Below are 57,671 nucleotides of genomic sequence, written 5' to 3' on the forward strand. Positions count from 1 at the left end.
GCTAAAATCAGATACAACAATGGCATTGAATGACATTGCCCAGTATTAAATTTCATGAGCTTAGAAACAAACATTTGGGAGTAATCTTTTACTCCCATATAATCCTCAAAATCATACTTCATAGCTTTATGCACTACTTTTCCATTTTGTTTGGTATTATCAGCAAAATATTGGAATATGGCTAAATTCTTTGAACTGTTATCATTTTCATCAATCTTTTTACTACTGATTTGATTCTGAATAATTTTTGCAGCTTTCTGAATGCCACTTTGAAATGTGCTTTGGAAGTTTTTATCATTATTGTAGTAAGCATTTTCAACAATAAAAACCGCATCCGCTATTGAATAATCTTCAGGGTTGAATTTTGAAAGATTATTAAAGGCTGAATAATATGCTTTTGTTCCTTCTTTATCGGCTAATGAGTTAAGTAAGTATATTTTTGATTCTTGCGTTTGGACTTCATCAGAATATATTTGTTGTTTTTTTATTTTTTCTTCGGTTTCAGTTCTTTTCAAATCATTTTGAACCATCGCCATATTTTGTTGCTGTATTCTGGAAGCATTTGAACTTGAAAATGATGAAGGTAGGGCTGGGATGTTTTGATTCTTTTGAGGGCCATTAAAATTCTTATCAGAATAATTCTGAAAAGTAGAAATATTAGGCTGTTCCCCTGTTGGCAAATTAGGAATCTGGGAGAATCCTAACAAGCTTAAAGGTAAGAGAATGGAACTAAAATAAATTTTTTGCACTGCATTTAGTGTTTGGGTTACAATTTAAGAATTTTTTTATTTCCCTATAATGTGGGAAACCGTAATTGTTTGACAAATATATTTAGGAGAAACGACAAATCATGACGTATTTTATTTTTTTTACCCATTTGAAATAGTAGATAAATTTGAATGTGAATGTGAATAAAGTAAGGAGAGTATTGATATAAATTTGTAGCAGATTTTAGTACTATGTAGCAGATTTCTGTCAATCCTTTTCATAAGCGTTTGAAGAGGTAAAAACAAGCCCTAACCCATAAGGTCAAGGCTCTAGGATTAATTTTTAACCAAACTCGTCCAGTTCAGTACAGGAGCTTGTCTGTATTGAATCTCTGTATCAGACATTTTTCTGAACTCATAAAAATTAGTAGCTCCAGAACCGTTGTATTTTATAGTAACATTATATTCAGTATTGGTAATAGCTTCATCAACATTAGCTCCATTAGGCGATACTTTGATTTTCTCAGTCCAGCTTGTTTGTTTTCCTCCTGAACTAATCGAAATAATATCAGAATCAGTAAACTTTAGTGTTAATGGAGAGTCCATAGGTGTTCCAAACGGTGCGTATTTCCATGTTCCCTGAACCCATGCAGGAGGATGAAAATACTGGGTGGTGGCAGGTTGTTGATTGGTTGGGGTGTTGTCATCATCATTGTTGTTCGAGCAACTTGTAGTTAATAATGTAGCTGTTACCAATAATGCTAGGAATAATTGTTTTTTCATAATACTGTTATGGTTTAATGTTAATATATCTTGTTCCGTCTCCTGCAATATCCATAATCTCTAATCTGTTTTTGTTATAGGAGAAAAAGTTGAGTTTGTTTTGTCTGTCACGTATCATACAGTTGATAGACGGGGTAGTAATATCACAATAGCTGTCAATCTTAAAGACATAGGGAGTGGGAAACTCAGAATCTATTACGCTGATTGTGTTTTTAGTTTTGTTTACTACAATCTTTGTTTTCCGTGTGGTGAGTTCAGTTACATTCATGTTTTTGACCACCTGAACCATATTATAATTGAATGTTTTTGTCTGCGCAGATAAACTTTGCATTGTCAGTCCTCCTACCGCTAGAATTAGTAAAATCTTTTTCATATTATCCTGTTACTTGTCAATGATTAAAAAACTGTTTCTTTTGGCACTGGCTTCTGCGTAACTTTTGAAAGTGAAGATTTCTTTTTTCTTAATCCTACCATTGCCTAATTGTCCTCCAGAAGAATTTAAGTATTTAGAGATTATCAGGTCTTCAAGCTGTGCTTTTTCATCTTCGCTCAAATCATGCGTTATATCCTGGATTCCTGAGACAAAGTTGGCTTGTCTTGTATCCATTCCATAATCTTCTTCAACAAGCAACCGAACAAATACGTATTTTTTTTGGGCTTTGGCATGTGCTTCAAGTTTGCGGTCAATCTCTTCAAACTGAATCTTTTCATTGACTTTCATACGTGCCTGTATAGAATCAATGTAAGGGTCAGGTTCTCTAATGGGTTTGGTTTTCTCACACGACAACACGGATAGTGCTGTGGATATTAGCAGTGCAGGGACTTGCAGAATCTTTTTCATAAATGAGTGCTGTTATATCACTCAGTCCCAAAGTGAAAGGTTAATAAATGCAAACAGCGTGGAACTTTGCCTATCTATTCTTACAGAGGCTCTGGTAAGCCATTAGGATATAAACAGGAAAGCCCACGCCTATGGCATGAGCATTTCGCTTATTTACCTACTCCTAATTTTTGAATTTACCAGATTCCTGTAAGGTAGTATAAAAAGCAAACGCTTTGTTTTTCGTTAAAATTCTAGCTACAAAAATATGAAATTTTACGAATCTTTAGACCTCGCTTCAAAAACCTGTGAAATTTTTTTCAGAATTAAAGATTTTTATCTACGTTTTAGGTGTGGTAAGTAGTCTCTATGTTTTTGTCGAGGATGAAAAATCAATGTTTTAAAATAGGTGTGATTTTGTCAATACTTTGTATGACTATTTACACCAAAATGATTAATTGCTTCCCTCAACAATGGTATAATAGATGAGTATTATTTATCTGTTTTAGTTGAAGGGTGATAGTAAGACAACATTATATATACCGACCTATTTACCCCACCGTATCAAACTTTTACTATAAAAATGTACCCCTATACGAAATCTCAAAATTTTCATATAGGCATCCTGACCCAACCTACTATAGAGAGAGTATATATAGGTCGATACGTCTTTTTCTAACCGCCCCTACCAACGATTTTAGGTTTTTGGCAACTATTTTTGTTTCTCCTGCACTCGGAGTGGTTAAAAGTTTTTAACTAACCTGAAAAAAGTATTGATTTTTTGAGTAAAAAGTACCTGAAGCGCTTGTATTTATGGGCTTTTTGTTGTATATTTATACATCTTTACAAGCTACTTTTAGCGTTGTGCCTTTGGGTAAAAGGTTCAAAATAAAAATGCCTTGAAGTGTTGGAGCACAACAAGGCAACATCAATAAATTTTAACTCATCTAAAACTTATTAACATGGCAAAGTTAACAAATTGTCTTGATACTTTCAGTATCTATGTATCAACGTACGCTAAGTACAATAACTCAAGCCTGTATGGCAAATGGCTTAACCTTTCAGATTATTCTGATTTTGAAGAATTACAACAGGTAATGTATGAACTGCATTCTGATGAATCTGACCCTGAATTTTTAGTTTCCGATTATGAGGGTTGTTCTCTATTTGAAAAATTGAGATTGATAGGGGAAAGTTTTTTATCTCCCGAAATTTACAACATTGCCGAGCAAATAAATGATTCGGAATATGATTCAGAAGTTTTTGAAGCCTGTTTAGATTGCTTAGGGAATATAGATTTTCAAAGTCTCCTTGAGTATGTAAATAACTTCTATTACGGTGAATATGCAAATGATATTGAGTTCGTGGAATATTTATATCAAAATGATATACCGTTCAATCTGCCTAGCTTTGTTGTGATTGATTGGGAAGCTACGGCACATAATATTATGTATGATTATTTTGAATCGAACGGACATTACTTTAAATCATAGTATATTTGTATTACAGTAAACGGCTTACAATTCAGATAGATTTAATTAAGTTTAAATAGCTTTTAAAAAGTATATTTTGAAAATTCGGATACAAAAACGGATACAAAAAGAAAAAAGAGAATTTGTAATTAATTGTTTTTCAATATTTTACAAAATTCTCTTTTAAAATTTAGTGACCTCGACAGGATTCAAACCTGTAACCTTCTGAGCCGTAATCAGATGCGCTATTCAGTTGCGCCACGAGGCCTTTTTGTTATCTTGTTGTTTAACGGTTGCAAATATACCACTTTTTTCCGTTCTTTGAAACATGAAACAGAAAATTTTACTTTTATTCACGGTCTTCTCGCTAATTGCCTGTAAAAGAGAATCAAAAATTTCGTCTTCAGACTGGACGAATATCTCAAACCGCACCCAATTTAAGGAACATGATGGTATCCTGGAACTAAAATCGGGGAATTTCACTTATAATTTTAAGAAAAATCAAACGCCTTTCAAGAAAATAATCCTGTTGAATGCAAGTATGGCTGGCTATATTTCGGAGCTTGGAGCAGAAAATGTAATCATAGGAGTTTCCAGTCCGGAGTATATTTATTCGGAAAAAATTCAGAATCTGATTAAAGAAGGAAAAATTCAGAATGTAGGAAGCGAACAGAAATATGATGTGGAAAAAATTATCTCTATGAAACCGGATGCTATTTTTACCAATCATATTGCAAGTTTTGACAATACTTATGAGCTTTTAAAGAATAATGGTATTCAGGTGATATTTCTGGATGAATACATGGAACAGAAACCTTTGGAAAAAACAGCTTATATCAAAATTTTCGGAGAACTTTTAGGAAAAGAAAAAGAAGCAGAAGCTAAATATCAGGAAGTTGAAAAAAGTTACAGAGATCTGAAGCAGCTTGCGTCAAAAGCAAAAGAAAAACCTGTTGTACTTGCCAATGAGATGTATGGAGATGTTTGGTATCTTCCGGGAGGAAATACTTCCGTAGCTCATTATATTTCGGATGCCCATGCCAATTATATCATGAAGGATAATAAAGATGAAAAAGCATTGACAATGAGCTTTGAGGAAGTTTATGCCAAAGCAGGAGGAGTTCAGTACTGGGTAAATGCAGGAAGTCATGCTTCGAAAAAAGAAATGCTGGGCATGAATCCTTTCTATGGGAAGCTGGATGTATTCAATAAAGGGAAAATATATACCATTGCGGGAAAAGAAAAACTGAAAGCCAATGATTTCTTCGAAAGCGGCGTGGTAAGAGCAGATTTGATCCTTAAAGATTACATTAAGATCTTCCATCCGGAACTTTTACCGGATTATCAGCTTACTTATATGAAAGAATTGCAGTAACTCGTACTATTTGCTTATTTTTGTCTTTCCTTTTTATCAAGTTATGTGGAAAAAAATTAAACAGCTTATCTTCATCATTCTTGTTTTGAATGTAGTTTTCATTATCTGGGGTAGATTCTTTAATCCACCCATTACACTTACCCAGATAGGAGGGCTTTTTGAATATGGAAAACTGCATAGAGATTATATTTCCTATGATGAAATGGGAAGTAATGTGAAAAAAGCCGTAATAGCCTCGGAAGATCAGAAATTTTTTGATCATGACGGTTTCGATTATACAGCCATCGAAAAAGCCATGAAATATAATGAGAAAGGCAAAAAAATAAGAGGAGGAAGCACCATTTCCCAGCAAACAGCAAAGAATGTATTTCTATGGCAGGGCAGAAGCTGGGTGAGAAAGGGGCTGGAAGCTGTTTATACTTTCATCATCGAGAAAGTATGGACTAAGGATATTATCCTGGAAAGATACCTGAATTCCATAGAAATGGGACAGGGAGTATTTGGTGTAGAGGCTGCTGCTCAATATTATTTTGGAAAATCATCCAAAGATTTAAGTACCTCAGATGCAGCCTGGATTGCTGCTGTATTGCCTAATCCAAAGAAGTATGATCCTAAAAATCCATCTCCATATCTAAGAAAGAAACATAATTGGATTATGAGACAGATGAGGAATGTGAGTTTGAAATAGTATCTTTGTCCTAATGAAATTCTTTAATTCCAGCACAAATTTTGAGTCAGTTCTTAAAAAATATTTTTCTTTTAAGAACGAAACTCTTTCTTTAGAACCCTTTGCGGAGTTTTTGGAGACTATAAAAGAGGCGGACTTCACAGATGTGCTCAACTTCTTCAGAAGCAATCCTAATTTTGCTGAGAACTTTAAGTATTATATCCATAATATTTTTAGAGGAAGACCTTTCAACCTTTCCCTTACAGAAGCGAATATTCTTTCAGAAAATGCCTTTTTCCCGGAACTTAAGAAAAGAATACTGAACAAGGTTCTTCCACCCGTTGAAAACGAAAATACGGTGTGGTACATGATCGATAACGTCAGTATGAGACCGAAAAAGGATTTGAAATACCTGCATAATCTTCCTGAAAATGAGATTAATGAATTTTTAAACATGTTGGGAGCTTCAGATTTTATTATCCGCCCTAATGTTAAAAAAGAACTTATTTTCTCTATGAACATTCTTTCCTGGAGGGTAACAGGAATGGCGATGGAAGTGGAAGTAGTAAGGATGGCACCTCAATACAGAAATTTAGACAATCCGTTTCTTGCTCTTCAGAATGAGCTGGAAACATTAGCGGATAATCTGGTAAAAGACCCTGAATTACAGCTGCATTCAAAAGACAGCAGATTTAAGCAGATCAAAATCTATGCAGAGCAATGCCAGGAGTTTGTGAGTATTGCTTTTAAAAATTCAGCCAAATATGGTATTTCAGGAAAGATTAATCAATCCCTGTTAAAAATTCGTCAGCAGACGGAAAGAATATATGAAATTGCTCAGTTATTGGTTATTGATACAGATGAAGATGTTCAGATAAAGTCTAAACAGTTGATTTTTAATATTCTGAATTATAAGTCTCACAAAAATAATATCTCAGACCTGATTAATGACAGCACGCGGCTGATTTCTCACCTTATTACCAATCACACTGCAGAAACTGGTACTCATTATATTACCTCTACCCGTAAGGAATATATGACCATGTTCTACAAAGCGAGCGGCGGTGGAATTATTGTAGGAGCACTTTGTGTTTTGAAAATGCTTTACGGATATATTCCCGGAAGTGATTTTTCACATGCCTTTTTGTATTCCATGAATTATGCAATGGGATTTGTGATGATTTATCTGATGGGCTTTACCCTTGCTACAAAACAGCCTGCAATGACAGCTGCTACGATGACAAAAGTATTATCCGAAGAAGGCAATGCCCAAAGAAACAACACGGAATTCGCCCATTTGGTCTCCAAATTATTCAGAAGTCAGTTTATTGCCTTTGTAGGGAATGTGTTGCTCGCTTTTCCGGTGGCTCTTGCCATTATTTACGGATTGGATGTGTTTTTCTCACAAAATCTTGCTGTAGAACGTTCTGATAAATTGTTAAAAGATCTTGATCCTTTTAAATCAAAAGCCATTCTTCACGCAAGTATTGCTGGATTCTACCTTTTTATTTCCGGGATCATTTCCGGGAATATCGGGAATAACTCTGTGTTTTATCAGATTCCGGAAAGAATTGCCAAAAACCTTTCCATCAGAAGCTTTTTCGGAAAGAAATTCGCAAAAGGGCTTTCGAAATATTATGCTAAAAACTGGCCGGGAATCATTTCCAATTTCTGGTTTGGTGTTTTTCTTGGAGCAACAGCACCTGTTGGAATGTTCTTCGGGCTGGATCTGGATATCAGACACATTACTTTCGCAGCCGGTAACTTTGCCTTAGGATTGTATGGAAAAGATTTTTCTGTAGATTCTTATACATTCTGGATGTCTTTTGTTACAGTATTTCTGATTGGTTTCTTCAACTTCCTGGTAAGTTTTAGTTTGTCGATGTTCCTGGCATTTAGGTCAAGAAAAATGAATTTCGGACAGGTAAGTGAAATCTATAAAGAGATTTTCAGATATTTTACGAAACATCCGCTGAAATTTTTCCTGCCATTACAATCCGGACTGGATAAAAAAGCAGATGATCTGATGAGCAGTACGATTTCCAATAAATCAGAAGAAGATTAATAGTATTTAAAATAGAAAATGCTACCCTCTTAAAAGTGTGATTCTGAACGAAATGAAATGTAATGAAGAACATCATGTTTCTGGGTATCAATAAGATTATTCCTTTGTCAGAATGACAAAAGCTATATTATTTGACTTTTGAGACAGCCGCATTTTTCTATAGGTATAACTTTAGTCTTACAATATTTGAAGGTCTTTAAATTTATCCGCTCCGAACTTATCCTGAAACTTCTTGAGATAGAAGCTCTTTCGCATCTTAAAATCATGTTTCAATAAAGGAGAATCAATTTTGATTACGATACATTCATTTTCTATATTGACACTTCTGATTTCTTTGAAAAGGCTTTCATCAAGATATTCTTCAAGGAAGTCTTTGATATCAAAAGCAACAAGTTTATGTTCAAAACCATAAATCCTGGCAAAAGATTTTACCAGCTCAGAGGATTGATATTCACGTTTTTTCTTCTTCATAGTTTTAGTGCGGTTTTCATAGTCGTGATTCGGGTTTTTGAGTTATGTGACTCGGAATATGTCTCGAATGATAAGTTAAGATAAAAAAATCTATAATTTGGAGAATCAGATTTAAATATTTTATGTTTTTTAATTATAAATTTTGGTTTCAGAACCTCTTGATGGTTAAACCTCAAAAATTATACTCTCTTCATTGATTTTCTTTACCACATTTTCTGTACGTTCTCTATGAGTATCGGTAATGAAGATCTGTCCGAAATTTTCACGGTTAACCAGTTCAATCAATTGTGAAACCCTGGTATCATCAAGCTTATCAAAAATATCATCAAGCAAAAGGATAGGAGTCTTTTTTGTAAGCTCTTTTACAAGGCTCATCTGAGCCAGTTTTAAAGAGATCAGGAAAGATTTCTGCTGTCCCTGAGAACCGATTTTCTTGATTAATACATGATCCATTTCAAAAAGAAGATCATCTTTATGAATTCCTTTCGAAGTATAAGTAAGCATACGATCTCTTTCAAGACTTTCCTTTAAAAGATTTTCAAAAGAATCCTCCAGCAGATGTGATTCGTAAATAACAGATACTGTTTCTTTTCCACCGGAAATAATCTGATAGAAATTCTGAACAATAGGATTGAGCTGTTCTACAAAATCTTTTCTTTTCTTAAATATTTTTGTTCCAAATCTGGTGATCGGTTCATCATAGATTTCTAATGAATCTTTGTCCCATGTTCTGTTTTTGGCAAAATATTTCAGTAAGGCATTTCGCTGCTGAATCGTTTTCTGATACTGAATAAGATCAAAAAGATATTCTGAATCCGTTTGAGAAATCATAGCATCCAGAAACCTACGCCTGCTTTCCCCGGAATCCGAAATAAGATTGGAATCATAGGGAGAAATCATAACACTTGGCAAATACCCGATATGATCTGCAAGCCTGTCATAGCTTTTATCATTCTTTTTGATGACCTTTTTAGCTTCCTTAGGCTGAGTGATTCTGATGATATCTTCATTGTCTTCATTCTGAATTTCAGCATCAATGGTAAAAAAGTCTTCCTCTTGTTTAATATTGTTGAGGTCAGTATTTCCTAAAAAGCTTTTTCCTACGGATAAATAATGCAGGGCATCCAGAATATTGGTCTTTCCCATACCGTTATTTCCCACAAAACAGTTGATTTGCGGGGAAAATTCAAATTTTTTCTCAGAGTGGTTTTTGAAATTGTAGAGGGAAAGCTTCTTGATAATCATTCGTCAAAAATACTCCATTATTACTAAAAATAAAAAGGGAAGTGCGGAACAAGTTTCCACTCCGAATGAGAAATAAGCATCATCTCTTTTATTATCAGAGAAATAGATGAGAATATAAGTTACAATGCTTGCCATAAAAAATGCGAGGGCATACTGAAATTCAAGATAGAAGATTCCAATGATAGTGCTGATGAAGACAAGGGTGTAGGCAATGTATTTGGTGTTATCAATACCTATCAGCATAGGAAAGGTTTTTACCGTATCACTGTTCATATCCCTGATGTCAAAGGGAAGCACTAGAGCCGTAATAAAGAAAAAACTGATCAGAAAAATAGGCATACTGAATTCAGGAAGGGTAAGCCAGCAGTTGACCAATGCCCATACTAATCCTACGTAGAATACCTTCAGTAAAGGGATTTTCCGGATATAAACATCAAGAAAAAAACTATTGTAAAGTAATCCAAGTACTACAATAATAAACCATTTTAAAAGTCTTATTTCATTATGATTATGAATGATTAAGAAAGCGCAGACAATTCCTGCAATGGCATTCATGATCACTATTTTGAAAAAGTGTTTGGTGTATTGGTATTTAGTATACAGATAACCACTGAAATAAGTAATGAAAATTAATGCAAAGGTAGGGAAACGGAATGTGTTTTGCTCTTTCATGAAAAATACTGCAAAAAGAGTTCCCATAAGGGAGACATAAAGCTGACTGTCTATGACGGTTTTTTTCAGTATTTTTAAAATGTTCATTTATCAAAATTAATATATATGAAAAGATTTTCCAAGATTTTTCTGCTTTTGCTTATAATGCTGGGCTTTTCAACGGTATCCGCACAGAAATATTACGATACCCAATGGAAAAAAGTGGCTGAAAACAGTACAAAAGGAGCTTATAAATCTAATCTTCCCATTATTTTAGACATACAAAAACAAGCCATGAAAGAAAATAATGCCTTCGAGCTGATCCGTTCTCTGAAAGCGGAATTCAGTATTGTGAACCAGACAGTGGACGATGATCAGAATGATGCCGCTTCCCAGTTTTTCAAAAAACTTAAAAATGCAGAAGGTAAAATAAACGGAGAGGGAAAACTTATATTTAAAGTTCTGCTTAATGGTTTTTTCATGGATTATTACAACCAGAATGCATGGAAAATAAACGGAAGAACCAATATCAATTCGCAGGACGTTTCACAGATTGAAACCTGGAGTAAGCTGGATTTTAAAAATTATCTGACTAAAAATTATCAGGAACTTGATCAGGAGAAGCCTGAAATGAAAAAGATTTCCCTGGAAAAGTATAAGAATATCTTTTCAGAAGCTGGAGATATCACTTATTTCCCGACATTATCAGATTGGTATGGCGTAAAGAAAATAGGATTTTTATCTGAAAACAATATTTTCACCAAAAATGAACTGGCTGCCAACCGTACAACAATCAATGCAATTTATGATGAACTGATCGGGCAGAATACAGGAAATTCCAGGCTGTATTTCATGAGAGAAAAGATCACGGAAAACTGTAACTTCAATCATTGTAAGGATAAACTTCAGCAGCTTCAGAATCTTTTGAAATCTAATGTAGAAGGAGATTATAAAGTAATGATCATGGGAGATGTCATGGATGAGCTTACTAATCAGAAGAAGCCTAAAGAAGCTCTTGCATTAGTTGCACAAGCCAAAAGTGAATATCCAAAATCTCTTTTTCTGGAGAATATAAAAAGCAAAGAAGCCCAGATTGTCAATCCATATCTGAATTTAAAATATGAATCTCAGACTCAGAATAATCTGCCCATTCATTTTGTTGCACAATATAAGAATGTATCAGAATTTACCCTGAATATTTATGAAGTAAAAGATGATTTTACATCACTGCTTCAATACGTTCAGAACTCTTATTCCAATACTTTCGGAAATCTAAAAAAGAATCTGGTAAGAAAGGAAAAATTCCAGCTTCCGGATCCCAAAGATTATCAGAGCCATACAAGTTCTCTGGAAGTGAAGCCACTTCCTTCAGGAGTATATGTGGCAGAATTTACCGTTGCAGGAGCAGACGTAAAGGATACAGACTCCAGACAGAATTTTTACTTTCTGGTTTCCGGGAACAGAATAATTTATCAGACCAAAACAGACAGAAAGCCTCTTTCTGACGAGCTGAAATTGGTTAATAGTGAGAATGGTAAGCCTTTAGCCAATGAAGATCTTCGATTTTATGAATTTGTTTCCAATAAAACATTAAATAAAATTGAAGGAACAACCAATGCCAGCGGAGTATTTACGTTCCCTGCTACAAATAGCAAAGAATATTACAGAACATTCCTGATCCAGCAGCCTAAAACAAATGATTTCCAGATCATGCAGGTGTACGGAAACAGAGGCTATGCTGATGATTATAATCCAAATAAACAAACGCGTTCTACGGCTCAGATTTTCATAGACAGAGGAATCTACCGTCCCGGACAGACTGTTTATTTCAAGGTTATTAATACAAGAATCGATAAGGAAGTTGAAGGAGTTCTTTCTGGATTAAAACAAAAAATAACTTTATTAAATACGAATAGTGAAGAGGTTTCTTCCCAGGATTTTACTACCAATGAATTCGGTTCTTATCATGGAAGCTTCATTCTTCCAAAAGGAAAAATTAACGGGAACTTTTATCTGAGAATAGACGGAGAAAGCCAGGGATATAAAAATTTCAGAGTAGAAGAATACAAAAGACCTAAGTTTGAAGTCACCTTTGATCCTGTAAAAGAGGAGTACAAATACGGTCAGACTATAGAACTGAAAGGAAAAGCTGTTATGTTCTCCGGTGTTCCATTGAACAATAGCACAGTGAACTATGAAATCAAAAAACAGAATATCAGATGGAGATATTTCAGCTGGTATCCGCAGAATGATGATAATGAAAATTCAATTCTTGGCGAAGCAAAAACCAACGAGAAAGGAGAATTCTCAATTCGTTTAGAACTTAAAAAAGATGAAAAGCTGGAAGGCATACAGATTGATAATTATGCCATCAATGCCTCTGTGACAGACATCAATGGTGAAACGCAGACAGCGGATACCCAATTGAAAGTAGCGTCAGTTTCTCATTACATTCAGGCAGAAAATATCAGCAATATTTTTACTGATGAAAACGTGAAACTGAAGGTGGAAACCAAAAATTATAATGATCAGAATCTTAAAAAGCCTTATCAGGTTAAACTATCCAAACTGAAGGCTCCGGATAGAATTTTCAGAGATAATTTCAAATCTGATGTTCAGAACCTGCCGAAATATTCAAAAGAAGAATTTATCAGCAAATTCCCACATGATCTTTTTGATAAAAATGACGAGATTAAAAACTGGAAAACTGAGAAAGTATTAGTTGAAAGACAACAGCAGCCATCCGCTGACAATGCTCAGCTTTCAACCAACCTTGATTTAGGAAAACTGGAAACAGGAGATTATGAACTTGAACTTTTCAATAGGGAAGGAAAAGATACCATCAAAACTTTACAGTATTTCAGTGTTTGGGATAAAGCCTCTTTAAAACCCAATCAAAAAACATTCCTTACAGTGATCGCTCCCAAAGAAGAATTATCAAGAGGAGAAAAAGCAAAAGTGTATGTTTACTCAGCAGTTCCTGATGCATTGGTGAATGTTTTTGTTCAGGACGGCTCCGGAAAAACGGTTTCAGAAGTTCGTCAGATGAAAAACGGAATATTAGAATATACGGCTGAAATTCCTAAAGATAAAAGTGTTTCAGAGCTGAATCTTCAGTTTCAGCTGGTGGCATTTAATGATGTGAATACAGAATCTGTTTCTTTAAAAATAAAAGACACAGAAAAACCTTTAAAAATTGAAACCGTAACCTTCAGAGATAAGTTGGAGCCGAATGCTAAAGAAAAATGGACGGTGAAAGTAACCGGAAATGATAAAGAAAAGATCAATGCAGAGGTATTGGCGAATATGTATGATATGTCTCTGGATCAGTTTGCAGCAAACACCTACAGCTGGAGAAAACTGTATACTCCATTTGTAATGGTGACTTCTTATGGAATCAGAAATTACCTGCAACAGCAAAACTATCAGAAGAGATTGAGATATTTCGAAGATAGATATATAAATATTCCTCAGTTTAACTGGTTTGATGGAAATTATTATTCAATTTCAAGGGAAACCATTGTAGGATTTAGCAATCAGGAAGGAGTGAAAGCTCCGGCTTATGCACCGCCGCCATCACCTATTGCAGGGGCGAAATTTAAAACTGCCAGAGCTGCAGTTGCAGAAGATAGATTTGAAGTTGTTCAAAATGTAGTTCCTGAACCTTCAAAAGCTCCGAAGGTGGATGCGGAAAAAGCTGCTGCAAATGAGGAAGTATTGGAAAAAGTAGCTGTACGTAAGAATCTGAACGAAACCGCCTTCTTCTATCCGGATCTGAAAACCGATGCCGAAGGAAATGTAAGTTTTGAATTCACTTCTCCGGAAGCACTTACAAAATGGAAACTGATGTTCCTTGCCCACACCAAAGATGCAAGAGCAGCTACGTTGGAAAAAGAAGTGGTAACGCAGAAAGAATTCTCCGTAACGCCTAACTATCCGAGATTCCTGAGAGAAGGAGATGAACTCAACCTGCAGTCGAAACTATCCAACCTTACCGATAAAAAACTGAATGGTTCTGCCGAATTACAGATTCTGGATGCCTTTACCAATGAAAATATTTCTTCGAAATTCGGAATCCCTTCAGGAGTACAAAATTTTAACCTGAATGAAAACGGAAGCAGCGCACTGACATGGAAATTGAAAGCTCCGGACAATGTTTCTTCGATCATTTTTAAAGTGGTGGCCAAAGCAGGAGCTTATTCTGACGGGGAACAACAGGCGGTGGCCGTATTACCCAACAGAATGCTTGTGACTGATGCCGTTCCCGTTTTTGTGAAAGAAGGCGAAACCAAGACATTTGTACTGGATAACCTTAAAAATAATACATCCACAACAGCTTCTAATGTTTCGAATACATTAGAACTGACAACCAATCCGATCTGGGAGATCATGTTTGCCCTTCCAAGCCTTAAAAATGATCAGAATAATTCTGCCGATGTAATCTTTAATAAATGGTTTGCTGATGTTTTAGCTTCAGAAATATTCAAAGCCAATCCGAAAATGAAAACGGTTTTTGAAGAGTATCATAACAAAGGATTATTACATTCAAACCTTGAAAAAAATCAGGAACTGAAACAGCTGTTGCTGGAAGAAACGCCTTGGGTACTGGAAAGTAAAAATGAAGGAGAACAGATGCAGAAGCTGGCATTATTATTTGATGTCAATACAATGAAAAATTCTATCAATCAGGATTGGGATGATTTCAAAAAGCTGCAAAACCCTGACGGTGGATTCTCATGGTATCCCGGTTACCCAAGTTCTTACGGAACATCATTGTATATCCTTAAAAACTTAGGAAAAATCAATTCCTGGTTAAAAGATAATGTGAAAGACTATCAAAGTGCAGATCAAAAAGTGCTTGTAGCTCAATTGATTCAGTATGTAGACAATGAGGTTGCCAAATATTATGATGTGAAAAAAGACAATGTCTGGAACAACTGGGCAATGGATTATCTGGATACCAGAAACTATTGGGAACAGCAATATCCATTGAAAGGAAAAGGTGCAACTCTGAAAACATTAGTAAAACAAAAGGCAAAAACAGCGAAAATCACCGATTTTACATTCTTCGGACTTCACCGCGCCGCATTATTAATGAACGATTATGGTCTGAAAGATGTTTCTACAAAGTTGATGACCTACCTTAAAGAAACTTCTACAGATACCAAAACACAAGGGGTCTACTGGAAACAAAATCTGAATGACTGGGGATGGTTTGGCTCAAAAGTGGTTAACCATGCCGGAGCACTGGAAGCTTTCAATACATTACAGTCTAATGATCAAAACTTTATTGAAGACATGAAAATCTGGCTGGTAACCCAAAAAGAAGTGAACTCGTGGGGAAGCTCAAGAGGAACTGCTGAGGTGATCTTTACCATTTTGAATTCAGGAAAATCCTGGACCGGAGCAGAAAGTGATAAAGCTACCATTGTTTGGGGTGGAAAAGAAGTCGCACCGCAGACGCAGGCAACAGGCTATGTAAAATCAACTATGAAACCAGAGACCGTAGATAAAAACTTAGCCACTGTAACCGTTACAAAACCCGGCCCGGGAATTGTTCAGGGAGGATTGTTCTGGCAGTATTACGAAGATATCGATAAAATAAAATCTTCTGAAAGCTATATTTCTGTAACGAAAGAGCTGTATAAAAAAGTGAAAACCGTAAACGGTGAAGAGCTGCAGAAAATTTCAACTGAAACACCGTTGAAAGTTGGAGATAAAATTACCGTTAGAATGATTCTGAACACAGACAGAGCGATGGAGTTTATTCATATCAAAGATATGCGTGCAGCAGGATTTGAGCCTGTAGATGTATTATCCGGGTATCAGTGGAAAAATAATCTGGGATACTATCAGTCTGCCAAAGATGCTTCTACCAATTTCTACATTCAGTATATGCCAAAAGGAAAATATGTATTTGAGTATGATGTAGTAGCCAATGCATCCGGTAAATTCTCCAATGGAATTACAACCATGCAGAATTATTATGCACCACAGATGAATGCTCACACAAAGGGAAGTAATGTGACAATTTCAGAGTAATGGATATACAACAAAAAACTGTAGTAACTTTTACTGCAGTTTTTTGTTTCCGGATTTTCAGTAAAAATAGAATTAATTCTAAAATTCAAACATTCGTTTAATTGTGGAATAGTTTTTGGAATTAAGATAGTAGCAATTAAAAAAATTATTAAAAGATGAAATTTTATAAAACTTTAATCACAGGATTAGTATTAATGGCTGGAATAAATGCTTTCGCACAAAAGAAAGCAGAAAAGTTTGAAAAACTACAAATTGAGATGTTCCCAAAAGCAAAAGAAGGATATAAACAAGTATATATTCAGCTTCCCGTAGCAAAAAATGAAAACGACTTAAAAGTTGAGCTTTTTGTGGGGGCTGAAAAAATGTTAGACTGTAACAACTATTTCTTAATGGGAGAAATGAAAACCCAGGATCTTCAGGGATGGGGATACAACTATTATGAAGTAGAATCTAACGGGGAAACAGCAGGAACACTGATGGGCTGTCTGGATAAAAAACCGACTAAAAAATTCGTCACGCTAAAACCTGAAATCGTAAGATACAACAGTAAACTTCCATTGGTATTCTATGTACCGAAAGATATCGAAGTTCGTTACAGAATTCTACGTCCTGATGCTGCTATGAAAAAAGCAGTTCAAAAATAAATCAGCTTATTATAATGATACAGAAAACTCCTCACAGCATGTGGGGAGTTTTCATTTTTTCAGGGTAAAATAATTCGTCATGTCTTTGCTAAGTGAAACGCCCCAGCGAACGAATTCAAAGCTATCAACAATGCTTTTGCGAACACTGCGTTATACTTTAGGTTTCGGCTAAAGCCAATTGAAATTTAATTTTTTTCAAACGGACTAAAGTCCGTTCCTATTGAATATGATCCCTCCACTCCGTTTGTTGCTCCACTGGAATCATCTTCCAATATTCAAACTTAGTTTTTCAAATAAAACATTGCTTTATCCTCTTTTTTTTCTAAGAAATATGCGGTGGAAAACTGTATGAGAAAAGTAGAGTTAAATATTTTTTCAAAGTTTTTTAGCTTTTAATTAACATTTAAACGCTTTGTTCAAAACTTTATTTTGCAGGGCTTTAAAATTAAACATATTTTAAACTTAGTTTAAATTCACTGTATTGTAGAATTATCTTTAAAGATTTTAACAATTTTTGCATTATATTTGTTGTAAACATAAACCATGAAAAACAATTTATTGATTTTTACGTTTAGTTTTTTTGCTTTCCCCGCTTTTGGCTGGGCACAGTCTGCGCCGGATTTTAAAGAACTTCTGGATAGTGCTATGGTTCGGGACTCGAACCTTAAAATGCAGATTACCCAAAACAAACTTACCGATCTTGATGAACATAAACTGAAAGATATCTTTCTTCCAACCCTGGAATTGAGTGGTCAGGCAGGTTATCTCAACGGAACAGCAAGACTGACGTCACCCGAATTTAATCTTGCTCCCTTCATCAATATTCCTGAAGGGACTTTCAATAATAACTTCAATGTATCGGGTTTTTCCGGTATTGCCAAGGCAGATGCCAAAATGCTTCTGTATTCAGGAGGAAAGGTGAAATACATGAAAAAAGCCGTGGAGGAAAAGAAAAAGTCTGAAGATATCCTTCTGGAGAAAACAAAAGATGATGTGATTGCTACTCTTTCTAAAGCATATGACCAGCTAGCTCTCATTCATCAGTCTAAAAAGGTTCTCGATGAAAGTAAAAAAAGATTGGATATCAACAGAAAGACAGCCGATAAAGCCCTTGGTTATGGTTTGATAACACCTTATGATCATAAGAAAATTGAGCTGGCCCAGGCTACTTTAGATGCCAAAATGGTAGAATATGAAGGGAAAAAAGAATTGCTTCTTACCCAGCTTTATATTTTAACCGGAATCAACAGAGAAAGGCTCAGAATGATTGATCCTGTATTATCTCCGGTGGAATTGCTGGCTGCAGAAAAAGGGATAGAGCAAAGAGCTGAAATTCGTGCTCTGGAACATGGAATCAGTGCTGCAGACTATAAAATAAAAGCAGAAAGAACATGGATGATTCCTAAAGTACAGCTGATGGCTTCTGCCTATTATTTCGGATTGTACGGAAACAGGATAAAATCCTCAGAAAATGTTATTCCAGCCGTTCCCATTCTTGGATATGAAGGGAAAAAACTGGATTGGAGACCCAATAATATCAATGTATTTCCATTGATTACTGCAGGGGTTGGTTTTAAATGGGAAATTTTTGACGGGAAAGAAGGAAAACATGCAGAAGAAACCGCCAAAGTAGGAAAAGAAGTATTACAGAATCAGAAAGAAGATGCTCTGAAAAAACTGACATTGAATCTTGCCAATAATCAAACCAATTATGATATCGCTTCGGCACAGATTACACTGAAAGCTAAGGAGAAAGAGCTGGCAAAAAATGCACTCGTGCAGGCAGAAAAAGAATTCAGATACGGAATGAGCAAATCTTCACAGCTTATAGATGCCGAAAATGATCTTGAAGTTGCAGAACTGGAATATCAGAATGCCATTTTCAACCAGAGAAGAGCGGGAATAGAACTGATGAGATCTACCCAGGAACTGGATATCACCAAATTTTATTTAATCCCTTAAAAATTTAAATGATGCATAAAAATATATCTATACTCTTCGCTGCTCTGTTTTTATTGGGGAGCTGTGACAAAAAGAATGAAAAAATCAAAGAACCGGAAGGGAAAACCAAAAAGGATGTGATCTCTTTTGCCCCTAAAGTTACCGGAAGGATTCTGAAAATATATGTTTCTGAAGGTCAGACCGTAAAAAAAGGAGATACGCTTGCTCAGCTTGATGTTCCGGAAGTTTCTGCAAAAATTGCACAGGCACAAGGTGCAGTAAGCGCTGCGACGGCTCAGGAACAAATGGCCAAAAACGGAGCAACTGCCGATCAGATGAGGCAGCTTCAGGCCAAATATAAAGGACTCAAGGAGCAGTATGAATTTGCTCAGAAATCTTATAAAAGAGCCAATAATATGTTCCGCGACAGCTTAATGTCTCCACAGGCTCATGACGAAATTTACGCAAAATTACAAGGCGCAAAAGCTCAATACGATGCTGTAGTTGCAGAACTGGATGATGTAAAAAGAGGAACCCGTTTCGAAAAAGTGGAAATGGCAGCAGGGCAGGCTTCACAGGCCAAAGGAGCTTTGCAGGAAGCTAATGTAGCGTATTCCGAAAGATACATTATTGCCACCAATGATATGGAGATTGAAACCATCAGTTTAAACACCGGCGAGCTTGCAACTGCTGGTTTTGCACTGTTCAACGGGTATATTCCGGAAAGTACTTATTTCAGATTTACCATTCCTGAAAGCGCTATTTCAAAATACAAAAAAGGGCAGGAGGTCACCATGCAGGTAGTTTACAACAAAGAAAACCTGACAGGAACTATCGTGTATATCAAACAGCTGACAAAATATGCGGATATCACTACAGCTTACCCTGACTATCAGTTACAGGATGCGATCTACGAGATCAAAGTAAAACCCAAAGACATGAATAAGGCTAAAAGTATTTTAGTCAATGCCAATGTAATCCTGAAATAAATTGAAAAGAACAGATGAAGCTTCTATAGAGTTTCATTTTGTTCTTCCACCTATAAAAATATACAGATGAAAGAATTTTTCCGTCTTTTGAAACGTGAGTTCAAACTTTTTATCGGCAATTCTACCTTAAGGACGGTGTTCTTTTTGGCACCGGTTTTCTATGCAACGTTGCTGGGGTTTGTCTATAAAAGCGGAAAAGTTGAAAATACTCCAGTTCTTGTTATCGACAGGGATAATACACCTTTATCCAATCAATTGACAGAAATGCTGGATGATAATAAAAGCATCAAAATTATCAGATACGTCCAAGAACCTCTCAGTATCAAGGATGAGGTGATCAGACATGAGGCTGCTGCTGTAGTCATTATTCCCTCAAGATTTGAAGGAGATATGCTGCAGAAAAAATATCCTGAATTGAATGTGTATATCAATACAGGAAATGTTTTAACGGCCAATTTTGCTTCCAAGGCACTTCAGCTTACCATTGGGACATTTTCTGCGGGAGCTTCCATCAAAGCCCTTCAGAAAGCTGGAATGCCTGCTGCAAAAGCAGCTACACAATATGAACCTTTCAAAGCCAATTATATAACGCTATTCAATACTACCGGAAATTATCTCATTTTCATGTGGCCGGCGATGCTGGCTGTGGTATTACAACAGGTAATTTTATTGGCAATGGCGGTAAGTTTTGCTGCCGAATTTGAAAGAGGATCTTTTGTAAAAGAATATCTCAAAATGAAAAGATGGGCTTTCCCAACTATGCTTATTAAAGTCATTCCGATCTGGGTGTTTTCTATTCTTATTGTAGGTATTTATTACTTTATGCATATGATCTTCAGGGTTCCGATGCCGGAAGGAATTTTTAATTTTATTCTTTTGACTGCCGTTTTTGTAGGATCAGTTTCATTTTTGGGCGTATTTATCAGTATTCTGATTCCGGATGCTTTGAAGGCAACACAGATTCTTATGGTTATTGCTTCACCAGCTTTCATCATCAGTGGTTTTACATGGCCTTTGAGTGCAATGCCTGCTTTCGTTCAGTTTATCGCGAATATCATTCCGTTAACTCCCTTTTTACAGGCTTTCAAAATTTTATTGATTCAAAAAGGTTCAGTAGAACTTACATTTCCTTACCTGAAACACTTAAGCATCCTCTTAGTAATATATGCTATTATCGGATGGATTGCTTTAAAAATCAAACTCTGGTTTATTTTCAAAAAATCTGCACCACAGGAAACTGCGTTGGAGAATACTTCTCAGGAAGAGATTGAATAGTTTTTGGCTGCTGGCTGCTTATTATTTAGCTACCGGCCTCCGTAATACGTAAACCTACAACCCGAATCCCTGAACTCGCAGCTTTCAATTTTTTCAGCCAACAATACAATCAAACAAAAAAACTGATATATTTGTCCATAGTAAAATAGAAATTATATGGAAAATGTATTTGATGCAAAAGATGCTCAAAACTATATTGATAGAATAAATAAGTTAGTGGAAGATACCCATGGTTTGTGGGGGAAAATGACAGTAGACCAGATGCTGGCGCACTGTTGTATTACCTATGAAATGATCTACGAGCCGGAAAAACACAAAAAGCCCGGAGCTATTGCAAAATTTATACTAAAAACTTTCGTAAAACCTAAAGTAGTGGGCGAAAAAGCATATCCAAAAGATTCTCCTACCGCTCCACAATTTTTGATTACAACCAGAAAGAATTTTCATGAAGAAAAGACAAGACTGATCGGGTTTATTCAAAAGACACAGCAGTTGGGTGCAGATGCGTTCGATGGTAAAGAATCTTTTTCTTTTGGTAAATTAAATGCTCAGGAGTGGAATAATATGTTTGCCAAGCACCTGAACCATCACCTGGCACAATTTGGCGTCTAAAAATCACACAATATGAAGAAAATTTTATTGCTTCTCATTCTGACTGCCAATTTTGTATTGGGTCAGATGCCGGATATTTCCAATACATGGCTGAACAATAGTAAACCTTACATAGGAACTATTGGAAACAAAGGCCAGGAACTGAAACTGAAAATCAATATTTCTGAACAGAATAAAAAGAATGATCAGGAATATTTTGTTTCAGGATACTCTCTTGTGGATACCAATTATGCAAAATTTGAAGGAAAAATTACCATTTCGAAATATAAAGATTCCAGAAAACAGGGAACAGTATACGGAGAATATGAGCTTGCAGAAGAGAATAAAGGAAAACATTCCGGAATTTTTAAAGGAAAGTTTATCTATCACTTTAGCTGGAACAGGAAAACAGAGAAAATTGAAGAGCAGCACATTGAACTTACAGGTGATTGGAAAAGTTATGACGGAACCCTTGAATTTAAGACCTATCTGAAAAATCAGTAACACGAACTCATACTCAAAAATACCTAAATAAAAACCCACTACTATTATGAAACTAGGTGCATTTTCAATTAGTTTAAGCGTAAAAGATCTTCAGAAATCCAGAGACTTTTATGAGAAGCTTGGATTTACAACCATGGCGGGAACAGAAGCACAAAACTATCTGATCATGAAAAACGGTTCTACACTGATAGGCCTTTTTCAGGCGATGTTTGATGGAAATATGCTTACCTTTAATCCCGGATGGGACGAAAATGCACAGAATCTTGAATCTTTTGATGATGTGCGTGAAATCCAGAAAAGATTAAAAGAAAGTGGAGTAGAAATCGGAAAAGAAGCTGATGAAACCACCTCCGGACCGGAACATATTTATCTTAAAGACCCTGATGGAAATATGATTCTTATAGATCAGCACAGATAATAATGAAAACACACGTATGATGAGAATATTTAGAAGAACTATTTTGATTTTAACCACACTACTAATCATTTTATTAGTTGGGGCTGCTTTTATTTCAGAAGACTGTAAATATGAAAAGTCGATTTCTATCAACGTACCGGTAGAAAAAGTATGGCAAAATACCAATACCCTCAAAGCAATGGATCAATGGAGTCCATGGAATGATCTTGATGCGGATATGAAAAAGGACTGGACAGGAATAAATGGACAGCCTGGAGAAAAAGTTTGCTGGGACAGTAAAAATAAAAATGCAGGAAAAGGCTGTCAGGAATTGAAAAAAGTAGATGAAGCATGTAAAAGAATCGATACGGAAATCAAATTTCTTACGCCATACGAAAGTGAAGCAAATTCTTATGTAATACTAGTTCCGGAAGGAAACGGAACAAAGGCAACATGGGGATTTACCTCAGAGATACCTTATCCGTTTACCTTGATAAAGCTGTTTATGAATATGGAGAATGCTATTGGAAAAGATTACCAGAAAGGGCTTTCAAGATTAAAAGCATTATCTGAAAAACCACAATAAAAAAGCTAAACTTAAAAAAACAAAACAATACAATTATGGCAACAGTAAACGTTTACCTGACATTCAACGGAAACTGCAGAGAAGCATTTGACTTTTATAAATCTGTTTTCGGAGGAGAATATCCTTATATCGGAACATTTGGCGAAATGCCTCCAATGGAAGGAAAAGAAACCTCTGAAGAAGACAAAAACAAAATCATGCACGTTTCTCTTCCGATCTCTAAAGAAACGATTTTGATGGGAAGCGATACAGGAGGAGAATGGTCTTCCAACTTCAAGGCAGGAAACAACTTCTCAATTTCTGTGAACGCTGAATCTAAAGAAGAAGCGGACAAATTATTCGGTGGTCTTTCTGCAGGAGGACAGGTAACAATGCCTATGGAAGATACTTTCTGGGGAGCTTATTTCGGAATGTTTAGTGATAAGTTCGGAATCAATTGGATGGTAAATTATGATGATCCTGCTAAAATGCAGCAGCACCCATAAAATTGATCTTCGTATTCAAAATATTGAAAAAACCGACAGGCCCTGTCGGTTTTTTATTTATTGTAAATGGTTGTGTTTTTTATTTCTTTTTAATGATTTTGTTGCTTCCTGATTCTGTTGTGATGAGGTAAATTCCGTCAGGCAGCTCACTAATATCAAACTTGTTTTCACCTTTTTCAGCTTCTGTTGACCTTACAAGCTTTCCAGACTGGTCATATAAAGAAACTTTGTTATTGTTCTTCAGATTATCCATATAGAAGACGCCGGAAGTTGGATTAGGATAAATATTCACTTTGTCTTTGATGATATTTTCTGAAGTTCCCAGCGTGGAAATTTTTGTCCAGATAAATGCATCCAGGCACATATAGACATATCCTCCGGTAGATTGCAGCTGAAGCTCATCAATGATAATATTGCTGTTATTCTGATTGTTTAAAGTAGTAAGATCAATCAGGGTAAATCCGTTGTTAATGCCTGTTGTTCCCATGGTGGCATTGAATGTCGTATTAAAACCGGAGATTTTTGTAGTGGTAAACTTTGTAACTCCTCCTGATTTTCCTGTAATGATAAGCGTTCCTGATGAGGTAGACTGATTTAAAGCAGTATTGCTTAAGAATACCCAAAACTTTGATACAGTGAATGCAGAACTGCTTTTAATACTGAAAGAAGGAGAGCTGATATTGGTTGTTCCTGTGTTGTCAATATAGACATTGTCATTGGCTGCTCCGTTCCAGCCGGTGTTGGGATAATTGCTTTGAATTCTGAAAGTTCCGGCCTGTGAAACAATATTGAATGTATATCCATTACTGGTAAAGCTTGTGCTGCCGCCAGTTGACGTTTCAAAAGTTACAGTGGTGATCTGTGCATTGATCGTTGTAATACTGCTTATAAAAGCAAGAATTACAAAAAAGATAATTTTTTTCATGATACAGATTTTTTAATGTTTGCAGAAGACCATAAGCTTCCGTACTGTTGATATGCTCACGAGATTTTCTTGTAAAAGGATACCACAAAGTAACCGGGAAATACAAAGGGATAACAGCGTATTAAAAGCCGAATTGAAAAATGCGTAGAAATACGCAGTTTTGTTGTTTTTTATTGTTATAATTTTGAAAAATGAATATTATGTTAATTAAAATGAAATTATTTCACGGTATGGTTAGTTTTTTTTATAACTTGTAATGTGTAGCCACGATAACTTTATTCTAAACCTATTATATAATTTAAAACAAGAAAAACTATGGAACTACCTAAACATGCAATCTCATTAGATGATGCTAAAACATGGATTACAAATTGGCAAAATACAAAAGGAATTGACGGAATGTCAATAAAGGCCCACCTTATCCCCGCAAAGGACATCCATGATATTTTCATTAAAGATAAAGGATTTGAGAGGTACCGCGGGTACAATGCCATTACGAATGAAGGAGAATTTAAGTTTCTGATGGTAGGAGTGGATGCAGATAACAATGATATTGTAGATTATGATAATGGAGATTATGTGTATGATATGACCACACCTTGTCCAAGCGTATGTTCTACTGCAAAATGGTGGAATCTGTAACCCGAAAACTAGAGATCATTGGATCACTGGATAGAAATATTGTCGTTAATTGGAAAAGGCATTCTGCTGATTAATCTGGCAGTATACTGTATAGGTTTTTCCGGAAGAGGAAGAGCCTGTACATTCTTCATCAGCTATTTGACCTGGATATTACTATGTGAAATTGTTTTCTATGTATTGAATTCACAAAAGATTAATAATCTGTTTTTTTCACATTATTATCTGATAGGGCAGTTTTTGTTACTGGGATTATTTTTTCATGAAATTTTAACGGAAAAATACCAGAAAAAAACAGCACGTACACTTTTAATTATCATTCCTGTAGTTCTCGTTGTACAGTATATCATATATCCCGAAAAGTATTATGTTTTTAATCTATTCGAAATTTTTGTCACTTCTTATTCTATTATCATTCTGGCATTATTTCATTTATATAATATACTGGATACCAAAAAGAGATACAATTATATAAGCCTGGGACTTTTACTTTACCTGATAAGCAGCACCGTAATATTTTTGTCCGGAAACCTCTATACGGTGATGAACAGAAAACTGCATAAAGAGATTTGGGTATTCAATGTTGTCATGTTTATTGTGTACCAGATTTTTATTCTGATTGAATATCTTTCTTCCCGTAAAAAAAATGTGTAATTACTGTTATGATTTTACAAAATGAATGAAAATACAATTATTTCCACTATCGTTTATACCTTTCTGGCATTTACCTTACTGGCCGTTACCCTGATCATATTTTATTATTTTTCAAATAAGAAAATAACAAGAAACCTTATTCAGAAAAAAGAGCTGGAGGTGAGATACGAGAAAGATCTTACCCATGCCATTATCAGTGCTCAGGAAAAAGAAAGGCTGAGAATTGCCCAGGATCTGCATGACGATATCAGCTCAAAACTCAGTGTGGTTTCTTTAAATATCCATCTTCTGGATTTTGATAATTTAACCAGAGAAGAATACAATGATCTGAAAAATAAAATAATACATCTGGTCAACAAAACTGCTGAAAGTGCCAGGCAGATCTCACATGATCTCCTTCCTCCAATTTTGGAAAAATTCGGACTCCATGCGGCAATAGATGCATTGTGCTCAGAAATAAACCTGTCTAAAACCCTGCAGGTTACTTATTCCAATAGTCTGTATTTTGCAAAAGCAGAAGAAGAGAAAAATTTGCATATCTTTAGAATACTTCAGGAGCTCATTAACAATTCCATAAAACACGGGGAAAGTACACATATCGATATAGAATTTTTGGGAAAAGACGGTAAAAATACCTGTATCTATAAAGATGATGGTAAAGGATTTAATTTGAATGAAAATACTTTGAAAGAAGGATTAGGCTTAAGAAATATCAGAAGCCGGGTAGAATTAATCAGTGGAACACTAAAAATTGAAAGTGAAAACAATAAAGGAATCGCTGTAGAATTTACATTTTAAATCATTATAAGATGGAGAAGAACATAATTCGTGTAATAATTGTAGACGATGAAGCACTCTTTCGCCAGGGAATTTCATTGTTGATACAGAGAGAAAAAGATATTGAACTGGTAAGTGATTTCAGTAATGGAAAAGAGCTGCTGGACGAGCTTGTAACCCTTGAAAAACTGCCTGATATTATCCTGATGGATCTCAATATGCCGGAAATTAACGGAGTAGAAGCAACCAAACAAATTCATATCAAATATCCTCAGATCAGGATTATTGCATTAACGAGCTATAATACAAAAGCATTTATCGTCAATATGATACAGTCAGGAGCCTGCTCTTTTCTTAAAAAAAACTCAAGCCCTGCAGAATTGCTCACCGCAATAAGGGAAGTACACAGCAAAGGCTTTTTTTATAACAATGAGGTAATGGAAGCGCTCCATCAAAACCTTATAGAACCTAAAAAGAAAGTTTCCAGTATTTTTGATGCCAATCATATCTCCAAAAGAGAAAAAGAAGTATTGGAACTCATCTGTAAACAATACAATACTTCTGAGATTGCTGATCAGCTTTTTATAAGCTCCAGAACCGTTGAAGGTCACCGCAACAGCCTTCTGCTGAAAACAGGAGCCAAAAATACTGCGGGTTTAGTGGTATATGCCATAGAAAGCAAAATTGCAGATATGAACTATTTAAAAGACAGGTTCGAATAAATATTCATGCAGATGTTTTATTAAAAATTAAATGAAATTTATATTTTCTGATTAAATTAGCTTTTGTTTTGAAAAGCAGAACCCAAGGGTTTGTTTATGAAAAACAATAATTTATAATAACAAATAGAAAAATACAAAAGAATGAAATTTACAATTGAAAACATTAAAGCAGAACATCAGAAAGTAAAAAGCGGAGCCGATTTTCCCCAATATATTCAGGCTATAAAAGCATTGGGGGTTTCTCATTACAAAGCATACGTCTCGGATGGAAATACCGAGTACTTTAATAATGAAAACCAATCTGTACAGACCGGCAGCAAATATGATGTTCTTCCCATTTCCAAAACTTTAAACCTTGAAAATTTTAAAACCAGGCTAAAGCTCCATCAACAAGGAGGAACAGACTACATGACTTTCTGTAAAGACTGTGCCGAAAACGGAATCAATGGCTGGACAATGGATCTGCATGCAATGACCTGTAATTATTTTGACCAGAATGAAAGTTTTGTTCTGACAGAAGAGGTTCCAGGATAATCTTTTACAAAAAAACGGATGCAGACTATTGCATCCGTACTTCTTTATAGTAACTTATAAAATATTGTTTGCTGTTATTGATTTAAAATATTAATTTTGTTAAAAACGATAGATAATAGTAATTGGTAGATATGAGAAAGGTTTTTACAAAGTTGGCATTCACAGTATTAGGTTTGGGATCTATTTTGACATTTGCTCAAAAAAACGATCTGGGAGCATGGTATATGTATTTTGGAAACAACAAAATTAGCAAGAAGCTGAACTGGCACAATGAAATTCAGTACCGTAATTTTGATGCTCTTGGAGATCTTGAACAGCTATTGATCCGTACAGGGGTTGGGTATGATCTCACTGAAAATAACAACAATGTTTTATTGGGATACGGTTTCATTCTCAGCCAGCCTTATGTAAACGGTGAAAAAAAAGAAAATATTGAACACCGAATTTTCCAGCAGTTTATCACCAAACAGAAATTCGGACGTTTCTATCTTCAGCACCGTTACCGTTTGGAAGAGCGTTTTCTTCAGGATGACTTCAGGATGAGATTCCGTTATATGCTGGGACTGAATATTCCGATTACTCAAAAAGAGATGCTGCCGAAAACCCTTTACGCATCAGTATACAACGAAATTTTTCTGCACTTCAACAGCCCGGTTTTCGACAGAAACAGAGTCTATGGAGCCTTAGGATATGTCATCAACAAAAATATGAGGATTGAAGCGGGGTATATGAACCAGATTCAGGAGAACAGAAACCGCGGACAGATTCAGATTGGTTTTTATAATAATATTCCGTTTACCAAAAACTAATAAAACTGCTGCTGAATGCTCTTGAAAAATCATTTGAAAATATATTAAACACTAAAAAATAAACACTTATGCATTCAGGAAAAAGATTCGGAGCCCGAGAGTTCATTATCTGGACCAGACGGAGCATTTACGCTTTGGTCATATTATCGGCAATCCCTACAGTCCTCTACTTTTTGGGCTGGAGGTTTCTTTCCGTTCCATGGCAGCCGATTGCCATCATGGGAACAGCAGTTGCCTTTATTGTTGGATTTAAAAACAATGCCAGCTACAGCAGACTCTGGGAAGCAAGACAGATCTACGGAGCTATTATTAATGACAGCCGTAGTTTTGGATATATCCTGAGAGACGCACTTCTTTCCAAAGACTCTGGTAAAGTAAAAGAAATGTTTCTTCGTCATTATGCATGGCTTACCGCATTGAGATTTCAGCTTCGTGAACCGAGAGCATGGGAAAACATGGGGTCAGATCAGTTTGATGAATATGCTAAAAAATATGATATTCCGGAGAGATTGGCCACATTGGATGAAGAATTGAAAAAATATCTTTCTGAACATGAACTTCAGTACATTATAAGCAAAAAAAACAGAGCTACCCAATTGATGGCCAGACAGAGTAAAGTTTTATCCGAAGCTTACGAAAAGGGAGAAATCAATGATTTTCAATGGACACAGATCAACCAGCAATTGGTGAAGTTTACTGATAATCAGGGAAAAGCTGAAAGAATTAAAAACTTTCCTTATCCAAGAAATTTCTCTTCCATCACAACCTATCTTTTGCTTTTATTCATTGTTTTCGTGCCTTTCGGATTATTGAAGGAGTTTGATAAATTAGGTGAAGGAACATCGGTAGAAGGCTTAACTTTATGGTTTAATATCCCGTTTTCTTTACTCGTTACATGGTGTTTTCATACACTGGACAGTGTGGGAGAGGCCTCGGTGAATCCCTTTGAAGGAAGCCCCAATGACGTTCCTATCACTCAGATCAGCCGTACCATTGAAATCGATATGAGGGATATGCTGGATGAATCTGATCTTCCGCCAGCCATCACTCCGAAGAATAATATCGTACTTTAATTCTTTCCGTCTTTATAATGTATGAGGATGGCTGTAAAGAAAAAGTCTAAACGTCGGATGAAATTAAACCTTATAGGTTTTAAAAACCTATAAGGTTTGGACAAATCCAAATAAAAATATGTAACACTTAAAAAAAACTAACTCAAAATGATTCACAGCTATGTTATAATATCCATTGCAGTACTGCTGTCTGTGATGATATTGGTAATGATTGGCCAGAAATTAAAAGTAGCTTACCCTATTTTTCTTGTTATTGCAGGATTATTAATAAGTTTTGTACCAGGAATGCCGCGTATTGAAATAGAGCCCGATCTTGTTTTTCTTATTTTCCTTCCGCCTATTTTGTTTGAGGCAGCCTGGTTTACTTCATGGCAGGATTTTCATAAATGGAGAAAACAGATTTTTTCCATGGCTTTCGGATTGGTATTTTTAACATCCATTGTTGTGGCTTATCTTTCATCTTCCATTATTCCCGGACTTACTGTGGCAATGGGATTCTTATTGGGAGGCGTCAATTCTCCACCGGATGCGGTAGCTGCTACTTCTGTATTGAAGCATATGAAAATTCCTAAGAAAATTACCAGTATCCTGGAAGGAGAGAGCTTAATCAATGATGCGTCCAGTTTAATTGTATTTAAATTTGCCCTGGCAGCCGTTATTTCAGGACAGTTTATCTGGAGAGATGCCATTCAGGATTTCTTTATGATGGCCATCGGTGGTATTGCAGTAGGAGTTGCAGTGGGTTTTCTGTTTGGTGCATTGCTTAAGGTTATTCCTACCAATTCCAATATCGATACCATTATTACCCTTATCGTACCTTACATTATGTATGTGGGAGCGGAGCATTTCCATTTTTCAGGAGTGCTGGCAGTGGTTGCAGGAGGTTTGCTGATGTCATATAACTCACATTGTTATTTAAGCCATACCTCAAGAATCCAGTCGGGGAATGTGTGGAGTGTGCTGATATTCCTGATGAATACCATCATTTTCATTCTGATTGGTCTTGAACTTCCGATTGTAGTGGAAGGAATGAAAGAATACACCATTTCAGAAGGTATTTTCTACAGTGTAGTGATTGGCGGAGCTATCATTGGAACAAGAATTTTATACAGCTATGCATTGATGTACTTCCCAAGAGTCTGCTCCAAAGAATTAAGATTAAAAGTTCCAAAACCAGACTGGCGGGAGCCGTTTATCATCAGTTTTGCAGCCATGAGAGGAGTAGTTTCACTGGCTGCAGCCTTGTCAATTCCAGCTTTTTTACCTAACGGAGAAGCATTTCCACACAGAAATATTATTTTATTTGTAACTTTTGTGATCATACTGATCACTCTGGTAGGACAAGGTTTATTGCTGAGTCCCATTTTGAAGTTATTGAATATTCAGGATGCCGGAAGTGAACTGCCGGAAGAAAAACAAGAGGTAATTCTTATGCGTAAACTGAAAGAAACAGCATTGCATAAACTGGATAATGACTTTTCTGAGCTGGCCGTAACCAATAGCCTGGTGCGTCATCAAAAGCATAAACTGGAAAATGAAATGATGCTGATGGCAGACAAAGCCCAATGCATGGCTTCCACAGGAGATTATATGACAGCTATCAATGAAAATAAAGATGTATTACGTCAAATCATTCAGGCACAGAGAAACGAATTGCACAGAATGAAAAGAGAGAAAATCTTTGATGATCACGTCATGAGAACCATTGAAATGCAGCTGGATTTTGATGAAGCCAAGATCACCGGTTTTTCGCACGGGTAATTAAAAATAAAAACCACAAAAGTCACAAAACAGTATACCGGAATAAGCTCAAATTGTGGAAGATCACAAAATGAAAATCCTTAGATTTCTAGAACTTAAGTGTACTTCTCATTAATGGAAATTTAAACTTTTAAATCATTACTGTCCGATAAAAAGTAGAAATACATTGAAAACATCAATATTTACGGCATGAATTAACAGGTCGCTCCTCCGGAGCATTATTTTTTGCCGGGATTTCATTTTTTTCTACTAACAGAAGATCCCCATGGGATTAAATCCAGCTCCAATAGGAGCTGACTGTTAATAGGGCGTATTTGTTTTAAAATTTTAGCTCCGGAGGAGCGACCTGTTAATTATATTTATATTTTAACTTAATCGGATAGGAATGCTTTGAAATAATTTAGAAGATAAAAACTTTTGCGGCTTTTGAGGTTAAAGATTATAGGTAAAATGTGTACATTTAAACATATTAAATCCATAATATGAGCACACCCATCACTGTTCAGTACACCATAAATGCTCCGGCTGAAAAAGTCTGGAAAGCGTTAACCGATAAAAATGAAATGAAATCCTGGTATTTTGATATCCAGGATTTTGTTTTGGAAGCAGGGCAAGAATTTAATTTCTATGAACCTGGAGGAGCTAACAAATACCATCATCATGGTGAGATTTTAGAAATAATCCCCAATCAAAAATTAAAGCACACATGGTCTTATCCTGATTTTTCAACCTTGAAGACCATTGTAACCTGGGAATTGTACCCAGAAAACGAACACACGGTGGTAAAGCTAACCCATGAAGATATTGAAAACTTCAAAGATTTGGGAGAAGGCTTTTCAAGAGACAACTTTACAGAGGGCTGGAACACGATTTTGGGACAGAGTTTAAAAGAATATTTAGAAAAATAAATCATGATCACATTACACCCTTTTACGATAGAAGATGCACCACAGTTGATTTCAAAGATAAAAGACAAAAGAATACTTCTTCAGTTTGCCGGACCCGTATATCGTTTTCCTCTCACTGAAGAACAGCTGGAAACAGATTTGTCTGATGAAAAAAGAACGCTGTTCAAAATTGCAGATCAGAGCGGGCAAATAATAGGGCATGCCCAGATATTTCTAAAAGAGAAGACATTTCTGTTGGGAAGAATTCTGATCTGGGATGAAAATAACAGAGGAAAAGGCTATGGAAAGAAGGTTATGCAGGAGCTTTTGAAATATGGCTTCAATCATTTTGATAAAGAAACTGCCGAACTGAATGTCTACGACTGGAATACAGGAGCTATTGAATGTTACAGAAAAGTAGGGTTTGCTTTTGATCCCGATGTTAAAAGCGAAGCCAGGATAGATAAGGAAATATGGGTTTCCCTGAATATGAAAATCCACAGAAATACTTTTAACGTACAGGAATCATGAAACAGTTTACAGCTCTTCGTCCTGTTTTCTGGACCGAAAACCTTGATGAAACCATTACATTTTATATGAATGTTCTTGGATTTACTTTGATGGAAAGAAATGATGACTGGCAATGGGCTTCTCTTCGAAAAGATGAAGTATACATTATGCTCTCTCAGCCTAATGAACATGAAAACAATACTTCAATCGGTTTTTCAGGATCATTTTATTTCAATGTAAATAAAGTGGATGATCTTTGGGAAGACCTTAAAACAAAAGCGAAAATATGCTATGAGATTGAAACTTTTGAATGGGGAATGAGAGAATTTGCCATCTATGATAACAATGGTTACATATTACAATTTGGTGAACCTGTAGATAATATTGGCAATACGGAATAAAATTTGCTATTTTTGGAGAAATATTTAGAAATTCAATGAAAAAAAATATAATAGCGGGTTTAGCAGCGATTTTATTATTGGCGTCTTGTAATAAGGATAAAGAGATTCTTAATACATTAAACACTTATAATACTTCAATGGAGGCGAAGGGTTACCATTTCGGAGATAAGCTTGAGCTTCCGAAAGAGGTAACGGAAAATGCAGAAAGCGTAACAATCAGCTTTGGAGATAAAGAAACAACCGATTTAACAATTGATCCTAAATTTTTCACACTAGGAGACAATGCTGTTACATTCAATATTAAAACAAAAGGAGGAGAAGTCCTTAATCAGGATGCAACGATCAATGTATTTGCAAAAAATCCTGAAAAAAATATTCCTTATCAGATTGTAGCCGAATATCCTCACGATCCTAAAAACTTTGTACAGGGTTTCCAGATTGAAGGAAATACTATTTATGAAAGTGACGGGCAGAACGGATCTTCACAGATTTTAAAATATACACTGGGAACAACCACTCCGTTGGCTTCTACAAAACAGGCTCAGGAAGATTTTTCTGAAGGAAGTACCATCGTTGGAGATAAAGTGTACCAGCTTACATGGCAGAGCAAAAAAGGATATATTTATGATAAAAGTTCTTTAAAGCTGCTTTCAGAATTTGCTTATCCAAATGTATTAGGTGAAGGTTGGGGATTAACCTATGATGGAAAAAATCTCATTGCTTCTGACGGAAGTAAGCTTTTATATTTCCTTGATGCAAACGATCCTTCAAAACTGATTAAATATATTGCCGTTGCAGGAAGTTCTCAGGCATATGATCAGCTTAACGAGCTGGAATACCATAACGGATTTGTCTATGCCAACGTATGGCAGAAGCCGGTCATTTTAAAAATCAATCCTGCTAACGGAGAAGTAGTAGGAACTTTTGATTTTACAGAAATTGCAAAACAGAATACCAAAGGAAGTGATGATGTACTGAACGGAATTGCTTTCAAAGGGGACAATATGCTGGTAACAGGAAAGAACTGGCCAAAGATTTACGAAGTTCAGATCAAATAATCTGATTCTATTGATAAAAAACAAAAATAGCGTTCCTCCGGGAGCGTTATTTTCGTTTTGAGGATTAAATTTTAGTACTTTTGACAAATGATTAATACGTTTATGAAGCGAAACATTACTATTGGTTTTGCAGCAGTTCTATTCTTGGCTTCTTGCAGTAACAAAGAAAAAATGCTTGATTCTCTGGCAGATTATAACAATGCAAAAGAAGCAAAAGGATATCATTTCGGAGATAAACTTGACCTTCCGAAAGAGGTGACGGAAAATGCAGAAAGCATTAAAATTAGTTTTGGAGATAAAGAAACCGCAGACTTAAGGATTGATCCTGAATTTTTCACATTAGGAGATAATAAAGTGGTCTTTGTAATTAAGACCAACAGCGGAGAAGTGCTGAATCAGGATGCTACCATCAATGTATTTACAAAAACTCCTGAGCAGAATATTCCCTATACAATAGTTGCCGATTACCCTCATGATCCTAAAAATTTTATTGAAGGCTTTGTGGTAGAGGGAAATACGGTGTATGAAAGTGACGGAATGAAGGGAGCTTCCCAGCTTATAAAATATACATTAGGATCAGCTGTTCCCAAAATTGTTGCAAAGCAGCCTGCTGAGATTTTTTCTGAAGGTTGTGCCATTGTGGGAGATAAGGTATATCAGCTGACGTATCAGAATAAAATCGGTTTTATTTATGATAAAAACACTTTGAAAAAGATATCTGAATTTCCATTGCCTGATGCAATAGGAGAAGGGTGGGGGCTTTCCTATGATGGAAAGAACCTGATCGCTACAGATGGTTCAAAGAATCTTTATTTTCTGGATGTTAATAATCCTTCAAAAGTAATAAAAACGATTGCGGTTGGAGGTAATTCTACAATTTACAATCAGCTCAATGAACTTGAATACCACAACGGATTTATCTATGCGAATGTTTGGCATCAACCTGTCATTCTAAAAATTAATCCTGCAAACGGAGAAGTCATAGGTAAACTTGATTTTACACAGTTGACCAAAGAAAATGATAAAGGAGACAGCGAGCATGTGTTAAACGGAATTGCTTTTAAAGGTGATCATATGCTGGTGACCGGGAAAAACTGGGAGAAAATTTATGAACTTGCTTTTCCATAAACTCATTATATCTTTTGTAGAGCGGTCTTTTTGCAGCAACATGATGGTCTCAGTTTTGATTAACAGTAAAGAAGATTCTCTAAGACTTAATCATCTTTTGGATAAAGTTATTTTTCAGTAAATTGACCCCATTAAAAAAACAGAGTGAAGTTTTTAAACATACTATTTTTTTTCCTTTTCTGTATGGCTTCGGCACAGAATATTATTCCTTTAGATACTTTGAAACTTAAGGAAGCTAAAGATATGCTTGCTGACGATTATGGAAATCTGTATATCTATAAAAACAAAGATTTCAGCTTTACCAAATATGATTCTTTAGGGAAACAGATCGGAAAGATGATGCTTACTGTTCCATACAAAGTCCAGACAGTACAAAATCCTCTGAATGTACCTTTGTTTTCTGAAAATGCTCAGGAAATGAAATTTATAGACCAGAATATGAATGAGATTCAAAGATTGGATTTTAAACAGAAATTTGGTTTTATCAGGATGGCTTATGCTGAAGATCTCCAGCAGCTGTGGCTTTTGGATGACAGTACAAAGCGTTTGATACAGTATAATTTCAGAAATGATACAACCATCAATTCCTATCCTTTTGATATCAGTTTTGAAGATCTGATGGATATGCTGGTCTATGAAAATAAGGTCTATATTTTAACCAGAAAACATATCAGGATTTACAGCCTGAAGTTTGAAAAACTTTTTGAGGCCCCGCTGGAAAACGGAAAACGGTTTCGAAGAGAGAATGATATGATCCTGGTTGTTGCCGGTAATTTCATTTCGCAATATGTGCCCGAAAAAGGAATGTCCACTGTTTTTGAAGACCAGGAAGCGCAAATTGTGGATAAAAACATCCTCTCTTATTTTGCAATCAAAGGGAACAAACTCTATCTTTACAGCTTTGAAAAAGTAAAGAAAGCGCAACAGCAAAAACAGCTTGAAGCTCAGCCGGAATCTCTGCAGCCACCTACAGAAAAACCAGTAGAAAAAACGGAAGAGAAACCTGATGAGAATACAGTAGAGAAACCTTCAGACAATACCCTACAGAAATTGATTGAAGATATTTCTCAGGTTCAGACTGAAGCTGTCGAAAAACTTATCAACTAATCAGTAAATACAAGGAAAAGAATATTATGCATATTGCAGTTACAGGAAACATCGGAGCCGGAAAAACAACTTTGACAACGATGCTTTCCAAGCATTACGGATGGGATGCACAATTTGAAGATGTAGATCATAACCCTTATCTGGAGGATTTTTATTCCGATATGAGCAAATGGAGTTTCGCACTGCAGGTGTATTTTCTGGGCAGCAGATTCCGTCAGGTAAAGGAGATCAGAGAAAGCGGGAAAAACATTATTCAGGATCGTACCATCTATGAAGATGCCCATATTTTTGCAGAAAACCTGAATGATATGAATCTTCTTTCAGACAGGGATTTCAATAACTATTCATCTGTGTTTGATCTGATGAAGTCTTTTGTATCAGCTCCCGATCTTTTAATCTATTTAAAATCAGATGTTCCTAACCTGGTTAAAAAAATCTACAAAAGAGGCCGTGAATATGAAGCATCTATCAGCATTGAATATCTTTCAAAGCTGAATCAGAAATATGAAAAATGGATTTCCAATTACACCGAAGGAAAGCTTCTGATCGTAGAAGTGGATGATCTTGACTTCGTTGAAAAACCGGAAGATTTCGGATTTATTCTGGAGAAAATTGAAGCAGAACTTCACGGATTGTTTTAACATATTTTTATTAGAACATTAAGACAGATTCAGGGTAATTCTTTTTAAATTTGTTTAGGATCAGGTTTAATTTTTTTAATAGTTAAATATATCATGGTAGTTAAAGTTTTACATAATGGAAACTGTTCAAAGTCAAATGCCGTATTGGAGTATCTTGACGAAAACGGAGTGCCTTTTGAGATTATTAATATTGTTGAAGATCCTTTAAGTCCTCTTGAAATAAGAACAGTGTTGAAAAAACTGAACCAAAGTGTTTTTCATATTATTCGTAAGACAGATAAGCTGTATATTGAGAATTATGCCGATAAAAACTATTCGGAAGAAGAATGGATAAAAATTCTTTCCGAGAATCCATCTCTTATACAAAGACCCATTCTGGTAAAAGGTTCCGTAGCAATGCTGGGAAGACCTATTGAAAATGTAAAGTTCTTTATTGAAAAATAGATAAACCTAAACTTAATATATTAAAAATTCCGTTCTTTTAAAGAGCGGAATTTTTTATGTTATGGGGTTTTCGTTTTCTTGGGGCCGTTTATTACCTTATATAAAGTTTCCAGTTCTTTTGGAGGGTGTCCCGAATCAAAATCTGAAGAGGTATACTCTTTTCCGCCAGCGGTAATGATAATGGATGCTATCATTGCCCGGTCAGAATGCCTGCCCGTTGTAGGAGCTTTAAGATCTGATATCTTGGATAAGTCAATAGTTTGAGCCAGTCTGGAAACTGCCTGCCATTCTGCAGGGGATATCTTAGTATTAGTGATTTCTTCGTTGATGTTCGATTCTTTTGAAGAAGGAGTGATGACTATGTTTCTGCTGAATCCTCTTGTTCTTTCTGTTAGCCGGATCTGTTCAATCTTTTGTTGTTGTACAGAAGAGGAGATATTGGCGGGATTATTCTCCATGTTATTTTTGTGCATGCAGCTTGTAGCAGAGTTCGTTAAAATAATAGTAAATAGGATCAGTTGGATGTTCATCATGTTCTGTTTTAAATTTTAAATATTAAAAACCGCTTCATGATGATGAAACGGTCTTTGTTTTTACAATAGAATAACGCCTTCTATTTTTGCTACTTCTTTATAAATATTCACTACCTGATTGGCATCCAAAACAAATGCATTAATGTTGCAGGCTGTGTATTTTCCATTTTTGCTTTCGCGGTTTCCCAGTGTAAATTTAATACCATCAAAAACTCTGTAAATTTCAGTAAGTTTTGCCTGGTCTGTAGGAATAATAAATTTAAATAAATAATCCTCCGGAAAATCGTGATGATCTTCCAGTTTTTCCCTTAAAGACTGATAAAAATCTTCAGGGCTTGCGTGTTGATTTCCTTGTAATATATCCATCTGCAATTGTTAATATAATATAAATATAACGAAATTTTTCCTATTTTCCAAACGGTCCCAAGAGAGATTTGGAGTTCTGATGCTCATAATCTTCAATGATATTGAATAATCCATTGACCAGCTGTTCGGAAGCCAGTTTGCTCAATCCTCCTGAATTGACAGTATTGCTGTTTCCACCTAAGAGGCTGCCCAGGAAATTACTTCCTGATAAAGCTGTATTGATGGTTTTTACAATTCCATATTCATTCAGCTTTTCATCTACTTTAGGAGCGATCGCTGCAATAAGCTGCTGGGATGTTTTTTCCTTCAGAATCTGTGTAGCAGTGGTGCCCTGCATAATTCTCGTTACATCCTGAGCATTCAGGCTGTTTACGGCATCCTGTAAAATAGGTTTTGAAGTATTTACGGTGTAAGCTGCTGCCTGTGCTATATAATCTCTTTCTTTGGCAACCAGTGAAGGTGCTATTTTTTCAAGTGTAGAATTGATATCTCTCAGTTCTTTAGGAAGTGCTTTATCTACCATATTATTCTGCAGAAATGCTTCTTTGTTCCCATAGATACCCATTCCTTTATCAATACCATTGAGCAGGATTCTCTTTATGATGGAAAGCCCCATGTCGGAAGTGGCTAATGAGGTGCAGGATTGCACACTGGTGGTAATAAATGCACCGGTTCCGACGATAAGAGCGGCTGCAATGATATATTTTTTCATTGATCTTTTTGTTATTTATTTTCTAAGATGCTTTCTCAAAAACTGCACCAAAGGTAATTACTATTCTCAATTTAACAAAATATTAAATTGACTGTTGTATTTGGTGACTTTTTATGATAAAAGTGTTAATTTATTATTAATGAAATCATCTGAAATCGATTGTTATTTTAAATATAAACTGATAAAATATTGAATTTTATCAGTTTTCATCTAATGAAAGTCGGTAATTTTTAAATGTTTAAGATAATTTAATATTGGTCGATATTTTTTATATTTTTGGCTAATGTCTTTTTTTGAGATTTTAAATAACTCCACTATTTAGAGACATAAAAAAATGAATTTATTTGAATAAAATTGAAACTATATGAAACAAAGTAATTTAAAGTATTCATGTCTCATTGCTGCTTTATACTTCGGTATGAACGTCAATGCTCAGACTACTCCCAAAGATACTGCCGCCAACGAGCAGAAGATCGAGGAAGTAGTTTTGATCGGATATGGATCTCAGAAAAAAGAAAACGTTACGGGAAGTATCGGAATGGTTTCTGCAAAGGATCTTGCTGATAAACCGAATTCAAACCCTATGAGTTCTGTTCAGGGAAAAATTGCAGGTGTAAATATTACCAATGCAGGAGCTCCTGGAAGCTCGCCGAGAGTTGATATTCGAGGTATTGGATCTTTAACAGGACAAACTGTTTTTATTGTTGATGGAACAATTACAGATGATATATCTTTCCTTAATCCACAAGACATTGAGTCAATGAGTGTTTTGAAAGATCCTTCCAGTTTAGCAATTTTTGGAGCAAGAGCGTCTAACGGAGCTGTAATTATTAAAACAAAAACGGGAAGAGGTAAGAAGCCTGTTTTTAGTCTTAATTCTTATTTGGGAATTAAAAAAGTTACCAATGTTCCGGAAATGGCAAATGCTGACCAGTACATTGAACTGTATAATGAAAAACTAAGAAATGAAGGAAATACTGATCCTACAAAATTTTTAAGCAGAGCCAATTATCCTGCAGATACGAAATGGTTTGACGAGATTTTTAGAACCAGTATCATTAACGCAAATGATTTTTCGGCTTCAGGAAGCATCGGAAAATTAAACTATTATGGAAGTATTGGAAACTTACAGGATGAAGGAAATTTAGCTGCAGGAAGAGGAATAAACTCAGGAAGTGGTTTTAACAGAATGAATACCAAGTTAAATTTATCATATAAAATAACTGATAATCTTACCATTGGTAATAATTTTACATTTTCAAAAATCCGTAGTGATGTAGCTCAGAATCCTTTACTAGATGCTTATGCAGCACCTCCTATATTTTCTACAATGAACCCTGCAACTGGTGACTATCAGTTTTTCAATGGATATTCGATACCAAACCCAAGAGCGAAATTGGATATGTTTCGTTCTCAGATAAGAGAAGAAAGACTTTTGAATAATATTTTTGCAGAATATAAATTCTTAAACGATTTTACTGTAAGAATCAGCTATACAACGGACAATTCTAATAGAAATAAGTACGAATATACCCCAAGACTTAATTATGTTCCGGTATCAGACCAAAAAGATCCGGTTCTAGTGACAAGAGATTCCAGAAACAGAAATTATGTTTGGGACAATACGTTAACCTGGAAGAAAAATTTTGGAGATCATAATTTAGAGATTTTGGGAGGTTTCTCCAGAACGAGAAATTCTTATTCTGAAACATATGCATCTGCTCAGAAAGTGTATTATGACGGAACAAATGAATCTTTAAATATACTTAATGGTACTGATCTGGTGATTTATACTGATGACAGACCTAAACTGGATCTTAATCAGGACCAATACCGTATAGAATCGCTTTTTGCCAGATTGAATTACGACTATAAAGGAAAATATCTTTTAAACGCTTCTGTTCGTAGAGACGGGTCATCACAGATTTCTACCGATAGATTTAAGATTTTCCCGGCAGTAAGTGCAGGATGGGTAATCTCAAAAGAAGATTTTATGAGTGGACAAAATTTGTTTAATCTTTTAAAGCTTAGAGCAAGCTATGGTAAACTTGGGAATCCTAATGTGAAAAGAAAGTTTACTCTGAACAGAACAATTATTGATGGAGGCGCATATTACGGAAATACTGGTTACCCTGCAGCAACAATCGACCAGATTATTGATCCATCTATCGGATGGGAAACCACTTCAGGGGGAGATGTAGGTTTAGAAATGGCATTATTTAATAACAAGTTAAAAATTGATGCTAATTATTTCAATAAGGACTCAAAAGATGTTGTATATGGAATTTTCCAGGGTACTGTTTCCGGTGCAAGCAACTGGAGAGATTATGTAACAAATGCTTACTCTTTTAATAACAAAGGATTTGAAGTTGCTGTAAACTATAATACAAAAATTAATGAAAATATTACTTTTGGAATTTATGGTAACTATACAGGGCTAAAAAATAAAATTACTTCAGTGTATGGCGGTTCATATTTAGAAGCAGGAGCTAGTTTATTCGGAAATTCTGTTATCAGATTACAGGAAGGGCAGGCCGTAGGGTCTTATTATGGATATCAGGTTGTAGGAGTATTCCAAAATGCTGATGAAGTAGCGGCTTCAGCTACGCAAAATGGAGCAAAGCCCGGAGCATTTAAATTTGCCGATTTAGATGGAAATGGTATTATTGATACAAGAGATAAAACATTCCTGGGAAGTCCTATTCCAAAAGGATCTTATGGATTTGGAGTGAATATGAATATTTATGATTTTGACTTCGCTATTGATTTCCAGGGAGTATTTGGTAATAAGATTTACAACTATAACCGCGAACAGCGCTATGGAAATGAAAACTGGGATTTGGATTTCTACAATAACAGATGGCATGGTGCGGGTACATCAAATTCATACTCTATGGTTACAAACGATCAGGCAATTATTTTACCAAGCAGTTTTTATGTAGAGGATGGAAGTTATATCAGAATCAGAAATATCCAGGTTGGATATAATTTACCAAAAACATTTGCCAAATCTATGTCTATTACTAAATTAAGATTATACGTAAGTGCTCAGAATCCATGGACAAGCTTTAAGTATAATGGCTTCTCCCCTGAAATCTTGAATTCAGATAGAGTACAAATGGGAGTAGATCAGAACATTTACCCTATCTCTGCAATCTACACATTGGGTATGAATTTAACATTTTAATTAGAAAAGTAATGAAAAAAATATTTTTATCAATTGCAATGGTTTCTCTTTTAACCAGCTGCAATAATTATCTGGATATCAAAGAGGAAGGAGAAGTAGAAGCAACATCATTTTTCCAGACTCAGGATGATGCTATGCAGGCAACTAATGCTATTTATAACTTTTTAAGAAGCTGGGAAAATTCAGCATTTCCTTACCAGTTTATTTATGGTGTTCCGGCAGATGATGTTGTAAAAGGATCCAATCCGGGAGATGGGTCTTTTATCAATGTGTATGATAATTTTACATTTACGGTAAGTGATGATGGTGTAAGAAGTTATTGGATTGGTCAGTGGCAGGCAATAAACAGAGCGAATCAGGTTATTACTAACGTTCCAAAGATAAATATGGACTCCACGCTTAAAAACAGACTTGTTGCAGAAGCAAAGATGTTAAGAGCTTATTTTTATTTTAATTTGGTAAGAATCTATGGTGGTGTGCCAATATTTGATGGAGTACAGACCAATTACAATATCCCAAGGAATTCTGTAACCGAGGTTTACAATTTTATTATATCTGATCTTACCAGTGCTGCAGAAATTCTCCCTCAGACTTATCCAGCTACAGATCTGGGAAGAGTTACTAAGGGAGCTGCATTAGGATTATTGTCGAAAGTTTATCTTTACAAGAAAGACTGGCAAAAGGCTTATGATACTTCAAATCAGTTGATAGGAATGGGATATGATCTAGATCCTGATTTCAATCATGTATTCAGAATCGCTGGAGAGTTTGGAAAAGAATCTGTATTTGAAGTTAACTGTGATTGTGCGCCTCAGCTTAATCCAAATGCGGGAAGTCAGTATGCAGAAGTTCAGGGGGTAAGAAACCAATTCGGATGGGGATTCTTTACACCTTCTCAGGCATTGGAAAACGCATTTGAACCTGGTGATATAAGAAAAGAACTTACCATTCTTAGAAATGGAGAAACTACGCCCGAAGGTGATTTGATTGCAATGGGAGATCCAAATTCTGTAACCACATTTAACCAAAAAGTATATCTTCCTAAAGCTTTGAATAACAGTGCGTGTTATTATGGTTCTAAACAAAATATCAGAATTTTAAGATTTGCAGAAATTCTTTTAATCAATGCAGAAGCAGCTAACGAACTGGGCAATGCAGCTACAGCCACAGCTAATCTTAACAAGGTAAGAACAAGAGCTCAGTTGGCAGGAACTACAGCTACAACACAGACTGCACTTAGAAAAGCAATCTGGCATGAGCGTAGAGTAGAGCTTGCTATGGAAGGTGATCGTTTCGTAGACCTTGTAAGAACTGGTGAGGCTGCTGCCGTACTTGCTCCTTATGGATTCAAAGCAGGGAAGAATGAGTTATTCCCAATTCCTTTGGATGCAATGAACCAAAGTAACGGAGCTTTTGTCCAAAACCCCGGCTATTAAAATAAACCATAAACATTAGAGGAGAATGAAAGTTCTCCTCTTCTTTTAGTAAGAAACCCTATAAAAAGAGATCTCATGAAAAGGAACGTATTATCAATGGCTATCACTTCTTTATTTTTTGTGTATTCCTGTAAAAATGCTCCAGTGGCCAAACAGGAAGCTGGAAAAACTGAAGCTGTAAAAAGCAATATTACGGATGAACAACTGATGGACAGAGTACAGAAAGATGCTTTAAAATACTTCTGGGATTACGCAGAACCTAATTCATTGCTGGCAAGAGAGCGTTATCATGAAGACAATATCTATCCGGATAACGATAAACACGTGATCACTACAGGAGGTTCAGGATTTGGGTTGGCAACTATTCTGGTAGGAGTAGAAAGAGGATTTGTTCCGAGAAAGGAAGCGGTGAAAAGACTTACTCATATCATGGATTTCCTGGCAAAAGCAGACCGGCACAAAGGAGCCTGGTCACATTGGATCAATGGGGAAACCGGAAAAACAGTTCCTTTCGGAAAAAAAGATAATGGCGGTGATCTTGTAGAAACCGCATTCCTTACTTCAGGAATACTGATGGTCCGTGAATACTTTAAAAACGGAAATGCAGAAGAAAAAGCCCTTGCAGCAAAATGTGATGAGTTATGGAAAGGAATCCAATGGAACTGGTATACCAAAGGAGGAGAGAAAGTCCTTTACTGGCACTGGTCACCGGATTATCAATGGGAAATGAACTTTCCTCTTGAAGGATATAATGAATGTCTGATCACTTATATTTTAGCAGCATCTTCACCTACTTATTCCATTGATGCCGAAACCTATTATAAAGGCTGGACCAGAAATGGAACTTACCTTACAGACAAAACAAAATACGGATTACCGCTGTATGTAAAACACAACTATGCCGAGGAATACGGCGGCCCGCTTTTCTGGGCACAATATTCATATATCGGGCTTGATCCGACAGGATTGTCTGATAAGCTTGTCAGAAATTACTTTGACATCAATAAAAATCAAACCCTTATCGACTATAAATACTGTGTTGAAAATCCCAAGCAATGGAAAGGTTACGGACCCAACTATTGGGGATTGACTGCCGGTTACACAAGAAATGAGGATGGAAGCACAGGATACACCGCTCATATGCCTGGCAATGATAATGGAGTAATTACTCCTACAGCTGCATTGAGCAGTTTCCCATACACACCAAAAGAATCAATGGCTTTTCTGAGATTTATATATACCCAAAAACCTGAATTTATAGGTTCTGCAGGTCCTTATGATGCTACCTCTGTCAATTATAACAATTGGTTTACCCCAAGATATCTGGCAATAGATCAGGGAACTATTGCTCCCATGATTGAAAATTACAGATCAGGATTCCTTTGGAAGTTATTTATGAATGCTCCGGAAATTCAAAAAGGATTAAAGAAATTAAGCTTCCAGTCAGCTAAATACGGACTCAAGTAAATTCAATAGGAACGGACTATTATCCTGAGCATAGCCGAAGGAAATCCGTTTAAATAAAAAAAGATCAAATCTATGGCTTTGGCCAAAACTTAATAATATGAAACTAATACTGAAACATATCCCTCTTTTACTGCTGCCGTTTTCATTACAACTGAATGCGCAGGAAATAAAAGCGGAACTCAATAAAGAAATTAAAAGACAGGAGAAAATGTCTTATATTCTGGATTATCCCCGGAATACCAAAGGAAATGTACCATTAATAGTTTTCCTTCATGGCTCAGGAGAACGGGGAACTAATCTAGATATGGTAAAAGCACACAGTCCGTTTACCTATAAAAATCTGATCAAAGAACCTGTAGCCATTCTGGCACCTCAATGTCCGCAAGGAACATGGTGGGATACGGTTACCGTGTATAATCTGATCAAAGAAATTCAGAAAAAATATACAATTGATGCTTCCCGCATTTATCTTACAGGACTTTCTATGGGAGGCTGGGGAACTTTGAAACTGGCCATGGAACATCCGGAAATGTTTGCTGCAGTGGCTTCAGTCTGTGCGCCGACAGATCAGGTAATGACCGCCAATATTCATCAGTTTAAAGATTTGAATATGAAAATATTTCATGGCGGAATGGATGATATTGTCCTGCCTGCCAATGCTTTTAATTTTTATCAGAAGCTGCATCCTGTAAACCCTACGGCAGAATTAGTTATCTTCCCGAATGATAATCATAACTCATGGGATTCTACCTATTCCAACCCTGCTTTGTATGAATGGATGCTGTCAAAAAAGAAAGAAAAGTAATCCGACCCCCAATGATTGAAAAATAACCCCATCAAATTAAAGCAAAAAATATAAAAACAATAATTTAAGAAGATAGATTTATGAAAAAGTTAATTGTAATCGCCACTTTAGCATTGGCTCCTGTATTTTCCGCTCAGGAAATGATAACGAAGCCCGTTCAGTCTTATCAGACAGCTCAGTATCAGGCTAAAAAGAAAGCATTTGTGGATAATCTTTTATCTAAAATGACATTGGATGAAAAAATTGGCCAGATGAACCTTCCCACTTCCGGAGATTTCACTACAGGACAGGCACAGAGTTCTGATATCGGAAAGAAAGTAGAACAAGGATTAGTTGGAGGATTATTCAATATAAAAGGAGCAGATAAGATCAAAGCTGTTCAGAAAGTAGCAGTAGAAAAAAGCCGTCTGAAAATTCCTATGATTTTCGGGATGGATGTGATCCATGGCTATGAAACTACTTTCCCGATTCCATTAGGATTGGCCGCGTCATGGGATATGAATCTTATCCAGCAGTCTGCAAGAGTAGCAGCCAGAGAAGCTGCTTCGGACGGAATCAACTGGACATTCTCTCCCATGGTGGATATTTCCCGCGAACCAAGATGGGGAAGAGTATCAGAAGGATCTGGTGAAGACCCTTATTTGGGAAGTGAAATTTCTAAAAACATGGTATATGGTTATCAGGGGAAAGACCTTGCTAACGGAACCAATATCTTAGCCTGCGTAAAACACTTTGCATTATACGGAGCCGGAGAAGCAGGAAGAGATTACAATACGGTTGACATGAGCCATGTAAGAATGTTTAATGAGTATTTTCCTCCTTACAAAGCAGCAGTGGATGCCGGTGTAGCTTCAGTAATGGCTTCTTTCAATGAAGTGGATGGAGTACCGGCAACAGGAAACAGATGGCTTCAAACGGAAGTATTAAGAAATCTATGGAAGTTTAAAGGCTTCGTAGTAACAGACTATACCGGTATCAATGAAATGGTAGACCACGGTATGGGAGATCTTCAGCAGGTGTCTGCTTTGGCTTTAAAAGCTGGAGTTGATATGGATATGGTAGGAGAAGGTTTTTTAACAACATTAAAAAAATCCCTTCAGGAAGGAAAAGTGACACAAGCTGAAATTGATATGGCAGCAAGAAGAATTCTTGAAGCAAAATATGATCTTGGTTTATTTGATAATCCATACAAACATGGAGATGCAAAGTTAGCGGCAAAAGAAGTCTATAATATGGAAAACCGTAATATAGCAAGAAATACGGCTGCTCAATCTATGGTGTTATTGAAAAATGACAATCAGGTATTGCCTTTAAAGAAATCAGGAACAGTGGCTGTAATTGGCCCATTGGTGAATAACTCAATGAATATGGCCGGAACATGGAGTGTTGCTACAAAACATGCTGCCTCAGTTTCTTTGATGCAGGGATTGCAGGCAAACTACGGAAAGGAAGTTAAGTTTTTATCAGCAAAAGGAGCCAATATAGATTATGATGCCAAATTAGAAGAAATTTATGCAGCTCACGGTAAAAAAACAGACAGAGATAACCGCTCCAGAGAAGAATTGCTAAGAGAAGCTGTGGATGTTGCCAGCAAAGCAGATGTGATTGTCCTGGCTATCGGAGAATCTGCAGAAATGAGCGGAGAATCTTCTTCCAGAACGGAAATTACCATTCCTCAGTCTCAGGTTGATTTATTAAATGAATTAAAGAAAACCGGAAAACCGATTGCAATGGTTCTTTTCACAGGCCGTCCGTTAGCATTAACCAATGTAAAAGATACTCCGGATTCTATCTTGAATGCCTGGTTTGCAGGATCTGAAGCAGGAAATGCCATTGCAGATGTTCTGTTTGGAAAAGTAAACCCGTCCGGAAAACTTCCGATGACTTTCCCAAGAAGCCTTGGACAGGTGCCTATCTATTATAATGCTAAAAATACAGGTCGTCCGCTAAGTCAGGACAAAGTAGACAAATGTACTTATGAAAGATTCCGTTCCAACTATATGGACGAATGTAATACACCATTATATGCTTTCGGGTACGGATTGAGCTATACGAAATTCAATTACTCTGATATGACAGTTTCCGCTAATACCGCGAAAGGAAATCAGACCGTTCAGGCATCCGTTACAGTAACCAATACAGGAAACTTTGATGGAGCAGAAGTGGTTCAGTTATATATCAGAGATATAGTTGGAAGTATCACAAGACCGGTAAAAGAATTGAAAGGCTTCCAGAAAATATTTTTGAAGAAAGGAGAATCTAAAAAAGTAACTTTTGATATCACTCCTGAAAACCTGAAGTTTTACAACGGAGATTTGAAATACGACTGGGAATCAGGTGAATTCGATATCATGATCGGAACAAGTTCTGACAATGTACAGCATTCAAAGATTAACTGGACTAAGTAAGATTTGAAAAGTTCCTCCGGAATTGTATATTTTCTATTCTTTGGCATGATTTTTAATAATAGATGTGTAATTATTATATACACATTGACATGAAAAAAACAATTTTATTAAGCACAATGTTCCTTGGTTCTTTAGTGTTTGCCCAAAAAGGAGCAATAAAAGGTGGTGACAAAGATGTACACGGATGTATTGGTTCAGCAGGGTATACTTATTCTCAAATTAAGAAAGACTGTATAAGAACTTTTGAACAAAAAATTAAGCTAACAGAAGTTGCTCCGAAAGACAGTTATACTTCGATAGCCGCCGTTATTTTCAGTAAAGACATGAAAAAAGCTGAGGTTTTTGTAAAAGATGCCGGTGAAAGAAGCATTATCCTTACCAGAACAGGACGTAAAACTAAAGTCTGGAAAAAGGATGGCTATGTATTGGTTCCTTACAAAAAGAACGGATATCAGCTTAAAAAGGATAATATCGTGATCTATCAATAAAATCCGATTTCAAAAAAGAAAAGCCATTCGCAAGAGTGGTTTTTTTTGTAACTTAGGGAAATTAATTAATATCACATTTTAGGATATTTTTAATCTATCAAAAAACAAAAATTTTACATATGAAAAAAATAATTTTATTTAGTACATTATTCCTTGGGTCATTAGTTTTTGCACAAAAAAGCACTCACGTTTTGGGAGGCGACAGAGATGTTCATGGTTGTATTGGTTCCGCAGGATATACCTATTCACAGTTAAAAAATGATTGTATACAAACTTTCAATCAGAAAATAAAACTCAAAGAAGTAAATTCAGATAAAAGTTATACTACAATGACGGCAGTTATCTTTACTAAAAATCAGAAAAAGGCTGAAATTTTTATTCAGGATGGAAATGCAAAAAGTATCATTTTGGATAAAAAAGGAAGAGAAAAAGTCTGGAAAAGCGGATCTCACATTAAAGACAGCTATGTTCTGACTCCTTATAAAAAAGGGTATCAAATTAAGAAAAATAATGTTGTCATCTATCAATAAGTTCAAACTTTAAAAAATATATAGCCACTCGGAAGAGTGGTTTTTTTGTGGTATTAATTTAATTAGATTTTAATATGGCAGGTTTTGTCACTTTAGGTAGATATTTTTGCATCATAATAGAATGAAAATATACAAAGAATTTACTTATAAATAGCGTGATTTACAGGATACCACATTAAAGTGATTTCCGTGTCTTAAAAAGTATTAAACTCGTTCTAAATAGAGTTTTTTTACCTTCCTTGTTTTAAGAAACTATATGGATATACAATAATGATTATTCGAAATAATAAACAAATTATCGTTGTAAGTTGAATAAAACGAATAAGTTATGTTTTTGTTCCGAAAAAAATGTATATTGGATCTGCCAAATTAAAGCGTAATCCGAAAAGCATAGAGAGTAGGAGAAAAATCAAAAAATGTTACTATGAAAAACTTAAGAAAACTTTCAAAAAGAGAATTGAAAACTGTTCAGGGAGGTATCCCGATGTGTCTGGCAGGGTACTTCTGGTGCTCATTGGAAAGAAAATGTATTCCGGTAGGATCGCCATGCGGACTTATTATTGACTAATTAATTAAAAATAGTATAAAACAGGCTGTCTCAGAAATGGAATAGCCTGTTTTATTTGCTCTCACCAATCTACTTAGCAATCAGGAGCGTTAAGAAAATTTCAAATCCGTTAAAAAATTTCCACTGTCTGAGCATGGGACTTATTCAGAACCGAAGCAGAAACTTATGATCCATGCGAGTTTGGAAATTTTAGGAGTACATTAAAATTTTTAGCGGCTAATTCCCGTCCTGAACTTCTGTCTCTTTTCTTCATGGTAAAAGTATAAACGAGAAATCCTTACTTTTGTGAGCATATCAAAATAACCATGATTCTCTCCAAAATAAACTATACACTCGCAATTCTTATCATTGCTTTAAATCTTGTTATTCTACCCATAAATATTATCATGATTATGGATAGTAAATCATTATTCCAATCGGGGATGGATATTGTTCTTTTCTTAACCGTTGGGAATTTATCGTTAATCCCTGCAATTATGACTTTCTTTAAAGGACGCAGTAAAAAGATAGCCCTGTTGATTTTAAACGTTCTTGGATTGTTGGTTGCAATATCGATAGTTTATTTAATCTATGCAATGTCAACAATTCAATGTTAAGCTTAGAAAAAAACATGCTTGAATAGGATGTGCTGCTTATCAATCGACTTAGGAATCAGGAGCGTTAAGAAAATTTCAATGTAATCCGTTAAAAAATTTCCACTGTCTGAGCATGGGACTTGTTCAGAACCGAAGCAGAAACTTATGATCCATGCGAGTTTGGAAATTTTAGGAGTACATTCAAATTTTTAGCGGATGATTCCCGTCTTGAACTTTTGTATACTTTTGCTTCAAGGCAAAAGTATAAATGAAAATCTTTTATTTGATTCAGAATAGGGTTGAAAAATCATAAAATCAGAATTTTTATCTCTCACTGAAAAACCGTATTTTTGTGCATCTAAAAAGTAAAAGAACGAATGAATTCCTACAAAAATCCATTGGAAGAGCGCTACTCCAGTGAAGAAATGTTATTTAACTTCTCACACAATAACAAATTCCAGAATTGGAGAAAGCTTTGGATAGCTCTTGCTGAAATCGAAAAAGGCCTCGGACTTGATATTACAGACGAGCAGATTGCTGAGTTAAAAGCTAATGCTGAAAACATCGATTACGTAAAAGCTGCAGAGTACGAAAAAAAATTCCGTCATGATGTAATGGCTCACGTTCACGCCTATGGTGATGTGGCGCCTTCAGCAAAAGGAATTATTCACCTGGGTGCAACTTCGGCTTTTGTAGGAGACAATACAGACTTAATTCAGATCCGTGACGGACTTTTAATCTTGAAGAAAAAGTTGGTGAACGTGATGAAAAACCTTTCGGATTTTGCGATTCAATATAAAGACCTTCCTACTTTAGGATTCACCCATTTCCAGCCGGCTCAGTTAACAACAGTTGGAAAAAGAGCTACACTTTGGTTACAGAGTTTGGTTCTTGACATCGAAGAATTGGATTTCTTCCTTGAAACCCTACGTTTCAGAGGAGTAAAAGGAACTACAGGAACTGCTGCCAGCTTCCTTGAGCTTTTCAACGGAGATTATTCTAAAGTAAAACATTTAGATAAAGAACTTTCAAAAAGATTCGGTTTCGAAAAAGTGTTCGGAGTTTCCGGACAGACTTACGATAGAAAAATTGATGCGAAAGTTGTCGCTTTATTAGGAAATATTGCACAATCTGCACATAAATTTACAAACGATTTACGCCTACTTCAAAACCTTAAGGAGATTGAAGAGCCATTCGAGAAAAACCAGATCGGTTCATCGGCAATGGCTTACAAGCGTAACCCAATGAGAAGCGAGAGAATCGGAGCGTTGGCAAAATATGTAATGTCTCTTACAACAAGTTCTGCAATGGTAGCTTCTACACAATGGTTTGAAAGAACATTGGATGACTCTGCGAACAAGAGATTAACAATTCCACAGGCATTTTTAGCAGTTGATGCTATTCTATTGATCTGGAACAACATCATGAACGGAATCGTTGTTTATCCAAACAGAATCAACAAACATATTATGGAGGAACTTCCTTTCATGGCAACAGAATACATCATCATGGAAGAAGTAAAAGCTGGTGGTGACCGTCAGGAAATCCACGAAGTGATCAGAGTTCACTCTATGGAAGCTTCCAAGAAAGTGAAAGAGGAAGGAAAAGAAAACGACCTTATCGAAAGAATCTTAAACGATGATTCTTTAAAACTGGACAAATCAAAACTGAAAGAAGTTTTAGATCCTAAAAACTTTATTGGTTTCGCGCCGATCCAGACGGAAGAATTCATCAAAAATGAAGTACAGCCGATTATAGACCAAAACAAAGACTTAATAGGATTGGAAGCTGATCTTAAAGTATAAAACAATATGCAGTCTTTTGGGCTGCATATTTTATTTCCAACCCCGTTTATGAAAAAACTACTGGTAGCCATTTTATTAACACCAATTATTTCCTTTTCTCAAAGTAAGGTGGATTTACATTATTTTAAATCCAAAGATTCTTTAGTTGGAGTAAAAGATAAAGCAGGGAAAATAATTGTTCCGGCGCAGTTCAAAATCTTTTCATTCCTTAAAGACGGAGATCCTGTAGAAGGAGAAACTATTCTTTTTGATGGTAGTAAAGAAGGTGAGAAACCGGAAAAAAATGCATGGGGATATGTGTACGACAGAGAAGGGAAATTTCTGTATCAACCTTTTCTTTATGATAATGGCGCAGATTATTTCTCTGAAGGAGTAAGAAGATTGGTTGAAAATGGTAGAGTAGGATTTGCAGACCGAAACGGGAATACTGTTATTGGAGCTGAGCATGACTTTGCATTTCCTTTTAATTACGGATACGCCACCTTTTGTGACGGCTGTGACTGGGAAAAAACAAATGACGAGCACAGATCTATCGTAGGTGGAAAATGGGGTGTGATGAACGTCAAAGGACAAACTGTTCAGCCATTGGCGAAACCAACAGAGCAGGATGTTGAAATAGACGGGAAATACTACCCGAATCCGTTTCAATACAATGAAAAAGACAAGGATATCCTTCAGTTCTTTGAAAAACAGAAGAAAAAACTTTCAGATCTTTATTATGTAAATTTTTACAATAAACTGTCTGAAAAAGAAAAGAATCTGTTTTTTGAAATCGTAGAGAGGCCAAAAGAAAACTTTCCCTATTATCAGGTGAATACTTATAATTGGAGAAAAAAGGATTTGGATATGCTGTACCGTTTCAAATTCCTGGTTTCAGAAGATGGAAAAAAAAATTATGCAATAGGAGATTTTAATGAAAAGAAGATTCCTTTTGAAAACTGGTTAAAGGAAGAAATAGAAAGTGCAGAAGATTTTCAGAGAAAGCATAAGGATAACCCTAATAAATTCATAAACAAATAGCAGAACTTACTTAGCAGATGACAAAACATATAATAGTATTGATGTTGGCTTTGGGATTTGTGAAAAATTATGCACAAACAGATAAAGCAGTTTATTCAGTCATAGATGCAGCTGCTAAGAAAGTTGCAGAAGAATCAAAAGCATACTCTGTTTCTGTCGGAATTATAAAAGATGGAAAAATCTATACCAGACACTTTGGAGAAATAGACAAAGGAAAAGGGAATAAAGCGGATGATAATACTTATTTTGCTATAGCTTCCATTACCAAACTTTTTACAGGGCAATTGCTGGCACAGGCAGTCCTGGATGGGAAAGTAAGCCTTGATGATGATGTACGCAAGTATCTGAAAGAACCTTATCCCAACTTAGAATACAATGGTGTTCCCATAAAAGTCAGGAATGTAATTTCTTATGAAACCGCCTTACCTAGAAATCTCCCTATTGATGATGAGCTGAGAAAAAACATGACAGATGAAACAGCTTTTCTATACGAAAAGCTTAATGACGGATATACAAAAGAAGACTTTAAAAAAGAGCTGGCTGCTGTAAAATTAGATGCACAACCAGGTACAAAATATAAATACAGCAATACAAGTCTGGAATTAACCGGTCTTATGCTGGAAAATATTTATGGGAAAAGTTATGAAACCCTTTTGAAAGAAAATATCTTTTCAAAAAATGGAATGAACCATACCAAACTGGAGCTTGATAAAAATGAAATTCAGGCTAATGGATATCATGAGAATTATCGTTTAATGCCCGTTTCACGAAGCCTTCTGTGGGGTTCAGGGGGGGCGAAAACCGAATCTACAATGGGTGATATGGTGAAGTTTTTAAAAGAAGAACTCGATTTACAAAACAAAACGGTACAGGAATCTCAAAGAAATATTGAAAATAGTAAAGAAGCCTGGTATGGATATTTTTGGGACAGATATTGCATTACCGAACATGGTAAAAGAGGTTTTAAGCATGGTGGATCTTATGGGATAAATAGCCTGTTTACAGTGTTTCCAGAATTGAATATTGGAGTATGCATCATTGTAAACATTAATGGACCTGAAACATTTTCCGCACTTTATAATGGTACAACAAGTTTGGTAGCTGATCTTGTTTCCACTTCAGATAAAAAGCAGGTGTATGGATATTCCATAAAGAAGGATAAAATCGTTTTTTCTTACGCACATCCGAAAAATATGAATGGAAACCTTATTAATACCATGGCTGTAGCAGGAAGTTTCAATAACTGGGATGCAGAGAATAAAGAATATCAGATGATAAAGAAGGGTAAAAACCTTTATGAATTGGAAGTTCCTGTCTCTCGATTTGAAAAAGGAAAGTCCTATTCCTTTAAGTTTGTACTGAATAAAGAAGAATGGATTGGAGCTTCTAAAAATGCATCCAATAATGACGGTACCAAAGATAATAATCTGACATTGCTATTATAAGAAAAAGATAGAAGAAAAAGAAAGTAAAAGAGTAAATTTGCACTCAATAGTATAGGGAGATAAATAACACCAAAAAGAGTAGCCAATGTGGATGGAAAAGAAGATAAAAACTGACACTGGTACTCTGAAAAATATCTGAAGAATGATGTAACCTGATTCTGTCTTTATTAATTTGAGATTGTCGCATCAGCGATGTGACAATTATAGAAGGATTTTTTTAATGCTTTCCTCTGTTTCTGAAGATGGTTGTCATGCAATGGATATAAAAAATGAAAATAAAAAATAAATCTAATATTAAAAATCTGACATCTAATGTCTAATAACAAAAGAATTTTCGTAGAAAAAAGAGGAATTTTCGATGTTGAAAGTCCAAAAATTTTTGATGAAGTAAAAGCGGTTGTCCCGGCAGTTCAAAGCGTGAAAGTATACAATGTATATGATATTTTCAACCTGAATGACGGAGAATTTGAAAAAGTGGTGAACAATACTTTCGTTGACCCTGTTACTGATATTTTACACACAGAAAACCCTGCAAAAGCTATTCATTTCGGAATGGAATTTTTGCCTGGTCAGTATGATCAGAGAGCAGATTCTGCACAACAGTGTATCGCTTTGCTGACAGAAAATGAAAAATCAAAAGTAAGAAGTGGAAAGCTGATCGAATTTGAAGGAGTTTCTGAATCAGATCTGGTTAAAATCAAAGACCTTCTGATCAACAAAGTAGAATCTCAGGAAAAAGACTTATCAATTCTGGATATTCCTGCAGAAGAAGCACCGTCAAAAGTAATCATCCATGAAAACTTCATCAATTTCAATGATGCGGAACTTGAAAATTTCTACAATAATCATGGTTTTGCATTAGGATTAGACGACTTGAAATTCATTCAGGATTACTTCAAAACTGAAGAGAGAAATCCTACGGAAACAGAATTAAAAGTATTAGACACGTATTGGAGCGACCACTGCCGTCACACCACTTTCGAAACACAGTTGTCAGACATTCAGTTTGAAGGTCAGTTCAAACACACATTGGAAACGATCTTCAATGATTATATCGAAAAAAGAAAATTCTTAGGCCGTGAGCTGAAGCCCATTTCATTAATGGATCTGGCAACAGTATGCGGTAAATATTTCCATAAGACAGGAAAACTGGATAATCTTGTTATTTCTGACGAGATCAATGCATGTACCATTCAGATTGAAGCAGAATACGACGGTAAAAAAGAGCCTTGGTATTTATTATTCAAAAATGAAACGCATAACCACCCAACAGAAATTGAACCTTTCGGAGGAGCATCCACTTGTTTGGGAGGTGCGATCAGAGACCCGTTATCCGGAAGATCTTTCGTTTTCCAGGCGATGAGATTAACAGGTGCCGCAGATGTTTTAGAATCTGTTGACAAAACTTTACCAGGAAAATTGCCTCAGAAAACCATTACAAAACAGGCTGCCAACGGATATTCATCTTATGGTAACCAGATTGGTCTTGCGACTACAATGGTTTCTGAAATCTATGACGAAGGCTACAAAGCCAAAAGAATGGAAGTAGGTTTCGTTACCGGAGCAGTTCCTGTAGACTGGGTAAGACGTGAGAAGCCTGAAAATGGGGACTCAATCATTATCTTAGGAGGAGCAACAGGCCGTGACGGAGTAGGAGGAGCAAGCGGAAGTTCAAAAGAACAGGACGAGACTTCAATCCATACCATGAGTTCTGAAGTTCAGAAAGGAAATGCGGTGGAAGAGCGTAAAATCCAGAGACTATTCAGAAATCCTGAAGTAACGAAGCTGATCAAAAAATCAAACGACTTCGGAGCAGGAGGAGTTTCTGTAGCAATTGGTGAAATTGCAGACTCTTTAGAAGTAAACCTGGATGTATTACCATTAAAATATGAAGGATTAAACGGAACCGAGCTGGCTATTTCTGAGTCTCAGGAAAGAATGGCTGTGGTAGTAGATCCTCAGGATAAAGAAAAATTCATCAAATTCTGTGAAGCTGAAAACATTGTTGCCGTAGAAGTAGCAAAAGTGACAGATTCCGGAAGAATGCAGATGTTCTGGAAAGGAGACAAAATTGTAGACCTTTCAAGAGCTTTCTTAGATACCAACGGATGTTCAAAATCTCAGGAAGTGAAAATCACTCACCTTGAAGAAGTAAAAGAAGAAACAAAAGCTTTCACAGCAGAAAACTTCCTGAATATCTTAAAAGATAAAAACGTAGCTTCCCAGAAAGGATTGCTTGAAATGTTCGACTCTTCAATTGGAGCAACAACAGTAGCAATGCCTTTAGGTGGAAAATATCAGCAAACCTTAATGGAAGGAAGTGTGCAGACACTACCAGTTTTAGGAGCAAAAGACATTAAAACCGTTTCTCTGGCAAGCTGGGGATTCGATGCTGAAATCTCAAAACAAAACTCACTGTTAGGATCATCTTATGCTGTAGTAGAGAGTGTTGCAAAGATTGTAGCGATGGGAGGTGATTATAAAAACATCAGACTTAGCTTCCAGGAATACTTCGAAAAATTAGGACAAAATCCTGAAAAATGGGG

At 35.8% G+C, this 57,671-nt stretch carries 53 protein-coding genes and 1 tRNA gene (2 of these 54 running past the window's edge); 42 read left to right on the plus strand and 12 right to left on the minus strand.

Translation table 11 applies throughout. The annotated features are described in order from the left end of the window. The 4 genes from ACODR7_RS02485 to ACODR7_RS02500 all read right to left on the minus strand — a co-directional run. Positions 1 to 749, minus strand: partial view of a hypothetical protein gene (locus ACODR7_RS02485; protein WP_488837021.1) — the 5' portion only. 700 nt of this gene lie to the left of the window's left edge; 749 of the gene's 1,449 nt are visible here — the first part of the coding sequence; it begins with the start codon at positions 747 to 749; the stop codon falls past the left edge of the window. Between the two features lie 294 nt (positions 750 to 1,043). Continuing rightward, positions 1,044 to 1,490, minus strand: a complete 447-nt coding sequence (locus ACODR7_RS02490) for a hypothetical protein (protein WP_488837023.1) — start codon at positions 1,488 to 1,490, stop codon at positions 1,044 to 1,046. A 7-nt stretch (positions 1,491 to 1,497) separates the two neighbouring features. Continuing rightward, the gene (locus ACODR7_RS02495; protein ID WP_488837025.1) at positions 1,498 to 1,863 is read right to left on the minus strand and encodes a hypothetical protein; all 366 of its coding nucleotides are present in this window, start codon (positions 1,861 to 1,863) and stop codon (positions 1,498 to 1,500) included. A 9-nt stretch (positions 1,864 to 1,872) separates the two neighbouring features. After that, positions 1,873 to 2,331 (minus strand): hypothetical protein, encoded by a 459-nt coding sequence (locus ACODR7_RS02500; RefSeq protein WP_488837027.1) that lies wholly within the window; start codon positions 2,329 to 2,331, stop codon positions 1,873 to 1,875. A gap of 941 nt (positions 2,332 to 3,272) precedes the next feature. Here ACODR7_RS02500 and ACODR7_RS02505 point away from each other — a divergent pair. Beyond that, on the plus strand, positions 3,273 to 3,803 hold the full coding sequence (locus ACODR7_RS02505; RefSeq protein WP_488837029.1) for an antirestriction protein ArdA: 531 nt from the start codon (positions 3,273 to 3,275) through the stop codon (positions 3,801 to 3,803). A 173-nt stretch (positions 3,804 to 3,976) separates the two neighbouring features. Here the strand turns inward: ACODR7_RS02505 and ACODR7_RS02510 are convergent. After that, a tRNA-Arg gene (locus ACODR7_RS02510) sits at positions 3,977 to 4,050 on the minus strand. 60 nt (positions 4,051 to 4,110) lie between these two features. Between ACODR7_RS02510 and ACODR7_RS02515 the strand changes: the two genes are divergently transcribed. Genes ACODR7_RS02515 through ACODR7_RS02525 form a run of 3 tightly spaced genes read left to right on the plus strand, consistent with a single transcriptional unit; the run spans position 4,111 to position 7,889 of the window. Then, positions 4,111 to 5,157 (plus strand): ABC transporter substrate-binding protein, encoded by a 1,047-nt coding sequence (locus ACODR7_RS02515; protein WP_488837031.1) that lies wholly within the window; start codon positions 4,111 to 4,113, stop codon positions 5,155 to 5,157. Positions 5,158 to 5,200: 43 nt separating this feature from the next. After that, positions 5,201 to 5,845: a monofunctional biosynthetic peptidoglycan transglycosylase gene (gene mtgA, locus ACODR7_RS02520; RefSeq protein WP_034699571.1), complete on the plus strand. Its 645-nt coding sequence runs from the start codon at positions 5,201 to 5,203 to the stop codon at positions 5,843 to 5,845. Between the two features lie 13 nt (positions 5,846 to 5,858). Further along, complete coding sequence (locus tag ACODR7_RS02525; protein ID WP_488837034.1) at positions 5,859 to 7,889, plus strand: recombinase; 2,031 nt, start codon at positions 5,859 to 5,861, stop codon at positions 7,887 to 7,889. Positions 7,890 to 8,066: 177 nt separating this feature from the next. On the opposite strand, the gene ACODR7_RS02530 is transcribed toward ACODR7_RS02525, so the two are convergent. The 3 genes from ACODR7_RS02530 to ACODR7_RS02540 form a co-directional block, all read right to left on the minus strand. Further along, positions 8,067 to 8,360, minus strand: coding sequence for a hypothetical protein (locus ACODR7_RS02530; protein ID WP_488837036.1), 294 nt, complete (start codon positions 8,358 to 8,360; stop codon positions 8,067 to 8,069). A 165-nt stretch (positions 8,361 to 8,525) separates the two neighbouring features. Continuing rightward, on the minus strand, positions 8,526 to 9,605 hold the full coding sequence (gene recF, locus ACODR7_RS02535; RefSeq protein WP_488837038.1) for a DNA replication/repair protein RecF: 1,080 nt from the start codon (positions 9,603 to 9,605) through the stop codon (positions 8,526 to 8,528). Between the two features lie 3 nt (positions 9,606 to 9,608). Then, the gene (locus tag ACODR7_RS02540) at positions 9,609 to 10,364 is read right to left on the minus strand and encodes a UbiA prenyltransferase family protein (RefSeq protein ID WP_488837040.1); all 756 of its coding nucleotides are present in this window, start codon (positions 10,362 to 10,364) and stop codon (positions 9,609 to 9,611) included. A gap of 18 nt (positions 10,365 to 10,382) precedes the next feature. On the opposite strand from ACODR7_RS02540, the gene ACODR7_RS02545 reads away from it, so the two are divergent. The 10 genes from ACODR7_RS02545 to ACODR7_RS02590 all read left to right on the plus strand — a co-directional run bounded on the left by ACODR7_RS02545 (position 10,383) and on the right by ACODR7_RS02590 (position 23,710). Continuing rightward, positions 10,383 to 16,298, plus strand: coding sequence for an alpha-2-macroglobulin family protein (locus tag ACODR7_RS02545; protein WP_488837042.1), 5,916 nt, complete (start codon positions 10,383 to 10,385; stop codon positions 16,296 to 16,298). A gap of 155 nt (positions 16,299 to 16,453) precedes the next feature. Continuing rightward, a complete protein-coding gene (eco, locus tag ACODR7_RS02550) occupies positions 16,454 to 16,942 on the plus strand; it encodes a serine protease inhibitor ecotin (protein WP_488837044.1) in 489 nt (162 codons plus the stop codon). Between the two features lie 543 nt (positions 16,943 to 17,485). Then, a complete protein-coding gene (locus tag ACODR7_RS02555) occupies positions 17,486 to 18,904 on the plus strand; it encodes a TolC family protein (RefSeq protein WP_488837046.1) in 1,419 nt (472 codons plus the stop codon). A gap of 11 nt (positions 18,905 to 18,915) precedes the next feature. Further along, on the plus strand, positions 18,916 to 19,872 hold the full coding sequence (locus tag ACODR7_RS02560) for an HlyD family secretion protein (RefSeq protein WP_076597300.1): 957 nt from the start codon (positions 18,916 to 18,918) through the stop codon (positions 19,870 to 19,872). 66 nt (positions 19,873 to 19,938) lie between these two features. Further along, a complete protein-coding gene (locus ACODR7_RS02565) occupies positions 19,939 to 21,147 on the plus strand; it encodes an ABC transporter permease (protein ID WP_488837048.1) in 1,209 nt (402 codons plus the stop codon). A gap of 156 nt (positions 21,148 to 21,303) precedes the next feature. After that, positions 21,304 to 21,759 carry a DUF1569 domain-containing protein gene (locus tag ACODR7_RS02570; RefSeq protein WP_076597233.1) on the plus strand — a complete coding sequence of 152 codons (456 nt, stop codon included), beginning with the start codon at positions 21,304 to 21,306 and terminating at the stop codon, positions 21,757 to 21,759. Positions 21,760 to 21,771: 12 nt separating this feature from the next. After that, entirely contained in the window at positions 21,772 to 22,242 is a 471-nt protein-coding gene (locus tag ACODR7_RS02575; RefSeq protein ID WP_488837049.1) for a hypothetical protein, read from the plus strand. A gap of 46 nt (positions 22,243 to 22,288) precedes the next feature. Beyond that, complete coding sequence (locus tag ACODR7_RS02580; RefSeq protein ID WP_488837050.1) at positions 22,289 to 22,660, plus strand: VOC family protein; 372 nt, start codon at positions 22,289 to 22,291, stop codon at positions 22,658 to 22,660. 16 nt (positions 22,661 to 22,676) lie between these two features. Further along, entirely contained in the window at positions 22,677 to 23,225 is a 549-nt protein-coding gene (locus tag ACODR7_RS02585) for an SRPBCC family protein (protein WP_488837051.1), read from the plus strand. 35 nt (positions 23,226 to 23,260) lie between these two features. Next, positions 23,261 to 23,710 (plus strand): VOC family protein, encoded by a 450-nt coding sequence (locus ACODR7_RS02590; protein WP_488837053.1) that lies wholly within the window; start codon positions 23,261 to 23,263, stop codon positions 23,708 to 23,710. 79 nt (positions 23,711 to 23,789) lie between these two features. On the opposite strand, the gene ACODR7_RS02595 is transcribed toward ACODR7_RS02590, so the two are convergent. Further along, the gene (locus ACODR7_RS02595) at positions 23,790 to 24,635 is read right to left on the minus strand and encodes a T9SS type A sorting domain-containing protein (RefSeq protein WP_488837054.1); all 846 of its coding nucleotides are present in this window, start codon (positions 24,633 to 24,635) and stop codon (positions 23,790 to 23,792) included. Positions 24,636 to 24,950: 315 nt separating this feature from the next. On the opposite strand from ACODR7_RS02595, the gene ACODR7_RS02600 reads away from it, so the two are divergent. The 16 genes from ACODR7_RS02600 to ACODR7_RS02675 all read left to right on the plus strand — a co-directional run bounded on the left by ACODR7_RS02600 (position 24,951) and on the right by ACODR7_RS02675 (position 37,780). Then, the gene (locus tag ACODR7_RS02600; RefSeq protein ID WP_488837055.1) at positions 24,951 to 25,277 is read left to right on the plus strand and encodes a hypothetical protein; all 327 of its coding nucleotides are present in this window, start codon (positions 24,951 to 24,953) and stop codon (positions 25,275 to 25,277) included. A gap of 18 nt (positions 25,278 to 25,295) precedes the next feature. After that, positions 25,296 to 25,928, plus strand: coding sequence for a hypothetical protein (locus ACODR7_RS02605; RefSeq protein WP_488837057.1), 633 nt, complete (start codon positions 25,296 to 25,298; stop codon positions 25,926 to 25,928). A 21-nt stretch (positions 25,929 to 25,949) separates the two neighbouring features. Continuing rightward, the gene (locus ACODR7_RS02610; RefSeq protein WP_076597241.1) at positions 25,950 to 26,726 is read left to right on the plus strand and encodes a sensor histidine kinase; all 777 of its coding nucleotides are present in this window, start codon (positions 25,950 to 25,952) and stop codon (positions 26,724 to 26,726) included. An 11-nt stretch (positions 26,727 to 26,737) separates the two neighbouring features. Next, the gene (locus ACODR7_RS02615) at positions 26,738 to 27,427 is read left to right on the plus strand and encodes a response regulator (RefSeq protein WP_488837059.1); all 690 of its coding nucleotides are present in this window, start codon (positions 26,738 to 26,740) and stop codon (positions 27,425 to 27,427) included. A gap of 141 nt (positions 27,428 to 27,568) precedes the next feature. After that, positions 27,569 to 27,961, plus strand: a complete 393-nt coding sequence (locus ACODR7_RS02620; protein WP_488837060.1) for a DUF1398 domain-containing protein — start codon at positions 27,569 to 27,571, stop codon at positions 27,959 to 27,961. 131 nt (positions 27,962 to 28,092) lie between these two features. Further along, positions 28,093 to 28,770 (plus strand): DUF2490 domain-containing protein, encoded by a 678-nt coding sequence (locus ACODR7_RS02625; protein WP_110366896.1) that lies wholly within the window; start codon positions 28,093 to 28,095, stop codon positions 28,768 to 28,770. 68 nt (positions 28,771 to 28,838) lie between these two features. Continuing rightward, the gene (locus tag ACODR7_RS02630; RefSeq protein WP_488837062.1) at positions 28,839 to 29,843 is read left to right on the plus strand and encodes a bestrophin family protein; all 1,005 of its coding nucleotides are present in this window, start codon (positions 28,839 to 28,841) and stop codon (positions 29,841 to 29,843) included. Positions 29,844 to 29,990: 147 nt separating this feature from the next. Continuing rightward, a complete protein-coding gene (locus ACODR7_RS02635) occupies positions 29,991 to 31,604 on the plus strand; it encodes a Na+/H+ antiporter (RefSeq protein WP_488837063.1) in 1,614 nt (537 codons plus the stop codon). A 482-nt stretch (positions 31,605 to 32,086) separates the two neighbouring features. Beyond that, on the plus strand, positions 32,087 to 32,512 hold the full coding sequence (locus tag ACODR7_RS02640) for an SRPBCC family protein (protein ID WP_488837065.1): 426 nt from the start codon (positions 32,087 to 32,089) through the stop codon (positions 32,510 to 32,512). Between the two features lie 3 nt (positions 32,513 to 32,515). Next, positions 32,516 to 33,022, plus strand: coding sequence for a GNAT family N-acetyltransferase (locus tag ACODR7_RS02645; protein ID WP_488837067.1), 507 nt, complete (start codon positions 32,516 to 32,518; stop codon positions 33,020 to 33,022). Continuing rightward, a complete protein-coding gene (locus ACODR7_RS02650; RefSeq protein ID WP_488837069.1) occupies positions 33,019 to 33,402 on the plus strand; it encodes a VOC family protein in 384 nt (127 codons plus the stop codon). The genes ACODR7_RS02645 and ACODR7_RS02650 overlap by 4 nt, the downstream gene beginning before the upstream one ends. Before the next feature lie 35 nt (positions 33,403 to 33,437). Beyond that, entirely contained in the window at positions 33,438 to 34,460 is a 1,023-nt protein-coding gene (locus tag ACODR7_RS02655; protein WP_488837071.1) for a glutaminyl-peptide cyclotransferase, read from the plus strand. 102 nt (positions 34,461 to 34,562) lie between these two features. Continuing rightward, a complete protein-coding gene (locus ACODR7_RS02660; protein WP_488837072.1) occupies positions 34,563 to 35,588 on the plus strand; it encodes a glutaminyl-peptide cyclotransferase in 1,026 nt (341 codons plus the stop codon). 144 nt (positions 35,589 to 35,732) lie between these two features. Then, complete coding sequence (locus ACODR7_RS02665) at positions 35,733 to 36,695, plus strand: hypothetical protein (RefSeq protein WP_488837073.1); 963 nt, start codon at positions 35,733 to 35,735, stop codon at positions 36,693 to 36,695. Between the two features lie 26 nt (positions 36,696 to 36,721). Continuing rightward, complete coding sequence (locus tag ACODR7_RS02670; RefSeq protein ID WP_002977952.1) at positions 36,722 to 37,336, plus strand: deoxynucleoside kinase; 615 nt, start codon at positions 36,722 to 36,724, stop codon at positions 37,334 to 37,336. 93 nt (positions 37,337 to 37,429) lie between these two features. Further along, positions 37,430 to 37,780: an arsenate reductase family protein gene (locus ACODR7_RS02675; RefSeq protein ID WP_076597252.1), complete on the plus strand. Its 351-nt coding sequence runs from the start codon at positions 37,430 to 37,432 to the stop codon at positions 37,778 to 37,780. 59 nt (positions 37,781 to 37,839) lie between these two features. On the opposite strand, the gene ACODR7_RS02680 is transcribed toward ACODR7_RS02675, so the two are convergent. Genes ACODR7_RS02680 through ACODR7_RS02690 form a run of 3 tightly spaced genes read right to left on the minus strand, consistent with a single transcriptional unit; the run spans position 37,840 to position 39,391 of the window. Continuing rightward, a complete protein-coding gene (locus ACODR7_RS02680) occupies positions 37,840 to 38,313 on the minus strand; it encodes a hypothetical protein (protein WP_488837075.1) in 474 nt (157 codons plus the stop codon). 60 nt (positions 38,314 to 38,373) lie between these two features. Further along, entirely contained in the window at positions 38,374 to 38,679 is a 306-nt protein-coding gene (locus ACODR7_RS02685) for a DUF493 family protein (protein ID WP_047433612.1), read from the minus strand. Between the two features lie 40 nt (positions 38,680 to 38,719). Beyond that, positions 38,720 to 39,391, minus strand: a complete 672-nt coding sequence (locus ACODR7_RS02690; RefSeq protein ID WP_076597255.1) for a DUF4197 family protein — start codon at positions 39,389 to 39,391, stop codon at positions 38,720 to 38,722. A 364-nt stretch (positions 39,392 to 39,755) separates the two neighbouring features. Here ACODR7_RS02690 and ACODR7_RS02695 point away from each other — a divergent pair, with 364 nt between their 5' ends. The 12 genes from ACODR7_RS02695 to ACODR7_RS02750 form a co-directional block, all read left to right on the plus strand. Continuing rightward, positions 39,756 to 42,578: a SusC/RagA family TonB-linked outer membrane protein gene (locus ACODR7_RS02695; RefSeq protein ID WP_488837077.1), complete on the plus strand. Its 2,823-nt coding sequence runs from the start codon at positions 39,756 to 39,758 to the stop codon at positions 42,576 to 42,578. Positions 42,579 to 42,589: 11 nt separating this feature from the next. Next, the gene (locus tag ACODR7_RS02700; protein WP_488837078.1) at positions 42,590 to 44,014 is read left to right on the plus strand and encodes a RagB/SusD family nutrient uptake outer membrane protein; all 1,425 of its coding nucleotides are present in this window, start codon (positions 42,590 to 42,592) and stop codon (positions 44,012 to 44,014) included. Positions 44,015 to 44,089: 75 nt separating this feature from the next. Next, on the plus strand, positions 44,090 to 45,481 hold the full coding sequence (locus tag ACODR7_RS02705; RefSeq protein ID WP_488837079.1) for a glucoamylase family protein: 1,392 nt from the start codon (positions 44,090 to 44,092) through the stop codon (positions 45,479 to 45,481). A gap of 97 nt (positions 45,482 to 45,578) precedes the next feature. Beyond that, a complete protein-coding gene (locus ACODR7_RS02710) occupies positions 45,579 to 46,286 on the plus strand; it encodes a carboxylesterase family protein (protein WP_488837080.1) in 708 nt (235 codons plus the stop codon). 80 nt (positions 46,287 to 46,366) lie between these two features. Further along, positions 46,367 to 48,694, plus strand: a complete 2,328-nt coding sequence (bglX, locus tag ACODR7_RS02715) for a beta-glucosidase BglX (RefSeq protein WP_488837081.1) — start codon at positions 46,367 to 46,369, stop codon at positions 48,692 to 48,694. An 89-nt stretch (positions 48,695 to 48,783) separates the two neighbouring features. After that, a complete protein-coding gene (locus tag ACODR7_RS02720) occupies positions 48,784 to 49,182 on the plus strand; it encodes a hypothetical protein (RefSeq protein ID WP_488837083.1) in 399 nt (132 codons plus the stop codon). 119 nt (positions 49,183 to 49,301) lie between these two features. Further along, the gene (locus ACODR7_RS02725) at positions 49,302 to 49,712 is read left to right on the plus strand and encodes a hypothetical protein (RefSeq protein ID WP_488837085.1); all 411 of its coding nucleotides are present in this window, start codon (positions 49,302 to 49,304) and stop codon (positions 49,710 to 49,712) included. Positions 49,713 to 50,136: 424 nt separating this feature from the next. Beyond that, a complete protein-coding gene (locus tag ACODR7_RS02730; RefSeq protein ID WP_156121528.1) occupies positions 50,137 to 50,280 on the plus strand; it encodes a bacteriocin-like protein in 144 nt (47 codons plus the stop codon). Positions 50,281 to 51,232: 952 nt separating this feature from the next. Further along, positions 51,233 to 52,660: an adenylosuccinate lyase gene (purB, locus tag ACODR7_RS02735; protein ID WP_488837086.1), complete on the plus strand. Its 1,428-nt coding sequence runs from the start codon at positions 51,233 to 51,235 to the stop codon at positions 52,658 to 52,660. A gap of 48 nt (positions 52,661 to 52,708) precedes the next feature. Beyond that, positions 52,709 to 53,680, plus strand: a complete 972-nt coding sequence (locus ACODR7_RS02740; RefSeq protein ID WP_488837088.1) for a WG repeat-containing protein — start codon at positions 52,709 to 52,711, stop codon at positions 53,678 to 53,680. A gap of 17 nt (positions 53,681 to 53,697) precedes the next feature. Continuing rightward, positions 53,698 to 55,125, plus strand: coding sequence for a serine hydrolase (locus ACODR7_RS02745; RefSeq protein WP_488837089.1), 1,428 nt, complete (start codon positions 53,698 to 53,700; stop codon positions 55,123 to 55,125). A gap of 312 nt (positions 55,126 to 55,437) precedes the next feature. Next, positions 55,438 to 57,671: the 5' portion of a phosphoribosylformylglycinamidine synthase gene (locus ACODR7_RS02750; protein WP_488837091.1), read on the plus strand. Its footprint extends 1,462 nt past the window's final position; the window shows 2,234 of its 3,696 coding nt (coding positions 1-2,234); its start codon is at positions 55,438 to 55,440; its stop codon lies off the right edge, out of view.

It is taken from the genome of Chryseobacterium sp. FG46, assembly GCF_057809135.1.

What these genes read in the sequence shown, in the direction of transcription:
- ACODR7_RS02490 (WP_488837023.1), bottom strand. Translation starts at nt 1,490, where the DNA reads ATGAAAAAACAATTATTCCTAGCATTATTGGTAACAGCTACATTATTA.
- ACODR7_RS02495 (WP_488837025.1), bottom strand. Translation starts at nt 1,863, where the DNA reads ATGAAAAAGATTTTACTAATTCTAGCGGTAGGAGGACTGACAATGCAA.
- ACODR7_RS02500 (WP_488837027.1), bottom strand. Translation starts at nt 2,331, where the DNA reads ATGAAAAAGATTCTGCAAGTCCCTGCACTGCTAATATCCACAGCACTA.
- ACODR7_RS02505 (WP_488837029.1), top strand. Translation starts at nt 3,273, where the DNA reads ATGGCAAAGTTAACAAATTGTCTTGATACTTTCAGTATCTATGTATCA.
- ACODR7_RS02515 (WP_488837031.1), top strand. Translation starts at nt 4,111, where the DNA reads ATGAAACAGAAAATTTTACTTTTATTCACGGTCTTCTCGCTAATTGCC.
- mtgA (WP_034699571.1), top strand. Translation starts at nt 5,201, where the DNA reads ATGTGGAAAAAAATTAAACAGCTTATCTTCATCATTCTTGTTTTGAAT.
- ACODR7_RS02525 (WP_488837034.1), top strand. Translation starts at nt 5,859, where the DNA reads ATGAAATTCTTTAATTCCAGCACAAATTTTGAGTCAGTTCTTAAAAAA.
- ACODR7_RS02530 (WP_488837036.1), bottom strand. Translation starts at nt 8,360, where the DNA reads ATGAAGAAGAAAAAACGTGAATATCAATCCTCTGAGCTGGTAAAATCT.
- recF (WP_488837038.1), bottom strand. Translation starts at nt 9,605, where the DNA reads ATGATTATCAAGAAGCTTTCCCTCTACAATTTCAAAAACCACTCTGAG.
- ACODR7_RS02540 (WP_488837040.1), bottom strand. Translation starts at nt 10,364, where the DNA reads ATGAACATTTTAAAAATACTGAAAAAAACCGTCATAGACAGTCAGCTT.
- ACODR7_RS02545 (WP_488837042.1), top strand. Translation starts at nt 10,383, where the DNA reads ATGAAAAGATTTTCCAAGATTTTTCTGCTTTTGCTTATAATGCTGGGC.
- eco (WP_488837044.1), top strand. Translation starts at nt 16,454, where the DNA reads ATGAAATTTTATAAAACTTTAATCACAGGATTAGTATTAATGGCTGGA.
- ACODR7_RS02555 (WP_488837046.1), top strand. Translation starts at nt 17,486, where the DNA reads ATGAAAAACAATTTATTGATTTTTACGTTTAGTTTTTTTGCTTTCCCC.
- ACODR7_RS02560 (WP_076597300.1), top strand. Translation starts at nt 18,916, where the DNA reads ATGCATAAAAATATATCTATACTCTTCGCTGCTCTGTTTTTATTGGGG.
- ACODR7_RS02565 (WP_488837048.1), top strand. Translation starts at nt 19,939, where the DNA reads ATGAAAGAATTTTTCCGTCTTTTGAAACGTGAGTTCAAACTTTTTATC.
- ACODR7_RS02570 (WP_076597233.1), top strand. Translation starts at nt 21,304, where the DNA reads ATGGAAAATGTATTTGATGCAAAAGATGCTCAAAACTATATTGATAGA.
- ACODR7_RS02575 (WP_488837049.1), top strand. Translation starts at nt 21,772, where the DNA reads ATGAAGAAAATTTTATTGCTTCTCATTCTGACTGCCAATTTTGTATTG.
- ACODR7_RS02580 (WP_488837050.1), top strand. Translation starts at nt 22,289, where the DNA reads ATGAAACTAGGTGCATTTTCAATTAGTTTAAGCGTAAAAGATCTTCAG.
- ACODR7_RS02585 (WP_488837051.1), top strand. Translation starts at nt 22,677, where the DNA reads ATGATGAGAATATTTAGAAGAACTATTTTGATTTTAACCACACTACTA.
- ACODR7_RS02590 (WP_488837053.1), top strand. Translation starts at nt 23,261, where the DNA reads ATGGCAACAGTAAACGTTTACCTGACATTCAACGGAAACTGCAGAGAA.
- ACODR7_RS02595 (WP_488837054.1), bottom strand. Translation starts at nt 24,635, where the DNA reads ATGAAAAAAATTATCTTTTTTGTAATTCTTGCTTTTATAAGCAGTATT.
- ACODR7_RS02600 (WP_488837055.1), top strand. Translation starts at nt 24,951, where the DNA reads ATGGAACTACCTAAACATGCAATCTCATTAGATGATGCTAAAACATGG.
- ACODR7_RS02610 (WP_076597241.1), top strand. Translation starts at nt 25,950, where the DNA reads ATGAATGAAAATACAATTATTTCCACTATCGTTTATACCTTTCTGGCA.
- ACODR7_RS02615 (WP_488837059.1), top strand. Translation starts at nt 26,738, where the DNA reads ATGGAGAAGAACATAATTCGTGTAATAATTGTAGACGATGAAGCACTC.
- ACODR7_RS02620 (WP_488837060.1), top strand. Translation starts at nt 27,569, where the DNA reads ATGAAATTTACAATTGAAAACATTAAAGCAGAACATCAGAAAGTAAAA.
- ACODR7_RS02625 (WP_110366896.1), top strand. Translation starts at nt 28,093, where the DNA reads ATGAGAAAGGTTTTTACAAAGTTGGCATTCACAGTATTAGGTTTGGGA.
- ACODR7_RS02630 (WP_488837062.1), top strand. Translation starts at nt 28,839, where the DNA reads ATGCATTCAGGAAAAAGATTCGGAGCCCGAGAGTTCATTATCTGGACC.
- ACODR7_RS02635 (WP_488837063.1), top strand. Translation starts at nt 29,991, where the DNA reads ATGATTCACAGCTATGTTATAATATCCATTGCAGTACTGCTGTCTGTG.
- ACODR7_RS02640 (WP_488837065.1), top strand. Translation starts at nt 32,087, where the DNA reads ATGAGCACACCCATCACTGTTCAGTACACCATAAATGCTCCGGCTGAA.
- ACODR7_RS02645 (WP_488837067.1), top strand. Translation starts at nt 32,516, where the DNA reads ATGATCACATTACACCCTTTTACGATAGAAGATGCACCACAGTTGATT.
- ACODR7_RS02650 (WP_488837069.1), top strand. Translation starts at nt 33,019, where the DNA reads ATGAAACAGTTTACAGCTCTTCGTCCTGTTTTCTGGACCGAAAACCTT.
- ACODR7_RS02655 (WP_488837071.1), top strand. Translation starts at nt 33,438, where the DNA reads ATGAAAAAAAATATAATAGCGGGTTTAGCAGCGATTTTATTATTGGCG.
- ACODR7_RS02660 (WP_488837072.1), top strand. Translation starts at nt 34,563, where the DNA reads ATGAAGCGAAACATTACTATTGGTTTTGCAGCAGTTCTATTCTTGGCT.
- ACODR7_RS02670 (WP_002977952.1), top strand. Translation starts at nt 36,722, where the DNA reads ATGCATATTGCAGTTACAGGAAACATCGGAGCCGGAAAAACAACTTTG.
- ACODR7_RS02675 (WP_076597252.1), top strand. Translation starts at nt 37,430, where the DNA reads ATGGTAGTTAAAGTTTTACATAATGGAAACTGTTCAAAGTCAAATGCC.
- ACODR7_RS02680 (WP_488837075.1), bottom strand. Translation starts at nt 38,313, where the DNA reads ATGATGAACATCCAACTGATCCTATTTACTATTATTTTAACGAACTCT.
- ACODR7_RS02685 (WP_047433612.1), bottom strand. Translation starts at nt 38,679, where the DNA reads ATGGATATATTACAAGGAAATCAACACGCAAGCCCTGAAGATTTTTAT.
- ACODR7_RS02690 (WP_076597255.1), bottom strand. Translation starts at nt 39,391, where the DNA reads ATGAAAAAATATATCATTGCAGCCGCTCTTATCGTCGGAACCGGTGCA.
- ACODR7_RS02695 (WP_488837077.1), top strand. Translation starts at nt 39,756, where the DNA reads ATGAAACAAAGTAATTTAAAGTATTCATGTCTCATTGCTGCTTTATAC.
- ACODR7_RS02700 (WP_488837078.1), top strand. Translation starts at nt 42,590, where the DNA reads ATGAAAAAAATATTTTTATCAATTGCAATGGTTTCTCTTTTAACCAGC.
- ACODR7_RS02705 (WP_488837079.1), top strand. Translation starts at nt 44,090, where the DNA reads ATGAAAAGGAACGTATTATCAATGGCTATCACTTCTTTATTTTTTGTG.
- ACODR7_RS02710 (WP_488837080.1), top strand. Translation starts at nt 45,579, where the DNA reads ATGAAACTAATACTGAAACATATCCCTCTTTTACTGCTGCCGTTTTCA.
- bglX (WP_488837081.1), top strand. Translation starts at nt 46,367, where the DNA reads ATGAAAAAGTTAATTGTAATCGCCACTTTAGCATTGGCTCCTGTATTT.
- ACODR7_RS02720 (WP_488837083.1), top strand. Translation starts at nt 48,784, where the DNA reads ATGAAAAAAACAATTTTATTAAGCACAATGTTCCTTGGTTCTTTAGTG.
- ACODR7_RS02725 (WP_488837085.1), top strand. Translation starts at nt 49,302, where the DNA reads ATGAAAAAAATAATTTTATTTAGTACATTATTCCTTGGGTCATTAGTT.
- ACODR7_RS02730 (WP_156121528.1), top strand. Translation starts at nt 50,137, where the DNA reads ATGAAAAACTTAAGAAAACTTTCAAAAAGAGAATTGAAAACTGTTCAG.
- purB (WP_488837086.1), top strand. Translation starts at nt 51,233, where the DNA reads ATGAATTCCTACAAAAATCCATTGGAAGAGCGCTACTCCAGTGAAGAA.
- ACODR7_RS02740 (WP_488837088.1), top strand. Translation starts at nt 52,709, where the DNA reads ATGAAAAAACTACTGGTAGCCATTTTATTAACACCAATTATTTCCTTT.
- ACODR7_RS02745 (WP_488837089.1), top strand. Translation starts at nt 53,698, where the DNA reads ATGACAAAACATATAATAGTATTGATGTTGGCTTTGGGATTTGTGAAA.